Origin of the sequence: Rhodococcus sp. 06-418-5, from assembly GCF_002258285.1 — a bacterium.
Classification (GTDB): domain Bacteria; phylum Actinomycetota; class Actinomycetes; order Mycobacteriales; family Mycobacteriaceae; genus Rhodococcoides.
In genome coordinates, this window is sequence record NZ_NOYE01000002.1 from 56,394 (window position 1) to 97,344 (window position 40,951).

Sequence of the window (40,951 nt, forward strand, 5' to 3'; positions counted from 1 at the left end):
CGACGCATTCGCCGCCTCGGTGAAGCGCACCGCCGACGAGGTCGCAGCCGAGCTTCGCCGCGGCTGCCTCGAAACCGTCGAGCCGACCGCGATGTCGGTGTTCGACAACGTCTACGCCGATCCCCACCCCCTACTCGACGACGAGCGCGCCCAATTCGCCTCGTACCAGGCCGGATTCGAAGGAGCTACGTCATGACCACCCTGGAACGGCCCACCAGTCTTCCGTTGGGCAAGGCCATCAATGCAGGTCTGCGACGAGCGATGGAGAACGACCCGAAGGTCCTGCTGATGGGCGAGGACATCGGCAAGCTCGGCGGTGTCTTCCGCATCACCGACGGCCTGCAGAAGGACTTCGGTCCCGGTCGAGTACTCGACATGCCGCTGGCGGAATCGGGGATCATCGGCACCGCCGTCGGCCTCGCGATGCGAGGCTTTCGGCCGGTATGCGAGATTCAGTTCGACGGTTTCATATATCCGGCGTTCGACCAGATCGTCTCGCAGGTGGCGAAGCTGCACTACCGCACCAGTGGCAACGTCAAGATTCCGATGACCATCCGGGTGCCCTACGGCGGCGGAATCGGTGCCGTGGAGCATCATTCGGAGTCTCCCGAAGGATACTTCGCGCAGACCGCGGGTCTTCGCGTGGTCACCTGCAGCAACGCCGCCGACGGCTACTCGATGATTCAGCAGGCCATCGCGAGCGACGATCCGGTGTTGTTCTTCGAGCCGAAGCGTCGGTACTGGGAGAAGAGCCCCATCGACCTCGATGCCGACGCGTCGTACCCGCTGCATCGGGCACGGGTGGTCACCGAAGGCACCGACGTCACCCTGATCGCGTACGGACCACTCGTCGCCACCGCACGCAAGGCCGCCGAAGTCGCTGCCCACGAGGGAGTGTCGATCGAGGTCATCGATCTCCGCTCGCTCTCGCCCATCGACTTCGAGACCATCGAGGCCTCGGTGCGCAAGACCGGGCGTCTGGTCGTCACCCATGAGGCACCGGTGTTCATGGGACTCGGTTCGGAGATCGCAGCTCGAATCTCCGAACGGTGCTTCTACAACCTCGAGGCGCCGGTGTTGCGCGTCGGTGGCTTCGGCACTCCGTACCCGGCATCGAAACTGGAGCGATTCTTCCTCCCCGATGTGGACCGGATTCTCGACGCAGTCGACCGCTGCCGCTCGCACTGACCTCGCGCTCACCGACCGCCGCCGATACGTACCGAACAGGATTCGACGATGCCCACCATCAAGAGCTTTCCGTTGCCCGACCTCGGGGAAGGACTCACCGAAGCCGATCTGCTGACCTGGCTCGTCGCCGTCGGTGACACCATCGAGCTGAATCAGAACATCGCCGAGGTCGAAACGGCCAAGGCCGCCGTCGAACTTCCCTCACCGTTCGCCGGGGTCGTAGCTGCCCTTCACGTGTCGGAGGGTGACACCGTCGAGGTCGGCGTACCGATCATCGACATCAGGGTCGGTGGCGACGACGAGGGCGGTGTCGAGCCGGAGCCTGTGGCAAGCGAAACCGACGGTGGGGCCGCGGTCGAAGACGGGGACGAGCGCGTTCCGGTTCTCGTCGGCTACGGCGTGGCGAAGGAAGGCTCCAGTCGACGCGGCGGCCGAGGTGCAGCACCGGCCACCCCGACACCGACCGGACAGAACGGGAAACCGCTGGCTGCGCCACCGGTACGAAAGATGGCCAAGGACAACGCCGTCGACCTCGCCGAGGTGCCGGCCACCGGAGACCGCGGCGACGTCACCCGTGAAGACATCGACACCTACCTCGCGGGTGACAACCCGGTCGAGGAGCGGACAGCGGGACGAGTCGGTCGCGAGGAGCGCACACCGATCAAGGGAGTGCGCAAGCACACGGCGGAGGCGATGGTGCGCAGCGCGTTCACCGCTCCGCACGTCACCGAGTTCGTCACCGTCGACGTCACCGAAACTCTCACTCTGCTGGACTCCCTCCGTGCGTCCGCTCACTTCGCCGACGTTCGTCTGACCCCGCTGGCTCTGGTCGCCAAGGCGGTTCTCGTTGCGCTCAAATCGAATCCGTCGCTCAACTCGTCCTGGGACGAGACGAGTCAGGAGATCGTCACCAAGCATTACGTCAATCTCGGTATCGCCGCCGCGACTCCGCGCGGGCTGATGGTGCCGAACATCAAGGACGCTCACGAGAAGTCTCTGGTGGACATCGCCCGCGCACTGTCGGATCTGACGCGGACGGCCAAGGAAGGCAAGAGCAGTCCGGCCGATCTCGCCGACGGCACGATCACCATCACCAACGTCGGGGTGTTCGGAGTCGACGCCGGTACGCCGATCCTCAACCCCGGCGAGGCTGCCATCCTCTGTTTCGGCTCGATTCGCCGCATGCCGTGGGAGCACGAGGGCGAGATCGCACTACGGTCGGTGACGACACTGTCGCTCTCGTTCGACCATCGCCTCGTCGACGGGCAGCAAGGATCACAGTTTCTCGCGCTCGTCGGCCGGTTGCTGAGCAGCCCGGTGGATATGATCGCGCTGGGCTGATTTCCCGGCTCGTACCGTGTGAAGAAAAGGGGCCTGCGTGGCGGAAGCGATCGACGCGCATTTCCTGGACCGGATTCGGGTCGCGGCGACGAGCGGGCCGGAGCTCGCCGATCCGGATCGTGTGCTGAGGTACTTCGATGCGCAGCTCGCCAGTCGGCACCTGGACTTCGCAGCCCGCTGGTTGCAATCGACGGGCTTCGGCTACTACACCATCGGATCGTCCGGGCACGAGTCGAATGCAGCGGTCGGTGCCGCGACGACGGTCACCGACCCGGCTCTGCTGCACTACCGCTCCGGCGGCTTCCATGCCGCACGCGCACAACAGCATCCGGGGTCGAATCCGATCCACGACGTGCTCGCCGGCTTGGTCGCCTCCACCCGCGACCCCATCTCCGGCGGGCGGCACAAGGTGTTCGGGCACCCCGATCTGGGCATCGTGCCGCAGACGTCCACCATCGGGTCGCAGGTCCCGCGCGCGGTCGGTCTGGCATTCGCGCTGGGGCGAGCGAAGGCGCTGCGCCACCGAACGCCATGGCCCGAGGACGCCATCGTGGTGTGCAGCTTCGGCGATGCCTCCGCCAATCATTCGACGACGGTGGGTGCGCTCAATTCGGCTGCGTACTGTGCCTACCAGTCGATTCCGATGCCGATCCTCCTCGTCTGCGAGGACAATGGCATCGGAATCAGTACCCGGTCACCGCGGGGCTGGATCGAGCGGTCGCTCAGCCGATTTCCGTCGATCGAGTACGTGCGAGCCGACGGGACCGACCCGGTCGCGCTGATGCGAACCGTGGACGCCGCTGTCGCCGCGGTGCGGTCGGGGCGTCGGCCGGTGATGGTGCATCTCGAGACGGTGCGGTTGATGGGCCACGCCGGATCCGACGCCGAGCTTGCGTACCGCACCAATGCGGACATCGTCGGCGACTATGCACGAGATCCGTTGCTCGCCTGCGCACGTGCGCTGATCGGGGCCGGTGTGTTCTCGGCAGCCGACGTCGAGGGCCGCTACGAGGCAATGCGCGAGACCGTGATGAGCGAGGCCGAGGCGATGGTCGAGTCGCTGCGGTCAGGGGCGTCGTCGCGCCTGGCCACCGCCGAGGCGGTGATGGCTCCGCTCACCGAACGGAGACCGATCGCGGTGGCCGCAACCGAGCAGAGCCTACGACCGGCACAGGGCGGGCCGCGGCTGACACTCGCCGCCATGATCAACAGGACGCTCACCGACATCATGGCGGCGCGGCCGGAGGTCCTGGTGTTCGGGGAGGACGTGGCCGTCAAGGGCGGCGTCTACGGAGTCACGAAGGGTTTGCGCAAGAAGTACGGCGCAGCAAGGGTTTTCGACACGCTTCTCGACGAGCAGACGGTGCTCGGCACCGCCCTCGGTGCTGCGCTCGCTGGATTCGTCCCGATACCCGAGATTCAGTATCTGGCGTACCTGCACAATGCCGAGGATCAGCTGCGCGGTGAGGCCGCGTCGCTGAAGTTTTTCTCCGACGCCCAGTACACCAACGGGATGGTGGTACGCATCGCCGGTCTGGCGTATCAGCGCGGTTTCGGCGGGCACTTTCACAACGACAACGCTGTTGCGGTTCTGCGTGATGTTCCGGGCATCGTCGTGGCGGTTCCGAGTTCCGCGGCCGAGGCCGCCGCGCTGCTGCGGACGTGTGTCGCGCTGGCCGTGGAGGAGGGGCGGGTCTGCGTCTTTCTGGAGCCGATAGCGCTGTACCACCGCGTCGATCTGGACGACGGCGACGGAGAGTTGCGGTGCGCCGACGACGCGTCCGCCGAGTTCGGCACCACCGCAATCCATTCGGAGGGTGACGATCTGGCCATCGTCACCTTCGGTAACGGGGTGGTGATGAGCAGGCGTGCGGCATCGAGGTTGCGTGAGCGCGGGATCGGCGCGACGATCGTCGATCTGCGCTGGATCGTTCCGCTGCCGGTCGACGACCTTCTGCGCCGGCTCGACGGCTTCGATCGCGTGTTGATCGCCGACGAGACCCGGCACGACGGGGGAGTGGGAGAAGGCGTCGTGACGGCGCTCGTCGAGGGTGGCTACGCGGGTACGGTCCGCCGAGTGGCGAGCAAGAATTCGTTCGTACCGCTGGGCGCCGCAGCCGATCTCGTCCTCCTGTCGGAAGACGAGATCGTCTCTGCGGCGTTGGAGATGGTCGAATCGGATTGACTCAGTGCACCGGCTGTACGGGAGCGACCTCGTCGACATCCTTGCGTGCCGGAGCGCGAATGAAGAACGACGCCGCCACCGCCACCAGAGATACCGCGCCGCCGTAGAGGAACGCGGCATGGATGCCGGCCTCCGAACCGCCGAGCTGGGTTGCGCCGTCGGAGATTCGGGCCGCCGCGGTGTTCGACATCACGGTGACGAAGAGCGCGGTTCCGGCAGCGCCTGCCAACTGCTGCACCGTGTTGAAGATTGCGCTTCCGTGCGAGTACAGCGGGGTGGGCAGCGAACCCAGTGCCGATGTCATCAGTGGCGTCATGATGAAGGCGAGTCCCGCCGAGAGAAGCATGTGGATGCCGATCACCACAGGCAGGGCGGTCTGCGCGTCGAGCACGGTCATCGACCACAGGGCGGCGCTCATCACGATGGCTCCAGGAATCACCAACGGGCGCGGCCCGACTCGGTCGAAGATGCGGCCGACGAACGGAGCGAGCAGGCCCATCAGCAATCCGCCGGGGAGCAGCATGAGGCCGGTGTCGAGTGTGTCGAGGCCGCGGACGTTCTGCAGGTACATCGGCAGCAGGATCAGCGCACCGAACAGGGCCATCATCGAGATCGCGATCATGCCGAGGCCGATGCTGAACGTGGTGGTGCGGAACGGTCGCATGTCCAACAGTGCGCCGCCACGGTCCTGGCGCGAGATCTGACGCAGCACGAACACCAGCAGTGCGATCACACCGACCGCCAGTGGTAGCCATACCGGTACCACCGATTCTTCGGCCGAATGTCCCAGGCTGCTCAGGCCGTAGACGATGCCGCCGAACGCCAACGCGGACAACACCACCGATGGGGGATCGAACGAAGGCCGACCGGTTTGCGTCACGTTCTTCACCAGCGTGGTACCGATCGCGAATGCGATCAGTGCGATGGGGAGAACGAGCCAGAACATCCAACGCCAGTTCAGCGAATCGAGGATGACTCCCGAGATCGTCGGGCCGACGGCCGGAGCGACGGCGATGACGATCGAGATGATTCCCATCATCGCGCCGCGCTTGTGCGCAGGGACGACGGTGAGCACCGTCGTCATGAGCAACGGCAACATGATGGCCGTGCCGCTGGCCTGGGTGATGCGTCCGAGCAGGAGCAGCTCGAAGCCCGGGGCGGATGCCGCGAGCAGCGTGCCGACGGTGAACAGCGTCATCGCTGCCACGAAGACCTGACGCAACGTGAATCTCTGGAACAGATACCCCGTGATGGGAATGACCACGGCCATGGTCAGCAGGAATCCGGTGGTGAGCCACTGCGCCGTCGTTGCCGTGATGCTCAGGTCGACCATCAGGGTAGGGAGCGCCACGCTCATGATCGTCTCGTTGAGGATCATGACGAACGCTGCGATGACGAGGATGCCGATCAGCAACTTGCTTCCCGGCGCGAGCTGCGCGTCGGGTGCGTGGTCGGTCTCAGGTGTGGTCATGTGTCGGGAACTTTCGCGTATGGGTTCAAGTGTGGAGAAAGGTCGTGCTGCGACAGCCTGACTCATTGTGACAGTGACTGTCAACTTGAACATTGCTGGTAAGTTGACGGCGAGAATACGAAGAAGTAGGCGATGGGTGGAGGACAATGAGCGAGCATGTGCCGGACCTGCGAGAGCGACGTCGCCGGGAAACCCAGCTCGAGATCACCCGTGCCGCGCTCGAACTGTTCGAGACGCAGGGTTGCGCAGCAACGACGGTCGACCAAATTGCACGTCGGGCCGGCGTATCGCCCAGCACGTTCTTTCGTAGCTTCGCATCCAAGGAAGAGTCGGTTCTCGGGCTCGCCCCGGAGTTCGAGCTCGACATCGACGCCTGGCTGGCATCGACGGCCCCCGCGAACATCACCCTTGCAGCTATCGAAGCACTGTACGAGCGATCCGTCGAACGATTATCCGCGGCACCGCACGAAGCGCGAGATCGACTACTGCGTACCCGACGGCTGATCGGGCGCGACGATCACCTGCGGTCCGCCGCCTTCGCGACCGACGCCATGACGCTGTGTCGCGTCACCGACTCGGTGGCCGCCAAGCTCGATGGCCACGAATCACGTTCGTACGCACGATTGCTGATCGAGGGTGCCGGGATGGCCATGCGGATCGCCTTCGACGACTGGGCCGAGCGCATCGATGCCGGGCAGGACGCCGACCTGGTGGACATCTACCGAACCACGCTGCGCGATCTACGACGCGTAGTCGCCGGATGACGGTAGACGTCGTGAGTGGAACTTCGTAGCAGGGGTCGAGTTTTCGTGCACGTGGCGCGTAGCGCCTCTCACCCGAAGCGCTGCGGAGCCAAGTCGTCCACCCGTAGTCCGCGCGCAGTCACGTCGATCGGAAGCGGTTCTCCGCGAACGATTGCCGCGCCGACTCGTGCCAGTGCCGCACAGGTCTGGATTCCGTACCCACCCTGACCGGCGCACCAGAAGAAGCCTTCGATGCTCGGGTCGAAGCCCACGACCGGGGTGCGATCGGGAACGAAACTGCGCAGACCCGCCCAGGACGAGCGCAGATGCCGGCCCGTCAATGTGGTGGCCTCGGCGATGTCGTCGAACGCCCGCGCGATCTCCAACTCGTCGGGGCGCGCGTCACTCGGCTCGGTGGGCGTCTCGTCTGCAGGGGAGCACAAGAGTTGTGCACCTTCGGGTTTGATGTAGAACTTCTCGTCCATATCGCTCAACGTCGCAAGATTCGCGGTGTCGAGATCGTCGGGCGCGGCGACCATGAACACCGACCGACGCATCGGGACGAGTCCGATCGGATCGGCACCCGCCATGCCGCCGACGACGTCCGCCCACGCGCCTGCTGCGTCGACGACGAGGGGAGCAGTGTGGACCGACCCGTCCCTGGTGTGCACATGCCACTGTCCGTCGACGCGTCCGAGCTGCGTCACGCCTGCCCCGGTGTGGACCTGTCCACCTCGATCGCGCAGCCCCCGAACGAAACCCTGGTGCAGCGCGTGGACGTCGACCTCCATCGAATGTGGTTCGTACAGTGCACAATCGATCAGCTCGGGGCGCAGCGGCGGAAAGAGCGTGCGCGCGTCGGTCGGGGTGACCAATCGGGCGTCGGGTGTCAGTCGGCTGACGTCCGCATACATTGCCTCGAGCGCGTCGCCTCGCCCGATGGCCGCGAACTGCAACAGCGGACGCGGGGCCAGCAGCTCGGTTCGGAAGTGCTCCGGCGGGTCGACCAGAAAGGCCCGGCTGGCCGTCGTCAGGGCCCGAATGGTGCTGTTGCCGTAGGTTTCCAGGAACAGGGCGGCCGAACGTCCGGTGGTGTGGAAGGCCAGGGTCGATTCGCGCTCGAGCAGTGTGACGCGTCGGTCGCTCGCGAGTTCGTAGCCGAGCGAGACACCCCCGATTCCGCCGCCGATCACGATGACGTCGGTGGAGTTCCGTTCCCGCTCGGACGTGGTCATGGATTGCTCCCGTTCGTTGTCTCTGCGGTCCACTGCGCGCCGGGTCCGATCGCCTCGTCGAAGATCAGCCAAGTTCGCGTCGACAGTATCCCGTCGAGTCCCTGCAGTTTGTCGAGCACCAGGTGTCGTAGCGCCGAGGTGTCCGGAGCTCGCACCAGAACGAGGGCGTCGAAGTCGCCGCCCATGAGGCTGACGTGTTCGACGAAGGGGAAGGTGCTCAGATCGTCGGCGACGGCGCGCCAGGAATCCTGCCGAATGGACAATGCCACATACGCCGACGCGCCGAACCCCGCTTTCTCGTAGGCGATGCGTGCGGTGAATCCCTCGATGACCCCTTCGTCGACGAGACGGTCGACGCGCACGTAGGCGTGTGCTCGCGAGATGTGGGTGGCCTCCGCCAGGGCGCGCATGGACATCCGGCCGTCACGGCTGAGCTCGGTGACGATACGTCGGTCCACATCGTCGAGCTCGTATTCCTTCTGTGCCATCCGTCCACTCCAGCCGGTTCGTCAGGGGTCTGTGTGGACGAATTGTCACATTGTTTCCGGCATCGAGCCATCGATCTCTGATTCGGCTCCTGATTTGAATGTCGGTCCATATGGCCGCACTCTGTGTAGAACACATCGATCCGCGAGGAACACGCGCAGGAGGGGTACCGCATGACCACGACCGACACGCTCGATCACGTCACGACCTCGGTCGCGCGACGCGTTCGCCGGGGATACGAAGCCGACTTCGTGGAGTGGACCGATCGTGGGATGGACATCGTCCGAACCTTTCCCGGATTTCTCGGTGGCGGTTGGCTGCGCAGTTCCGGCGATTCCAACGACTACCACGTGGTGTATCGCTTCGAGACACACGCCGAACTCGACGCCTGGCTGCGCTCGGATGCCAGGCGCACCTGGCTCGGCACCGGCCGCCCCATCGCCGACGACGTTGCGACACATCGACTCTCCGGTGTGGAGGGATGGTTCGAGCCGCAGTCCAACCTCACCGACGCCGTCCGGGTGATCGGTGGTCCGCCGCCGCGGTGGAAGCAGGCAGTCTCGATCGGGGTTGCCTTCTACGCCGTCAGTCTGCTCGTCAACATCGTTGTGACGCCACACCTGACCGACCTGAACGTGGCCCTGCGTACCGCGCTGGTAGTGCTGATGTGCACGCCGCTGATGGTGTACGTGGTGATGCCGTTCGTCACTGCCCGGCTGCGTCGCTGGCTGGTACCGCGCTCGTAGCCTCGCTTTCGATAGGGTCGAACCCATGCCCGACGCCCCGGTACACGATCAATTCGCCCTCGACGGGGCCTGGAACTTCCGTGATCTCGGCGGTGCGCGCACCACGGACGGGGCGACGGTTCGGCCTGGATTGTTCTATCGCGCTTCCGAATTGAGCGCGCTGTCCGAGAGTGGTCAGCGTTCTGTCGGTGACCTCGGGATCCGCACGGTGTTCGATTTTCGTAGCGGTTCGGAGATCGATCGCAGTGGCGCGGACCGAGTTCCGCCGGGCGTCGAGTCGATCTCGGTTCCCTTCGAGATCGTTCGAGGAGTGCGCGCCCCCCACGAAGCTCCCATGCAGGACGAGCAGAGCCAAGTCGAGTACATGATGCGGGCATACGCGTCCTTCTCGGCTCTCGACGGGGCATCGCACGCGATCAAGCGGGTGGTCGACGCGATCGTCGAGAGTCGCGGTGGCGTCCTGGTGCACTGCGCAGCGGGCAAGGATCGGGCCGGGTGGACCGTCGCGACGGTGTTGCGGGCGGCCGGTGTCAGCGAGGACGACATCGTCGCGGACTACCTACGCAGCAACGACGGGATCGAGCCCCTACTCGCTCACGTGCGCCGAACCTGGGTGGGGGCGGCCGACACGGAAGTCCGACCCACCGAGGCGATACTGGGAGTTCGCGCGTCCTACCTGGAGCACGGGCTGGACGTCATGAAGTCGACACACGGATCGTTCGACGGGTACCTGACGCACCTGGGTATCGATCGGGACCTCCGGCATCGCCTGACCGCCGCCCTCGTGAACGCCTGAGCGGTAGCCTCGCCCCATGCGTATCGGACATACCGCCCCGGATTTCGAGCTACCGGACCATTCCGGGGAACTGCGTGCGCTGACCGACCTGACTGCGTCGGGCCCGGTCGTTCTGTTCTTCTACCCGGCGGCCAACAGCCCCATCTGCACGGCCGAAGCGTGTCATTTCAGGGACTTGGGCACGGAGTTCGAGAGATTCGGCGCGCAACGTGTCGGCATCAGTACCGACACCCGAGATCGCAACCAGCATTTCGCGCTGCAGAGGTCGTTCGACTATCCGTTGCTGTCCGACTCCGACGGTGCGGTGGCCGAGCAGTTCGGAGTGCGACGAGGCGGGTGGTTCACCCGGCGGCGTCGGCTTCGTGAGCTCGAACGCGGGCGGGCGCATGCAGCCAACCGTGGGTACCTGCGGCAGCTACTGTCCGTGAAGCGGACGACATTCGTGATCGATCGGAACCGAGTGGTGCGGATGGTGGTGCAGAGCGAACGCGGTCACGTACATGCGACCAAGGCGTTGGAGTACCTGCGCTACCTGTCGTGAAGGGCTGTTCTCGCTATTCGTTCGCGCCGCTGAACAGGGCGGTGTAGACGGCAGGCTTCGATGTTTCGGCGTGCGCATCGGTCGATGCGTCGTCGGGATGGCTGAAGAGCGCCTCGTTCTTGTCCTTGTGTTCCATTCCCCGAGCATGCCCCTGATTCGCGGCAATAGCCACTCGCCGCGCGGGCTGTCCGGGCTCGGCCGGGTGGGATACTGCTCGAGTGCCCGATGAATCCCTGTTCGACGCCCTTCGTCGCGAGCCCGACGCCGAGGCACCCAACCTTCACGCCGTCGACGCCGCGGACCGCCTCGTCCTCGATACCGTCGACGAACTGACCGGAATCGACAGGACCAGGCCGATCGCGGTGATCGGCGACCGGTACGGAGCCCTGACCCTCGGGGCCGCCTCTGTCGGGTTCTCCGCGATACGCGTGCATCAGGACGCCGTCACCGGAGTGCGCGCGCTCGAGCTGAACGCCGCGCGGGTCTCGATGGCCGGGACTTACACCCAGCACGCGCTCGGTGCCGAACTTCTCGACGGCGTCGGCGTGGTGCTGATGCAGTTGCCGCGAGGTCTGGCCGAACTCACCGAGATCGCCGAGCACATCGCCGCACACGCATCGTCGGACGTCGTCGTCCTCGCGGGGGGACGAGACAAGCACATGACCCTGGCGATGAACGACGTCCTGCGGAAGTCGTTCGAGACGGTGACGGCCGGCCGCGGACGACAGAAGGCCCGAGTGCTCACCGCACGTGGGGCGGTGGCGTCGGGAATGACGTATCCGGTGAGCAAGAGGATTGCCGACCTGGACTTGACGGTGGTGGCGCACGGGGCAGTGTTCGCAGGTGCGGGCCTCGACATCGGGACCAGGTATCTGCTCGAGTTCGTTCCGAAGATGCTCCCGCGAGCTCGGGTTGCCGTCGACTTGGGCTGTGGCACAGGAATTCTCGCCACCGAGCTGGCGCGCACCAGGCCCGACCTCGAGGTGATCGCCACCGACCGCTCGTCCGCAGCGATTGCATCGGCGGCGGCCACGGCCGAGGCCAACGGGACGCGTGTGTCGGTGCTCGCCGACGATGCGATGTCCACGGTCGAATCGGAGTCGGTCGATCTGGTGGTGTGCAACCCGCCGTTCCACGAGGGTGCTGCGGTGCACACGGGCGGCGCGAGCAAGTTGTTCGCGGCGGCGGGCCGCGTGCTGAGGCCGGGAGGACAACTGTGGACGGTGTTCAACACCCATCTGAACTATCGGCGCGAACTGGCCGACGCCGTCGGCCCCACCGACCTGATGGGGCGCAACGGCAAGTTCACCGTTGCTCGCTCGGTGCGTTCGAGCGAGCAACGGTAGACGGTCAGGTGACCGGGCCGCCGTCTTCGGGAGCTCCGTCGATCTGTCCCCGGTTGCGTCCGAGGTCCTCGACGAGAGTGCCTTCGACTATTTCGGCCTGACGCTGGCCTTCTGCGTAATCGACGTCCGGATCCTCGTCGGATTCCTCGATGACGTGGTCGACCAGTTCCTCGGTCAACTCGTCGTCGGGGGTCTCGGTGATCGGGCGGTCGAGATCGTCTTCGACGGCGATGTCGGGTTCTTCCTCGCTGAGCTTGAGGTCCAGACTCTCGCCCTCGGCTGCTTCGCGAGCAGTGGTGCCGAAGCTGTTGGCCTCGCTCCAGTGATCGGGGGGATCGACCACGGTGTCACCGTCGTCGTTGCGCACCTCGTCGGAGTCGACGCTCTCGCTGGGGTCCAAGGTCTGGTCGGGTCCGTCTTCGATTGCCATTTCCTCATAGTGCCCGTTTCGATTCGGTGTCACACACGCCGTCGTCTCCGCGTGTCGAGCCCCCACCCGGTAGAGTCCGATTTGTCCGTCGTAGAAGTTCTCCTCCTGGGAACTTTTGTCCGGATGTCAGACGTTCTACTGATGACCGACGGGGAGATCCCCGGTGGGGATCAGAACTTACGAAGGGAAGAGACACGGTGCGCACCTCCAGCAACCCGGTGTTCCGCAACCTGCCCAAGCAGCAGGGCGGCGGCTACGCCACATTCGGATCTGCGACGGCTGGAGCCTCGCAGGCCGCCACCTTCGGCCAGCATCCCGGAACGCAGGCCGACCCGTACACAACCCAGCCCGCACAGCGGGCAATGACCATCGACGACGTGGTCACCAAGACCGGCATCACCCTCGGTGTGCTGAGCGTCACGGCGATCATCTCGTACCTGCTGGTCTCCAACAACACCGCGTTGGCCGCTCCGTTCGTCATCGGCGGTGGCTTGATCGGCTTCGGCCTGGTCATGTTCGCGACCTTCGGTCGCAAGATGGACAACAAGGCCATCGTCCTCGCCTACGCCGCAGCGGAAGGCGTGTTCCTCGGCGCACTGTCGCTGATGTTCACCGGTGTCGCGTTCGGTGGGGTCGGCGGATCGGCCCTCATCGGTCAGGCCGTCCTCGGCACGTTCGGCGTGTTCTTCGGCATGCTGATCGTCTACAAGACCGGCGCGATCCGCGTGACCCCGCGCCTGACCCGCATGGTCGTCGGTGCCCTCATCGGTGTCGTCGTCCTCATGCTCGGAAACCTCGTCGCCAGCTTCTTCATGGAGGACGGTTTCGGTCTTCGTTCCGGCGGACCGCTGGCCATCATCTTCAGCCTCGTCTGCATCGGCATCGCCGCGTTCAGCTTCCTGCTCGACTTCGACCAGGCCGATCAGCTGATCCGCGCACAGGCACCGGAGAAGGCAGCCTGGGGCGTCGCCCTCGGTCTGACCATCACGTTGGTCTGGCTGTACGTCGAGATCCTGCGACTGCTGAGCTACTTCCAGAACGACTAGTACTCACGAGAAAAGCCCCGCCACTCCTTCGGGAGAGGCGGGGCTTTTCTCGTTGTGCTGTCTCGGATCAGCTGAGACGTTCCAGCACCATGGCCATGCCCATGCCGCCGCCGACGCACATGGTCTCGACGCCGAACGTCTTGTCGTGTGTCGTCAGGTTGTTGAGCAGCGTGGTGGTGATCCGGGCACCGGTCATACCGAACGGGTGGCCGATGGCGATGGCACCGCCGGAGACGTTGAGCTTGTCCTCCTCGATGCCGAGGTCGCGCGCCGAACCGAGGACCTGCACCGCGAAGGCCTCGTTGATCTCGAACAGGTCGATGTCGGAGATCGACATGCCCGCGATCTTCAGCGCCTTGCGGGTGGCCTCGATCGGTCCGAGGCCCATGATCTCGGGAGAGGTGCCGGTGACGCCGGTGGAGACGATGCGCGCCAGCGGGGTCAGGCCCAGTTCCTTGGCCTTGGTGTCGCTCATGATGACGAGCGCTGCTGCGCCGTCGTTCAGCGGGCAGGCGTTGCCGGCAGTGATCGTGCCGTTGGGTCGGAAGACCGGCTTGAGCTGGCTGATCTTCTCGTACGTGGTGCCGGCGCGAGGGCCGTCGTCGGTGCTGACCACGGTGCCGTCGGCGAGGGTCACCGGGGTGATCTCCCGCTCGAAGAATCCGGCGTTGATGGCCTCTTCGGCGCGGTTCTGGCTGCGCACGCCCCAGTGGTCCTGGTCCTCGCGGGTGATGCCGGTCAGAAGCGCGACGTTCTCGGCCGTCTGGCCCATCGCGATGTACGCGTCGGGCAGTTCGCCGTTCTCGCGGGGGTCGGTCCAGCTGTCCGCGCCCTCTTCCTGTGCCTTCTTGGTACGGGCCTCGGCGTCGGCGAAGATCGGGTTGTGGCTCTCGGGGAGCGAGTCGGAGCTGCCGTGAACGAAGCTGGACACGCTCTCGACACCGGCCGAGATGAACACGTCACCTTCGCCCGCCTTGATCGCGTGCAGCGCCATGCGGGTGGTCTGCAGCGAGGACGAACAGTATCGCGTGATCGTCGTTCCGGGCAGGGAGTCGTAGCCGAGCTGAACCGCGACGATGCGAGCGAGGTTGTTGCCCTGCATGCCGCCGGGCAGTCCGCAGCCCAGAAGCAGGTCGTCGATGTCCTTCGGGTCGAGCGAGGGCACCTTGGCCAGCGCAGCGGCGACCATCTGAGCGGTGAGGTCGTCGGGGCGAATGTCCTTGAGCGACCCCTTCATCGCCCTGCCGATCGGTGAGCGCGCGGTGGCGACGATGACTGCCTCTGGCATGAGATCTCCTTCGAATCGATACTGCGTACCTGCTTTGCTACCGCCGGGTAGGCGATGTCTCCTGACCGAACTTACAACCCCGCCGAATCGGCGCTGCCGCGACGTACGAGATCCTCCGACGCAGTGGTGATCTCGGCGTCGAGTTCTGCTGTTCGCCGGCGCAGAAATCGGTCGAGGGCTGCGGTGGCACGGGGGATCGGCTTGCGCGATTCGACGGCAGCAGACACCGTCGGCAGTTCGGGCAGCGGACCACCGTGCCACACGCCGAGGGCGGAGGCGAGCACCGGCAGAATCTGCTGTGCGGCAAGCTCGTAGCCGGCCGCCGAGGGATGGAAGCGGTCCGCCGAGAACATGGTGTCGGGGGCCGCGAGGAACTCGGGAGCCAGCAGATCGGCCAGGGCCACCGGATGCCCGCCCGCGCTGAGCGTGCGGGCAGTCTGGGCGTGGGCGAGGCGGCGACCCCAATTGCGGACGACGGTACGCAGCGGCTGCGGAATGGCCGTCACGACACCGAGATCGGGGCACGTACCCACGGCGACGACGCAGCCCTTGGCGGTGAGCCGCTCCACCGCGTCGCCCAGTCGGGCCGCCGAAGCCGGAATGGAGAACTTCTTGGTGACGTCGTTGGCGCCGATGAAGATGACCGCGGCGTCGGGAGGGGGACCTGCGACGAACATGGCGTCGACCTGGCCTTCGAGTCCCTTGGATGTGGCACCGGCAATTGCCTTGGTGCTCAAACGAATTCGTTGGCCTGTTTCCTCCGCCAATCCTCTGGCCAGCAGAACGCCGGGAACCTCGTCGGCGACGGTGCAGCCGACGCCTGCCGCGGTGGAGTCGCCGAAGATCATCAGATGAATATCTGCTGAACTTCCCAATCGCCACCGTTCCGGGGCCACGCAGCCCGCTGTGTAGACGCCGTCCGCCTCCGGTGGTTTGGCCGTGGTGCGCCCGATGACGCCACGCGCCGCAGCGGCCTGCGCCATCAGATGTCGGTACGCGGCCCAGGACGCCGTCCCTGCTCCCGAGCCTGCCAGCACTGTCGCGGCGCTCGCTTTCGCAGCGGTACGCCATCCGCTCGCCGTCACAGATCGATCCCTCTCCTCATGCCTTCCTCACCATCGTATGCGGGTGTCGACGGCCGTGACCGAGAGTCGAATACCTGCATCTGGGAAGATGGAGCAATGCGCATCGCACAGCACATCACCGAACTCATCGGCAACACCCCGTTGGTGAAGTTGTCCACCGTCATCGGCGACGGCGCCGGCACTGTCGCGGCCAAGATCGAATACCTCAACCCGGGTGGTTCGTCCAAGGACCGCATCGCCGTCAAGATGATCGACGCGGCCGAGGCGTCCGGCGAACTGAAGCCGGGCGGCACCATCGTCGAACCCACGTCCGGCAACACCGGCGTCGGTCTCGCACTGGTCGCGCAGCAGCGTGGCTACAAGTGTGTGTTCGTGTGCCCCGACAAGGTCGGTGAGGACAAGCGCAACGTGCTGCGCGCGTACGGAGCCGAGGTCGTCGTCTGCCCCACGGCCGTCGCGCCCGAGGACCCCAACAGCTACTACAGCGTCTCGGATCGACTCGTTCGCGAGATCGAGGGAGCCTGGAAGCCCAACCAGTACTCCAACCCGGCGGGCCCGGCCAGCCACTACGAGACCACCGGTCCCGAGATCTGGGCCGACACCGACGGCAAGATCACCCACTTCGTCGCAGGCGTCGGCACCGGCGGCACCATCTCCGGCACCGGCAAGTACCTCAAGGAGGTCTCCGGCGGCAAGGTCAAGGTCATCGGCGTCGACCCCGAGGGCTCGGTGTACTCCGGAGGTACGGGACGCCCGTACCTCGTCGAGGGCGTCGGCGAGGACTTCTGGCCGACCGCCTACGACCCGTCCATCCCGGACGAGATCATCGCGGTCTCCGATGCCGATTCGTTCGACATGACCCGTCGCCTCGCACGGGAGGAGGGCCTGCTGGTCGGAGGCTCGTGCGGCATGGCTGCCGTTGCTGCTATCCAGGTCGCCGAGCGTGAAGGTCCCGACGCGCTGGTCGTCGTGCTGCTGCCCGACGGCGGACGCGGCTACCTGGCCAAGATCTTCAACGATTCCTGGATGTCCTCGTACGGATTCCTGCGTTCACGCCTGGACGGCACCACCGAGGAGACCTCCGTCGGTGCAGTGCTGCGCGGCAAGTCCGGCGCGCTCCCGGACCTGGTGCACACCCACCCGTCGGAAACCGTGCGTGACGCCATCGAGATCCTGCGCGAGTACGGCGTCTCGCAGATGCCCGTGGTCGGTGCCGAGCCGCCCGTCATGGCAGGCGAGGTTGCCGGCAGCGTCACCGAGCGCGATCTGCTGAGCGCCGTGTTCGAGGGACGGGCCGCGTTGGCCGACCCCGTCGCCAAGCACATGAGCGCGCCGTTCCCGCTGATCGGTGCCGGAGAGACTGTCTCCGACGCCACCAAGGCACTCGGCGAATCCGATGCGCTGATGGTCGTCGAGGAAGGCAAGCCCGTCGGCGTCATCACCCGCCACGATCTGCTCGGATTCCTCAGCAAGGGAGCCTAGGCATGTGAGTGGAACTTCGTAGCAGGCTACGAAGTTCCATTCACATGCGGCGCCAGCCGCTCTATCGCACCGCGCTGGTGCCGGTGAGCGCCTGTCCGATCACGAGCTGATGAACCTCGGACGTGCCCTCGTAGGTGAGGACCGATTCGAGGTTGTTGGCGTGTCGTAGCACGGGGTATTCCAGCGTGATTCCGTTGGCGGCCAGGATCGTTCGGCATTCACGAGCAATCTTGATCGCTTCGCGCACGTTGTTGAGCTTGCCGAGGGACACTCGCTCACCCGGTAGCTGACCCTTGTCCTTCAGTCGGCCCAGGTGCAGCGCGAGCAGCTGACCCTTGCCGAGTTCGAGGGCCATGTTGGCGAGCTTGGCCTGGGTGAGTTGGTACCCGGCCAGCGGCTTGTCGAACACCGCGCGGGTCTTCGAGTACTCGATCGCCGACTCGATGCAATCCCGCGCCGCGCCCATGGCACCGAAGACGATGCCGAAGCGGGCCTCGTTCAGGCAACTCAACGGGCCGCTCAGGCCGCGGGCTTCGGGCAGCATCGCGTCGGCAGGAAGCCGGACGTCGTCGAACACCAACTCGCCGGTGATCGACGCGCGGAGCGAGAGCTTCTTCTTGACCGTGTTGGCGGTGAATCCGGGGGTGTCCGTGGGGACGACGAAACCCCTGACCTTGTCGTCGGTCTGGGCCCACACGACGGCGACGTCGGCGACCGGCCCGTTGGTGATCCACATCTTGCTGCCGTTGAGGATCCAGTCGTCACCGTCGCGCTTGGCGCGGGTGAGCATGCCTCCTGGGTTCGATCCGAAGTCGGCCTCGGTGAGCCCGAAGCAACCGATCAGCGATCCCTCGGCCATGCCCGGTAGCCATTGCTGCTTCTGCTCCTCGGAGCCGTACTTCCAGATGGCGAACATCGCGAGTGAGCCCTGCACCGAGACCAGCGATCGAATGCCGGAGTCGATCGCCTCGAGCTCGAGGCAGGCCAGGCCGTACGCCGTCGCGGAGGTTCCGGCGCAGCCGTAGCCCTCGAGATGCATGCCCAGCAACCCGAGCGAGCCCAGTTCCTTGGCCAGTTCACGGGCCGGCACAGTGCCTTCGTCGAACCAGTCGGCGATGTGTGGACGGATGCGCTCGTTGCCGAACTTGCGGACGGTGTCTCGGATCTGACGCTCCTCGTCGTCGAGGAGTGAATCGATCGCGAACAGTTCGTCGACGCTCTGGGAGTTGGCCACGGTGCCTCTTTCCGCTGGGGGTTGTCTTCGCAGGTTACCCACGACCCCGCCGGGCGACGCAGGCCGATTAGGGTGGAGGGCATGAGTGAGCAGCGCAGCAAGGCAGACAACACCTCCTGGCAGGGCTTTTCCACGAAGGCGGTGCACGCAGGCTACGAGCCGGATCCGCTGACCGGCGCGGTGAACGTGCCGATCTACGCCAGCTCCACCTTCGCTCAGGACGGCGTCGGCGGTATGCGCAGCGGTTTCGAGTACGCGCGCACCGGCAACCCGACGCGTCGGCCGCTCGAAGCCAACCTGGCGGCCATCGAGTCCGGCACCTACGGGCGCGCGTTCTCCTCGGGCATGGCGGCGACGGACTGCCTGCTCCGCTCGGCGCTTCGCCCCGGTGACCACCTCGTCATCCCCAACGACGCCTACGGCGGCACGTACCGATTGATCGACAAGGTCTTCACCCAGTGGGGCATCGAGTACTCGGTGGCTGCGGTGTCGGATGTCGACGAGGTCCGTGCGGCGATGCGCCCGAACACCAAGCTGGTCTGGGTCGAGACGCCCACCAACCCGTTGCTCAACGTCGGTGACATCGAGGCGCTCTCGGGCGTCGCGCACGAGGGCGGGGCCAAGCTGGTCGTCGACAACACGTTCGCGTCCCCGTACCTGCAGCAGCCCCTGAGCCTCGGTGCCGACGTGGTGCTGCACTCGACCACCAAGTACATCGGCGGACACTCCGATGTCGTCGGCGGCGCGCTGGTGACCGACAGCGAAGAGCTCGATACGGCGTTCGCGTTCCTGCAGAATGGCGCGGGCGGTGTTCCGGGACCGTTCGACGCGTTCCTGACCTTGCGGGGCATCAAGACTCTCGCGCTGCGGATGGAGCGACACAGCGACAACGCCGAGAAGATCGTGGAATTCCTCGAGGGGCATCCGGCCATTTCGCAGGTCATCTATCCCGGACTCGAATCGCACCCGTCTCATGCGGTCGCGGCCAAGCAGATGCGACGGTTCGGCGGCATGGTGTCGGTGCGGCTGGCCGGCGGCAAGCAGGCTGCACTCGACTTCTGCGCGAAGACCGAGATCTTCACCTTGGCGGAGTCCCTGGGCGGCGTCGAGTCGCTGATCGAACATCCCGGCGCGATGACCCACGCTTCGACGGCCGGTTCGTTGCTCGAGGTACCCGACGATCTCGTGCGGCTGTCGGTCGGCATCGAGGACGGTGCCGACCTGGTCGGCGACGTCGAGCAAGCATTGGCATGATCGTCGCACTGATCGACTCGGGCCTGGGGATGCTCCCTACGGCTGCGCGGCTTCGCCAGGTGCGTCCCGAGCTCGATCTGGTGCTGATGATGGATCCCGACAACGCTCCCTGGGGACCCAGACCGGATCGGTGGGTGATCGACCGGGTGGTCGCCACCGCCGAGCACGCCGTCGATCTCGGTGCCGAGGTGGTCGTGCTTCCGTGCAACACCGCCAGCGTGACGGCGCTGAGCCACGTTCGGGCCGCGCTCGGTGACACGATCCCGGTGGTGGGTACCGTCCCGGCGATCAAACCCGCTGCGGCGCAGAGTGATCGGATTGCGATCTGGGCAACGGCAGCAACGACGGCCAGTGCCTATCAAGCGCGGTTGATCGAGGAGTTCGCCTCGCATCGGACGGTGACGAGCGTGGCGTGCCACGGTCTGGCGGATTCGATCGACCGCGGAGACGAGCGGGGGATCAGCGCTGCGATCGCCGCCGCCGTGGCTGCCACGCCCGACGACGTCCAGTCGGTCGTGCTGGGGTGCACGCACTACCCGCTGGTGCGGGGCGAGATCGTTGCGCAGCTGCCCACCGAGGTGACGATGTTCGACAGCGCCGAGGCCGTGGCCAATCAGACCGTCCGACGCGTCGACGAGGTCGGCTCGAGCGGTTCGGGTACCGGCCGCGTCTCGGTGTGGCTCAGCGGAATCGAGGGCGGGTTGCCTGCGAGCGCGCAGCGGTATCCCGAAGGAAAGCTGCTACTCGACGACCTGCGAGCAGAGCAGCACTGACCCGTCGGGGAATGCAGGACGCTCCCGAGCGTTGTCTTTCACTGAGCTAACGGTCACTGCGGTGAAGGGAAACACATGGTCGGCGTCGAAGTGCGCGGTAGTGCCGGAAGGACCGCGGCGAGGATGCCGCATCGATACGCCTTCTGGGTGGTGGGCGTTGCCTTCATCGTGCTGATGGCGTCGTCGGCAGCACCGTCTCCGCTGTATCCGGTGTACCAGCAGTCGTGGGGATTCAGCGCGATCACACTCACGCTCATCTTCGCCGTCTACGCGGTGGCGCTCCTGGCGACGCTGCTCACCGTCGGCAGCCTGTCGGACCACATCGGTCGTAAGCCGATTCTGATTGCGTCGCTGCTGATGCTCGTGGTGAGCCTGGTGCTGTTCATCGTCTCCGACAGCGTGCCGCTCCTCATCGCCGCTCGGGTGGTGCAGGGGATTGCTGCAGGCGCGGCCACGGGTGCGATGAGTGCGGCCATCATCGATCTCCAGCCCGACGTGTCCACCGGGCCGCTGCTCAACAGCGTGGCACCTTCGTTCGGTCTGGCGGCCGGGGCGCTCGGTGCCGGGTTGCTGGTGCAGTTGGCTCCGGCACCGGAGATCCTCGTGTTCGTTCTGTTGATCGGCGCGGCGCTCGTCCTCGCGGTGGCGCTGCTGTTCGTCCCCGAGACATCGGCGTTGCGCGGCTTCGATTCCCGACGCCACCTCGCGTCGACCCTGCTGCCGAGAATGTCGATCCCGAAATCGGTGCGGGCACCGTTCCTTCTCATCGCTCCCGCCCTGTTCGCCACGTGGTCTCTCGGTGGTTTCCACCTCTCGCTCGGTCCGTCCATCATCGGCACTGTCTTCGGTGTCGACAACCACATCGTGGGCGGATTGGAGATCTTCGCATTGTTCGGTTCCGGTTCGATAGCAGCTGCCGTGGTGCGCAACGGATTTCCTCGCAGGGTGATGATGATCGGCGCGTCCGTGCTTGCGATCGGTGTGGCGCTGACCTTGGTATCGGTCGAGATCGGCTCGATCGGGCTGTACTTCGTCGGGGCTGTCATCGCCGGGTCGGGTTGGGGAGCAACTTTTCTCGGCGCGATGCGCACGCTCGGTGCCCTGGTTCCCGCAGCGGAGCGAGGCGGGGTGTTCGCCACGACGTTCGTCATCAGCTACCTCGCCTTCAGCGTGCCCGCCGTGGTCGCCGGTCTGTCGGTGCATCGGCTGGGGTTGAGCACGACGGTGGAGGTGTACGGCGCGTTCGTCATCGCGATGGCGTTGTTCTCGGTTCTCGGATTCTCGCTGGCGCAGCGCCGAGATCGGTAGTGCGCCAGAGTCTGTGGTTCTTCCTGTGCCGAGGGTGAGCGAGTACTCCTACCCGATCGGGTAGTTCGGTCGGGTCGTTGGCAGGGTTCCCGCCTCGAGGTGTTCCCAACGCGGTGTGCGGCGGTGGAGTGTGGTCATCAGTGAGACGCCGATCACAGCAGAAGGCGTCTTGTCACTCACACTCACCGAGGAGACACCGATGGTTATCGAGCTCAATCAGATCTGGGAATTCCCCATCAAGGAGTTTCATCCGCTGCCGCGCGCCAAGCTGGGAGTCGGTGCCCACGACATGATCGGTGTCGAGGCCAAGGAACTCGGGTTCAAGCGCTCGCTGCTCGTCACGACCGGTCTGCGCGGTTCCGGAATCATCGAGGAACTGATCGGCAAGATCGAGTACCAGGGCGTCGAGGTGGTCCTCTACGACAAGGTCGAGTCCAATCCCAAGGACTACAACGTCATGGACGGTGCCGCGCTGTACCAGAAGGAGAAGTGCGACAGCGTCATCTCCGTCGGTGGTGGTTCGAGCCACGACGCGGCCAAGGGCATTCGCGTCGTCGTCGCGCACGACGGACGCAACATCAACGAGTTCGAGGGATTCTCCAAGTCCACCAACAAGCAGAATCCACCTCACATCGCCGTATCGACCACGGCAGGAACGGGTTCGGAGACGTCCTGGGCCTACGTCATCACCGACACCTCGGACATGGAGAAGCCGCACAAGTGGCTGGCGTTCGACGAAGCGTCGACACCGACTCTGGCACTGGACGATCCGCTGCTCTACTACACCTGCCCGCAGCAGTGGACCGCGTTCTGCGGCTTCGACGTTCTCGCCCACGGTGCCGAGCCGTACGTCTCGCGTCTCGATTTCGCGCCGTCGCTCGGCAACGCCATCTACTCGATCGGCCTGGTGTCCAAGCACCTTCGTGAAGCGGTGTACGACCCGGGCAACCTGAAAGCTCGCGAGGGCATGATGAACGCCCAGTACATCGCCACGCAGGCGTTCAACTCCGGCGGACTCGGTGTCATCCACTCGATCTCGCACGCGATCAGCGCGTTCTACGACAGCGCTCACGGCCTCAACAACGCCATCGCTCTGCCGCGCGTGTGGGAGTACAACCTGCCCTCACGCTACGAGCGTTACGCCGAGATCGCCGTGGCCATGGGCGTCGATACCAAGAACATGACCACCGTGCAGGCGGCCGATGCTGCCGTCGAAGCCGCCATCAGGCTCGCCAAGGACGTCGGAATTCCCGACAACTTCGGCTCCATCCGTTCGGCGACGTACGACAAGAACCGGATGAACACCGGCAAGTACGCGGGCAAGGGCGACGTGATCAAGGGCGACGAGAAGTCGGTGCTGAAGATCTCCGAGCACATCCAGGAGGACTGGTGCACCCCGGGCAACCCCCGTGAGGTGACCGTGGAGTCGATGATCCCCGTCGTCTCGCACGCGATCAACGAGTCGTACTGATGCTGCGCAGTGGTGCGGTTATGTGCCCCGGGCGGCGCATAACCGCACCACTGCGGCTCCGCCGCACCACGAAGGGAAACACATGACCTCGCTGTCGACAGTGCGTAGCGACGACACCGGCACCGTTCGATTCACCGACGCCGCCGATCTGCAGCGCGCGCTCGGTGAGCAGGACTACATCGCCGACGACGACCTCGCCACCGTGGTACATCTGGCGACAGCGCTCGATCGCCCACTGTTGCTCGAAGGCCCTGCGGGCGTGGGCAAGACCGAGTTGGCCAAGTCTCTCGCTGCGGCGAGCGGACGGAAGCTGGTTCGGTTGCAGTGCTACGAGGGCCTCGACGACAACCGAGCCCTCTACGAGTGGGACTACGCCAAGCAATTGCTGCACGTGCAGATGCTGCGCGAACACATCGGCGCGCTCACCCAGCACGTCACCGATATCGACGACGCATCGAAGCTGCTCGCCGCCAAGGACTTCGGCCTGTACTCCGAGCCCTTCCTCGCCGTACGCCCATTGCTCGAGTCGGTGCTGTCAGAGGAGCCGGTGGTGCTGCTGGTCGACGAGGTCGATCGCACCGAGGAGTCGATGGAGGCACTGTTGCTCGAAGTGCTCGCCGAGAAGCAGGTGACGATCCCCGAGGTCGGCACCTTCACGGCGCGTAGCGATCCGTGGGTGATATTGACCTCCAACGACACTCGTGAGCTGTCCTCGGCGCTCAAGCGACGCTGCCTGCACTTCCATCTCGATTACCCGACGGCTGCGCGGGAGCGCGAGATCATCACCGCTCGTGCGCCCGAGGTGCCCGCGCACATCGTGGCCGAGATCGTCGATTTGGCAACCGAACTGCGCGAACTACCGCTGCGCAAGAGCCCGTCGATCTCGGAAGTGATCGACGCGGCTCGTATCGCGTCGGTTCTCGGACACTCCGAGGACACCCGCAAGTATCTGCTCGCCGCGCTGGTCAAGTACTCCTCGGACATGAAGATCGCCTTGGCCGGACCGGTTTCCGAAAAACACTCTGCCGCAACGTCACTGGGAACGATCGTCAACACGACCGCGACGGCCTTTCGCGGACACGGTGGACGCGACAAGGGCGGCATCGGAATACGACGATGACCGGGCACGAATCGTTCTCGGCATCGGTGGTGCTCGACGTGCTTGCGGCTGTCTTCGGCCGGACGCTGCGGCGCTTCGGAGTAGCGGCGTCGCCGGCCGAGGTGATCGAGGTACGACGCGTCCTCGGTCTCCTCGGGGGCCGGGACCTCACGATTCTGCGTGCGGCCCTGCGCGCGACGTGCGCCAAGTACGACCACGAACAGCACGGATTCGATCTCGCGTTCGAGTCGATGTTCGAGGCCGCCATCGACAGTGCCGTGGACGAGCATCGATCGCCGTTGGGTGCGCAGGTCGCCGGCGGACTTCCGACGGACCTCGAGGTGGGAGCGGACCACGAGGCCGCCAAGTACGCCGAGTACAACGAACGGGCCGTGGAGATCGGGGATCTGCTCGACGCGCCCGAAGCCGACAAGGGCTTCAACCCGCACAAGGACGACGACGACATCAGCCTGTCGTCCGAGGATCACGATCTGTCGATCGACACCGACGGCGACATGGGCCGTCGCGGGGTCACCTACACCGTCGACCTGGAGCGGTCCGGATCGACGGCGGCAGGAGAGTTGGCGTCGAGTACCAGCGGAGCGGTTGCGGGACAGCTGAATTGGGAAGATCCAGCGAGCGTGCTGGCGTGGTTCGACGCCTACGATCCGCGGAGCGTCTACGGCGACGGCGGTGATTCGGGTCCGCTGAGTGCCGCGATGCTGGATCGGATCACCGATGCCGTCGAGGCTTTCGTCGCGGCGTTGGGTGAGCTGACCGGCACCATGCCCTCACCGATACCGATCGACGGTGCGGCGCAGGTGATCGGCAGGCACGCCGAGATCGAGCGCGCGAGTCACGAACTGCTGCGGCACATGCGCGGCACCGCGCGACCGCGGCCGCGCGAGCACTCGCGCGGGCCGCTGGACATGAGGCGCACCGTCCGGTCGAGTCTGCGAACCGACGGAATTCCGTTTCGCTTGGTGACGAAGACACCGGTACCGGACAAGGTCCGACTCCTCGTGCTCGCCGACGTTTCGCTGTCGGTTCGGCCGATCACAGCGTTCACCCTGCGCCTGGCACAGGCCATGCATGCGCGCGCGCACCGATGCACGGTGATGGGGTTCGTCGATGCGCCGGTGGACGTGACGACCACCTTGCTCGCCAGTACGGGGGACGGCGCGCTGGCGGCGGTGCTCGCGGATGCGCGTCTGGACCTCGAAGCCAGTAGCGACTACGGCAGCATGTTCGCCGCTCTGTTGGACTCGCATGCCGACGTGCTGAACAAGCGCACCGCGGTGATCATCGTCGGCGACGGCCGGTGCAACGGCCGCCCGTCGGGACTCGATGCGCTGGAAAGGATTCGGTCCAAGGTGCACCGCGTCGCGTGGATCACCCCCGAGGCGCGCCGCTACTGGGCTCAGGCTGCGTGTTCGATGGAGGACTACGAGCAGGTCTGCGACCGGGTCGTGGTGGCGAGGGACGGGGACCAGCTGACGGCGCAGGCGGCCGAACTGGGGCATGCGCTGTCCTGAGCAGACCCCGACCCTGACCGTCGGGGTTCGGGTACCTACCCGATCGGGTAGGTGGGAACCTGGTCCGGTGCTGGTGGGATTCGACGAGCCCCCCTCGTAGGGTTGTAACCTGAATCACATGCCCGGATGTCTCGGGCCGATGGACAGCGAGGGTGTGAACGGTGGACCAGGCAGCTACTGCGAACGTAGGCAAGGCGCTGCACGACCTCGATGATCGACGCAGCCGCCCGGAGGCACCGCGCGTGCTCAAGTTCCACGCCCCGGAGATCGTGTTCGGTCAGGATTCGTTGGGTGAAGTGGCGCACGCGACGCTTCGGCTGGGCGGAGTGCGTCCGCTCGTGGTCACCGATGCCGGTCTGATCGACAGCGGGTGGGCGGGTCAGCTGATCGATCTGCTCACCGCACAGGGCCTGTCTCCCCAGGTGTGGAGCGAGCTGACGCCCAATCCCAAGGATGTCGAGATCGAAGCCGGATATGCGGTCTACACCGAGTCGGTCTGCGATGTGCTGGTGGCCATCGGCGGGGGATCGGTGATGGATGCGGCCAAAGGCATTGCGATCCTGGCCGGTAACGGCGGCAGAATCCTCGACTACGAAGGTGTCGATCAGGCCACGCGCCCGATTCCACCCTTGGTCATGGTGCCGACGACGTCCGGTACGGGTGCCGACGTGTCCCAGTTCTGCATCGTCACCGATACGGCGCGCTCGACGAAGATCACCATTCTCGGCAGAGCTCTGGTCCCCGATATCACCGTGATCGACCCGCGGCTGCTCACCACGATGCCCGAATGGCTCAACGCAGCAACGGGTTTGGATGCCCTGACTCACGGTATCGAGGCCTTCGTCTCGCTCGGACACAACCAACTCACCGATCACCATGCGCTACGGGCCATCACCATGGTGATGTCGCAGCTGGCACGCACCATCGACGAACCCGCCGACATGGTTGCACGCGGATCGATGGCCCAGGCGAGCCTCGAAGCCGGCCTGGCTTTCACCAACGCGATCCTCGGTGCAACGCATGCCATGAGCCATCAGGTGGGTGGACTGCTCGACCTGCCGCACGGTGTGATCAACGGCGTACTGCTGCCTCATGTCATTCGCTTCAATGCAGCCGAGGATCCGCTGCCGTACGTGGCCATCGCGACGAGCCTCGGACTTCCCGAGGGCAGAGCCCGGCCGGAGGAGGCCGCGATGGCCGTGGCAGACCGCGTCGACCGCCTCGCGCGACAGGTCGGTGTCCCGTCCGGCCTCGCACAGATCGGTGTCAGTGAGTCGGATCTCGATGTGTTGGCCACCAACGCCTTACACGATGCCTGCATGTCCACCAATCCGCGCTCCGCGACGCACCTCGAGATGGTCGAACTGTTCCGGAGTGCGCTGTGACGTCGGGACCCGATGTGACGTCCGGACCCGACCTGTCGCTACTGACGGGACTGCGCTCGGGCAAGAACACGTTCTACCCCCAGTATCGCGGCGCGGCCGAACGGCTCGAACGCGTCGTCTATGCGCTGGAACTGATTTCGCGGGCGCTGGTGCGGACGGTCGACGGCCCCGAGACGCTCGTGTGCGCGGTCGCGGAAGCAGCTCGTGCTCATCTGAGCGCACAGTGGGTCGTGTTCGCGCTCGCCGACGGTGCACTCCCCGATGCCGGTCCCCGGCGACTGGTGCTCGGACCGGACGCCACGCCGTTCCTTGTCGACAACGTCGAGGGTCCGCCGCTGCCGGACGACGTCATCGACTGCCTCGAGTCGATTCGGACGTCCACGTGCGGTGACGGGCAGACTCCGGTCATCTCGGCCCATCACGCTTTCGTGCCGATCGCGTTCGACGGTGGCGTCGTCGGCGCGTTCGCGGCGTGGACCGGCGACCACCGGGTGCTCGACGCGACCGACGCGGCTGTGTTGAGCATTCTGGCGAGTCAAACGGCTGTGGCACTGCAGAATTCGGCTCTGTTCCAGAGTCGTCGACAGCTGCTGGAACGCACCGAGAACGCGTACGCGCAGGCCCACCGCACAGCAGCGGATCTGGCGGCCCGCAACGCCGAACTCGAGGTGACTCAGCGGCAGCTGGGCGCCGCGCATCGACATCAGGTGCTCGACGACGAACGCCATCGCATCGCCCGCGAACTGCACGACAGCGTGACGCAGGCGGTGTTGTCGGCGGGTATGCAGATCGAGGTGTGCCGCAGCGACATTCCGGCCGAGGAACGCGGTGAACGGCTCGATCTGGCCAAGGAGTTGACGCGTCGAGCCGTCGAACAGTTGCGGTCTGCGATCTATGCGCTCAACCATCCGCAGGATGCCGATCGAACGTCCCTGCCCGAGATGCTCGAGCAACTGTCGGTGGTACACATGCCCGACGAGTTGCAGGTGTCGTTGCGAGTGGAGGGAACTCCGGTCGAGCTGAGCGGCGAATGCGAGCACGCTCTGCTGCGCATCGCCGGTGAGGCACTGTTCAACACCGCGGTGCACGCCCATGCGTCGCGGGCAATTCTGAGACTGACCTACTCGCCCGATCAGGTGCAGTTGTCGATCGCCGACGACGGGGACGGCGATCCGGCCCATCTGCGGATGATGCTGCATCTGTCCGAGTCCACCGACGTCGACGGCAGGCATCGAGGGTTGGCGAACATGGCGGCCCGGACCCGCGAGCACGGTGGCGTCTTCGAGATCAGGCGTGCCCGTACCGGAGGAGTGCGAGTGACCGTGCGAATCCCCCTCGGGAGCGATCCCCTCGGCAGTACATCGGAGAAGGGCGACACCCTGTGAGCGTACCGACGATCCGCGACGGCCAAGGGCATGTGGCTGCACCCACGGTGCGCATCGTGCTGGTCGACGATCACGCGATCCTGCGCGAAGGGCTACGGTCGGTGCTCGAACGCGAGGCGGATCTGACGATCGTGGGGGAGGCGTCGACGCGGGAGGAGGGACTGGCCGTCGTCGCGCGGGTGGAGCCCGACATCGTGCTGATGGATCTCAAGCTGTCGGCCAGTTCGGATTACGAGGGTCTTGCCTTGTGTGCGCAGTTGGCGAAGGCGCACAACGGAATCGGACTGCTGGTGCTCACGACCTTCCTCGACGACCGGCTCGTGGTGGAGGCCGTGCATGCGGGAGCGCGGGGATATGTCGTCAAGGACGTCGACACCACCGAGTTGGTACGCGCGATCCGTGCGGTCTCGCGCGGCGAGAGTGCCTTCGACTCGCGGAGCGCCTCGGCTGTCGTTCGCTCTCTCAACGGCACACCGAGCAGCATCGAGCGCTTGACCGAGCGCGAACTCGAGGTCCTCAGGCTGCTCGCGACGGGCCTGTCCAACAACATGATCGGGGCGCGCCTGTTCATCTCGGCGACGACGGTCAAATTCCACGTCAGCAACATCATGCGCAAGCTCGCGGTGTCCAGACGAGCCGAGGCCGTGTACGCGGCGAGTAAGCAAGGCTTGATCTGACTGCAGAGCCTTCGGGCGCAGAGTGCAAAGTAGACGGCGCTCGGTGTCCTGTCGAGAGCGTCTGGGCGGTGCAGGCTTCGGATAACACATACCAGTGATATCCATGCCGAGGAGCACCCCATGACGACTGTTCAAGAAGGCACACGCCAAGACGACGCTCCCGCAGACCGCCCCGCGGAGCTCACCGTTCTCGGAGCCTGCGGCCAGGACTGTCCGGATTCGTGCTCGATGGTGGTCACCGTCGCGGACGGTGTGGCGACCAGCGTCAGCGGTAGCAAGACCAACCCGTACACCAACGGTGGATTGTGCGTGAAGGTGGACAACTACCTGGACAAGGTCTACAGCCCCGATCGAGTTCTGTACCCGCTCAAGCGATCCGGACCCAAAGGCTCCGGTCGCTTCGAGCGAATCTCGTGGGACGAGGCCGTTGCGACCATAGCGGAGAAGTTCACCGCCATCGCCGAGGAATTCGGCCCGGAAGCGATCATGCCGTGCAACTACCTCGGCACCCAGGGGATCACGCAGGGGCTCAACGTCGGCGACGCATTCTTCAACCGTCTCGGGGCAACCGTTGCCGAGCGCACCTACTGCGACGCAGGGTCGTGCACTGCGTACGCGATGACGGTCGGCGATACGGCGGGCGTCGACCCGGAAAGCTTCGTCCATTCGAAGTTCATTCTGATCTGGGCGTCGAACATCATGAGCACCAACCTGCACCTGTGGCCGTATGTGGCCGAGGCCAAGAAGCGCGGGGCCAAGGTCGTCGTGATCGACCCGGTCAAAACGAGGACCGCTAAGGCTGCGAGTTGGTACATCCCGATCCGGCCGGGCACCGACGGCGCGCTCGCGCTGGCGATGATGCACGTCATCATCGACGAGGGGTTGACGGACGCGGACTACATCGAGCGTCACACCATCGGTTTCGACGAGCTGGCCGAGCGGGTGAAGCAGTACACCCCGCAGTGGGCATCGGAGGAGACGGGCATCCCCGTCGAGGACATCTACACCCTGGCGCGGGAATACGCGCAGAGCCAGCCGGCCGTGATTCGCATCGGTGTCGCGATCGAACGGAGCGCCGGCGGCGGTCAGAGCGTCCGAGCCATTTCCTGCCTGCCGTCCTTGGTGGGTGCCTGGCGCAAGCCAGGCGGCGGAATCCTGCAGCTACCCCTGTGGGCTTTCCCGGTGAACTGGCCCGAGTTCCTGCAGACGGATCTGCAGACGCCAGGCACGCGGGTGATCAATCTGTATCAACTCGGCGAAGCGCTGACCGGCGGGCTAAATCTGGACACGCCCCTCAAGGCCCTGATGGTCTACAACTCGAATCCGGTGGTGGTGTGCCCCGATCAGAAACGGATGATCGACGGGCTCAGCCGCGAGGATCTGTTCACCGTCGTCAGTGACCATTTCATCACCGACACAGCCGATTACGCGGACATCATCCTGCCGGCGACCACACAGCTCGAGCAGGACGACATCAACTTCTCGTGGGGGCACCTGTTCGTCACCTACAACAATCGGTCGATCGAGCCGATGGGAGAAGCGGTCCCCAACACCGAGCTCTTCCGTCGACTGGCCAAGGCCATGGGCTTCACCGAGCCGGTGTTCTCCCGAACCGACGAGGAACTCATAGCCCTCTCGTACGACTGGAATGCGCCTGCCATGGAGGGCATCTCGATCGACTCGCTCAAACAGCTCGGGTGGCAGCGGCTCAATCTTCCCGGTCACGACGAGTACGCCCCCCACGCCGAGGGCAATTTCCGGACGCCGTCCGGCAAGACCGAGTTCCTGTCCTCGGCAGCGGCGGGCGGCAACTTCGTTCTGCCCCTCTTCCGGCAGGGATCGAACGATCACCAGCCGGGCCAACCGGTGGATCCGCTTCCGCACTACATTGCGCCGCGCGAATCGTCTCGCACCAACCCAGAACTGGCGCAGAAGTATCCGCTCAACCTGCTGACGCCCAAGTCGCACGCCTACCTGAATTCGAGCTTCGGAAATCTCGACATGCATCGCAAGGTGCAGAAGGAGCCGACCCTGCTGATCAACCCAGCCGACGCCGAGCGGCGGGGTGTCGCCTCCGGTGATGTGGTTCGAGTGTTCAACGACCGCGGTGAGTTCACCGTCCTGGCCAAGCTGGACAAGTCGGTCATGGAGGGCGTGACGGTGTGCGCGATGGGCGCGTGGCGCAAGAACATGCTCTCCCTCTCGACCCCGGCCTCGCTCAACCCCACGGCATTCGCGGACCTCGGGAATGCCCCGACGTTCTCGGACACTCTGGTCGACGTGCGACCGCTCGACGCCTGACAACACCTTCCCTACTACGAGAACGAGGATTTCGAGATGGCCTACGTCGTCACCGAACCGTGCATCGACCTGCTGGACAAGGCATGCACCGAGGAGTGCCCCGTCGACTGCATCTACGAGGGTGCTCGGATGATGTACATCAATCCCGACGAGTGCGTCGACTGCGGCAAATGCATGCCCGCGTGCCCCAACGACGCGATCTTCTGGGAACACAAGATCCCGGACGAGCAGAAGCGGTTCGTCGACATCGCAGTGGAGTTCTGCGAGGATGCCGATGCGTCGGGTGGCGCGGAGGATCTCGGTCCGGTCGGACACGACCACCCGGCGATCGACGAAGTGGCGAAGAAGTGAGTGACGCAACCGATTTCGAGTGTGACCTGATCATCGTCGGCGCGGGCCCGGCCGGCCTCTACGGTGCGTACTACGCGGGCTTTCGTGGGCTGACGGTCACCGTCGTCGATGCCTTACCGCATCCCGGTGGTCAGCTGGCCGCGCTGTACCCGGAGAAGAAGATCTTCGACGTCGCCGGCTTTCCGGCAATCAAGGCGCAGCATCTGGTCGACGCCTTGGTGGAGCAGGCAGAGCAGGCGAAACCGACGTATCTGATGGGACACGTCGCGACCGAGCTCGAAGAATCCGAGGAGGCCGTCCGGATCACGACGGACAAGGGTGTCACCGTCGTCGGGAAGGCGGTTCTGGTGGCAGCGGGGATCGGCAAATTCACGCCGAGACCGCTGCCGACGGGTTCGGAGTTCCACGATCGTGGGCTTCGCTACTTCGTGCCGAGACTGAACGAGTTGGCCGGCGAACACGTGATGATCGTCGGGGGCGGTGATTCGGCGGTGGACTGGGCTCTGAGTTTGGAGCCGATCGCGAAGTCGGTGGTATTGGTGCACCGCCGCAACGAGTTTCGGGCTCATGCTCACAGCTTGGGACTGTTGGAGCGGTCGAGTGTCGATGTACTCACCCCGTACGAGGTCGAGGAGATCGCGGGCTCGGACGCCGTCGAATCGGTGACGATCGTCGACGGAGACGGAACCGAACGCCGTCGACTCGCAGTGTCGAGTGTCGTTGCCGCACTGGGCTTCAAAGCGGCATTGGGTCCCATCGGGACGTGGGGTCTGGACAAGCACCAGCGCGATATCGCCGTCGACCGGACGATGCGGACCAATCGTCGGCGAGTATTCGCGGTGGGTGATGTTGCCGGACACCAGGACAAGGTCAAGCTGATCGCGGTCGGATTCGCCGAGGCCGCCACGGCGGTCAACCACATCGCACCACTCGTCGACGGTTCGGCACCGATCGTTCCGGGCCATTCGAGCGACTCGATCCACTGACTCGAGTCGCTCGTCGCGTCAGTACCTCTGTTCTCGGTCGGTCGGCCGTGTCGAGCGCGTCACCGCACGCGGGTCGTCCGACCGGGCACAGACGCTGGCGCGGTACTGCCGCGGACTCATGCCGTACTGCTCACGAAAGGCGCGGCTGAAGACGGCGAGGTCCGCGAAGCCCCATCTCCGGCTGATCTGCCCGAGCGACTTGTCCAGAGTGATGCTGCCGACGATCTCGCGGCGGCAGCGCTCGAGCCGTTTGGTTCTGATGGTGCGGGCCACCGTCGTGCCGCTCGAGGCGAACACACGATGCAACTGTCGCGTCGAGACCAACATCGCCGACGCCACCGAGGTGGGTGAAAGCTCGGTATCTGCGAGGTGGTCCTCGATGTACCGCTGCGCTGACCGAACCAGAGCTGCGCTGGGCGAGTCGACGGTCGAGTTCGTGGTGGTGTTGCGGGCGATCACGCTGACGAGATCGCCGACCTCGTCCGCTATCGCCTGCGCTCCGGTGATGTCCAGTGACGAGCGCGTCGAACTCAGATCGTGAAGAAACCGGCCCAGTAGCCCACTGAATCCGGCGGATCCGTCGAATGCCATCGCCGTCATGTCGCTGGACTCACGGGCGTCGAGCCGAAGCATGTGACGGGGCCAGGTGAAGACCTCCAGTTCCCATTGATCGTCGTCGGGGTGGCCGTCGATGATCCAGTCGAACGGGCGTGAGGTGTCGTAGATCGCGAAGTCGCCCCGCGTCAGAGTGCATTCGCGGCCGTCCTGCACGACGATGGCCGAGCCGCGTCTGATCATTCCGATCTGGACGTACTCGATGCGATCCCGATCGATCAACGAGTCGGTACGCGCGATGTGCTGCGTGGTGGATCTGACACTCGAAACCTGAAGGTGTGCAAGCGACATCGACCGGACGGCCCCGGTGAATCGGCTGTCGGCCACGTCCGCGACGTCCAGTGCGACGAAATGCTCGCTGAGCATGTCGCACCAGTCACTGCGGCTGGTCGTCCGAGTCGGGATCGAGAATCCGGATCTGGACAGCATGGGAACCCCTTTTCGTCGAAGCCCACCGTCGTCGGTCCTGGTGACCGTGTCGTCACTGCGATGCAGGAGCTTTGTTCGAGGTTAGCGCGCAATGTTTCCGGTTGATTCGCTGTTCGTAACATTGCCGGAAAGTCCGATCCGGACGGCGTGGCGAGGTCTCTGCAGGTCAACTAACGGTCGCTGGCGGTCAAGTGCACTGCACCGCTCTGGACCAAGCTGGAACCGAATTCGACGAAAGGGGTGCACCATGGGCGACGTCGACACAGTCGTGCAGCTGGACGGGAACGACAGTGAATCCTGCGCAAGCGGGGTGCGAGTCGCAGTCACCTCCGACGCGTTGTCGGTCGAGGCGGCGACCGCCTGGGCCACCATGCCCCAGTGCGGGGCCGTTGTCACCTTCACCGGGGTTGTGCGCGAGTATTCGAGGGACTCCGCAGGTCGAAGGACCGACGGGGTCGTGTCGATCGACTATCAGTCCTACGAGTCGGTCGCGCGCGGACGCCTGTTCGAGATTGCCGAGACGGCGCAACAGCGTTGGCCCGACATCGGCCGTATCGCCCTGCTGCACCGGACCGGATCCGTCGCGGTGGGTGAAGCGAGTGTCCTGGTCTGTGTGTCCGCGGGTCATCGCGTCGCCGCGTTTCTGGCGGCTCAGTTCTGCATCGACATCGTCAAGGCGTCCGTTCCGGTGTGGAAGCTCGAACAGCGGGACGCCGCGCAATCCTGGGTGGAGACCGGTGTGCAGATCGAGAACGTCCACCATGCAGCCTCGCAGTGGTCGCCGCTCACCTGCGGTGCCGCCTCGTGAGGGATGTCGTGACCGACGCGAGAGACGTTCGGGGCCGGCCACTTCGGGACCTGCGTATTTCCGTCACCGACCGGTGCAACTTCCGGTGCGTCTATTGCATGCCGCGGTCCGAATTCGGTCCCGACCACGAATTCTTGAAGACCGCGAAACTGCTGTCGTTCGAGGAGATCGACAGAGTCGCCCGAGCTGCTGCCGACATCGGTATTCGCAAGGTGCGCCTGACCGGTGGAGAACCGCTGCTGCGAACCGGAATTGTCTCCCTCGTCGAGCGACTGAGCGCCATCGACGGTATCGATCTGGCGATGACCACCAACGGTTCTCTGCTCGGCGCACATGCTGCGAAGTTGGTCGACGCGGGGTTGGGGCGGGTGACCGTCAGCCTCGATTCGACGGATCCGGCAACGTTTGCTCGCATGAGTGACACTCGGGTGCCCGTGCAGACGGTACTCGACGGTATCGACGCGGCGGTGGACGCGGGCATGTCTCCGGTGAAGGTCAATGTCGTGGTGCGTCGCGGGGTGAACGAGGATTCGATTCTGACTCTGGCGGAGCGGTTCAAGGGCACCGGCGTCGTGGTGCGCTTCATCGAGTACATGGACGTCGGTGCTACGAATCGGTGGGAGTTGTCCCAGGTCATGGACGTGCAAGCGATCGTGGAGACGATCGGCCGCGTCCACCCGCTGGTGCGGGTCGAGGCGGTGTACGACGGTGAGGTGGCGACTCGATATCGATACCTCGACGGCAGTGGAGAGATCGGCGTGATCGGGTCGGTGTCCGAGCCGTTCTGCGGAACGTGCACGCGCGCGAGGCTGTCTGCCGACGGCAAGGTGTACACCTGTCTGTTCTCGTCGACCGGAACGGACCTGCGCGCGTTGGTGCGCTCGGGGGCGTCGCAGGACGAACTCGTATCCCGCCTCACGGCGTTGTGGGTGCGACGGGACGATCGGTACTCGGAACTTCGAGCGGAAACGAACGAGGATCCGGTGCGAGATCGGATCGAAATGTCCTACATCGGTGGATGATCGAAGGGGGCTGATCGTATGGCCGAGTTGGTGATGTTCGCTGCGGCACGACAGATTGCCGGGGAGGCGTCGAACAGCATGTCGGGATCGACCGTCAGAGAGGTGCTCGATACTGCGGTTGAACGATACGGTGCGTCGTTCGCGGAGGTATTGGCGGTGTCGCGCATCTGGATCAATGGACGATCGCTGGCACGCGACGAGGATTCGCCGTGCTCCGATAGGGACGAGATCGCGGTCCTGCCTCCGATCTCCGGCGGATGATGTCGACGACAGTGGACAGCGTCCAGGTCCATCTCCGAACGGTGGACCAACACCGCTGCGCGATAAGAAAACTGGGAGTATCGGCGTCGGTGCGTTCGGTGCCGATCGGCAATGCGGTAGGGGCAACGCTCGCCGAGGATGTCGTTGCCGACCACGCACTGCCGGCCTTCGACAATTCGGCGGTCGACGGATTCGCCGTTCGCGCTGCCGATGTCGTCGGTCCGGAACATCTGCCCGTACGTCTGCTCGTCTCCGCGCGCAGTGTCGCAGGTGGACAACCGGCACCGCTGCACCTTCATCCGGGTGAGTCGGTACAGGTCATGACCGGTGCCGCAGTTCCGTACGGCGCAGACATGGTGATTCCGGTCGAGGGAACCAGCGGGTTCGTCGAGACATTCGGTATCGAGGAGGTGACGATCCACTCGGTCGGCTCGAAGAGCAACATCCGCAGTCGTGCCTCGGACTTCGAGGTCGGCGACGTCGCCGTCCGGGCAGGCACGTCGGTCACGTCGGCACAGGTCGGTGTTCTGGCGGCGCTCGGTCGCACCCATGTGCTGATCGAGTCGGCTCCGATCGTGGCGGTGCTGTCGACAGGATCCGAGGTTCGGCCGGTCGGGACCGAACTCGCACGCGGCGAGTGTTACGACGCGAACTCGGCGATGATCGTCGCGGATCTGCTTCGGTGCGGTGCCGACGTTCACCTCGAACCGGCCGTCGCCGACGACGTCGATGAGTGTCGGGCGGCACTGGCCCGATGCGCGGCGGTTGCCGACCTCGTCGTCACGACCGGTGGGATCAGCGCGGGCACCGAGGAGGTGATCCGGCTTGCGCTTGCAGACCAGGACGTCGAATTCGTCTCGGTTGCAGTCAAACCGGGCAAACCGCAGGCGTGCGGAAAGGTCGAGGGAACTCCGATCGTCTGTCTGCCCGGAAACCCTGTCAGCGCGTTGATCTCGTACGAACTGTTCGTCCGGCCGATCATCGTTGCGGCACTGCGAAACCCGCGAGCAGAGCGAACGATCAGAACGGTCAGGGTAGCGGGGGAGGCCGTTTCTGCCTCACCGGTACCCCGGGTCATGCTGGGCATCGTCGACGGTGAAGGGGCCAGAATCATCCGATCGCATTCTGTCGGTGCGCTCGCCGACGCCAACTGTGTGATCGTGATCCCGCCCTCCGACGGCGACCTCGGGCCGTCCGGTGAGTACCCCGCGTGGATGCTCGACTCTCTCGCCTCGTCGCGGCGAGGCACGTGCATCTGAAGATCCGAGAAATTCTCTCGGCGCACCACTCGTCGATGTGAGGAGAGTGGACGCATTTCGTAACGCAAACGCCTCGGATGGCTTACGCCAAGGGCCTACCGTTGGTGCACTCGAACCTATCGCGGAGTGCATCATGACGTCATTTTGGACAACCCGGGGACTCGGCCCTGCCGATCAGATGAGCTACTGGGCCGACGTCCTGTGTCAGGCATTCACCCCACTGGCACCGTGGCGATCCCGCGATCACGTCGAACGCAGTTCGTCCCGGTCCGGACTGCCCGGGTGGGTGCGCTCTGCGGCTGTCGGAGGTGGCAATGCCGCGGAGATCGCCTCCTGCACCCAGCGAATCGACCACGGAAAGCGCGAAGTCGCCCGCGCGGACGAGGACGTCGTCTTCGTCAACCTCCAACTGGATGGGCACTGTACGACCACTCAGGACGGGCGGCAGTGCACCGTCTCCCGAGGCGACTTCGCCGTCGTCGATTCGACCCGCCCGTACCGCCTCGAGTTCGTCGAACCGGGCAATGACGAACTGTGGCGGGTCCTGTCGTTCCGTCTGCCACGGCCATTGCTGGCAGACGTCGTCGCACCGTCGGCGGGGACCACTGCTCGGCGCTTTTCGAGCTCGTCGGGCTCGGCTCGTTTGCTCGGCTCGCTGATGGTGGAAACCTGGCGGAGCGATTCCTCACTGCACCCCACCGAGCGGCAGATGATCGGTGCCGCCCATGTCGATCTGCTTCGCGCGGTGCTGGGAGCAACGGCCGAGCGGGACACCGCGTGCTCGTTGCAGACCGACGAAGCACTCCGGGTGTCCGCGGTTCGGTTCATCGACTCCCGGCTTCCCTTCGGCCGAGTTCCCGCCACCGAGGCAGCCCGCCACGTAGGGGTATCGGTTCGCACTCTCCATGCACTGTTCGAGAGGGCGGGAACGACTTTCGGTGCCGTGGTACGTGAGCATCGAGTCGAGGCGTGTCGTCGTGAGCTTGCCGATTCGCGCGACGATCGGTCGATCGGAACGATCGCAGCGGCGTGGGGATTCTCGGATTCGGCGCACCTGGCCAAGTCGTTTCGATCGCACTTCGGATGCAGTCCGGTCGAATACCGAGCGTCGATGAAGACCAGGGAACTGCCGCAGCTGGTGCAGCGGTAGCGAAACGTTCTGTCCGAGTGTGCAGAACGGTACCGATCACGGCGCAGTCCGGTACAAGACCAGGACGACTCACCCGATGAAACTGGTGTGCAGGGCAGCGTCGCCCGATTCCGTTCTTCACCCCACCAGGACAGACATCGAGGAGTCCCACATGACCCTGAGTTTCGAGCTCAGCCCCGAGCAGATGGCCGTGCGCATGCAGGCGCGGCAAGTGGCAGACGAGATCCTGAGCGAAGTAGCAGCCGTCATTTCGCCCTTGCCCCGGCCGGAGGATCGCTTCTACGCATTGCAGCCGGTCTACAAGCAGCTGGCCGGGCTCGGATTCGTCAAGGGACTGGTTCCCGATCAATACGGCGGCGCGTACTTCGACAATCTGACGTTCGCCCTTGCGGCCGAGGAACTCGCTCGGGTCGACATCAACACTCCGACAGCGTTGCTCGGCACCGGATTGGGACTGAATCCGATCATCAATTTCGGCACCGAGGAACAGAAGAATCGCTGGCTCCCGCTGTTCTGCGACGGCGAGCCTCGGCTGGCTGCGATCGCATACACCGAGGTGACCGGTGGGGCCAACTACGACTCGGAGGACCCGACCGTCGGAATTCGGACCTTCGCGCGACGCGAAGGCGACGAGTGGGTCATCAACGGTGCCAAGCACTACACCACCAATGCTTCGGGCTGGGACGGTCAGGGTGCCGACCTGATCAGCGTGGTGTGCCGCACCGATCCTGCGCTCCCGCCGTCGGAGTCGCTCGCGGTCATCGTCGTGGAGAAGGGGACGCCGGGGGTCGAGATCACCGACATGATCGACACCATCGGACACCGCGCCACCAACTCGCCGCGAGTCGAATTCCGCGACGTGCGAGTGCCGGTCGGCAACCTCATCGGTAAGCCGGGCGACGGGTTGGACATCGTCGCCACCGCCTTCTCCTGGACCTGCTCGTCCATCGCCGCCGCGTGCGTGGGCAGGATGAGGGCTGCATTCGACTACTCTCTGCAGTTCGCCAAGACCGACCACCGGTCCGGTCCGGTACCCGTCATCGAGTACCAGAACGCGGGATACATGTTGGTGGACATCAAGACTCGGATCGAGGCGGTCCGCTACTTCGCATGGAAGGCTGCCGATCACTTCGATCGCACCGGTGGACGCGACCGTGAATTGGCCAACGAAGCAAAGATATTCGCGTCCGAGACGGCCGTGCAGGTGGTGTACGACGCCATGCGTCTCGTCGGCGTCGATGCGTACACGAACCTGACCCCGATCGCTGCGATCATGGAAGACGTCCTCTGCTTCCCGGTGTACGACGGCGGAAACATGGGCGTTCGCCGGCGCAACGTCCACAATCTGCTCAAGGCAGACGGATTCGACTCACTCGCCGCAGCGGAGAATCGACTGTCGGTACCCGAGCACGCCTAGGCCGATGGCGCTCGTGGTGTCAGGATTCGATCGATCCTGACACCACGAACGGGCTCGCGCGCCGATCTGGCTCGTACTCACTGGCGAAAGTGCAACGAGACCAATGGTTCTCGGTCGTTTGGTCGGATGATTCTAAGAATGTCGCGATGCTGACCGATTGTCGGGTCGTCACGGACCGTGAGGTAGTCGGGCACGTGCGGCAGCACGTCTTCGACGCTGCGCTGGACGATATGGCCGCGGGTTCGAGACGGAGAGATCTACGACATGTACGCATTCGGCTCGCGTACCCGGTACACCGGGCTGCTGACTTCTTGTTCTGCACGGCAGACGTGGTACCCGTCGGCAAGGATGTTCCACACGTCGACGTTTCCAGGGTCATCGCGCGGCGATTCAACGACCGTTACGGCGCATTGTTGGAGAAACCGCACGCCCTTCTGACGTCGAGACATCTCCTATGGTCGGGCTCCACAAGGCCAGGGTATCGGCACTGCTCACTGTGGTCGGCACCGCACGACCGCGGCTCAGATCACGACATTCTGAGTTCGAGCTCGGCTGATTTGTGCTGGTCGGGTGGTGAGCACGAGCTGCCGAGTCTGCGCTTTCGTTTCTTGTCGGTGGTCCGGGTTAGTCTTCTTTCAGTTCGAACGCACGTTCTGAAACGTTGCTCACCGGGGGGTGAAAGATGGGCGCTGTACCGACCGTCTCACTGGAGGCGTTGACCGATGCCGCGCGTGCGGAGAATCGGCAGGCCGCCCGCAAGATCAACGCCTGTTACGAGGTCCATCGGAGCTGGATCACCCACGACATCAAATACAAGCATTA

The 40,951-nt window shown here is 65.0% G+C and carries 39 protein-coding genes (1 of these 39 running past the window's edge); 30 read left to right on the forward strand and 9 right to left on the reverse strand.

From position 1 onward, the window contains the following. The 4 genes in view from pdhA to CH274_RS00300 are tightly spaced (at most 48 nt apart) and all read left to right on the forward strand, a layout consistent with a single transcriptional unit that may run on beyond the window. A protein-coding gene (pdhA, locus tag CH274_RS00285; RefSeq protein ID WP_094656485.1) for a pyruvate dehydrogenase (acetyl-transferring) E1 component subunit alpha crosses the window boundary here: on the forward strand, nucleotides 1-196 show its final stretch. The gene continues 887 nt to the left of window position 1, outside the view; only the last 196 of its 1,083 coding nucleotides appear in the window; its start codon lies off the left edge, out of view; the stop codon is at nucleotides 194-196. Beyond that, nucleotides 193-1,188 (forward strand): alpha-ketoacid dehydrogenase subunit beta, encoded by a 996-nt coding sequence (locus CH274_RS00290; RefSeq protein ID WP_032397600.1) that lies wholly within the window; start codon nucleotides 193-195, stop codon nucleotides 1,186-1,188. Before pdhA ends, CH274_RS00290 begins: the two co-directional genes overlap by 4 nt. 48 nt (nucleotides 1,189-1,236) lie before the next feature. Continuing rightward, complete coding sequence (locus CH274_RS00295) at nucleotides 1,237-2,529, forward strand: dihydrolipoamide acetyltransferase family protein (RefSeq protein ID WP_094656486.1); 1,293 nt, start codon at nucleotides 1,237-1,239, stop codon at nucleotides 2,527-2,529. Nucleotides 2,530-2,566: 37 nt separating this feature from the next. Then, complete coding sequence (locus CH274_RS00300) at nucleotides 2,567-4,714, forward strand: thiamine pyrophosphate-dependent enzyme (protein ID WP_094656487.1); 2,148 nt, start codon at nucleotides 2,567-2,569, stop codon at nucleotides 4,712-4,714. A gap of 1 nt (nucleotide 4,715) precedes the next feature. Here the strand turns inward: CH274_RS00300 and CH274_RS00305 are convergent, their stop codons facing one another. Next, nucleotides 4,716-6,185, reverse strand: coding sequence for an MDR family MFS transporter (locus CH274_RS00305; protein ID WP_094656488.1), 1,470 nt, complete (start codon nucleotides 6,183-6,185; stop codon nucleotides 4,716-4,718). Between the two features lie 146 nt (nucleotides 6,186-6,331). Between CH274_RS00305 and CH274_RS00310 the strand changes: the two genes are divergently transcribed. Then, nucleotides 6,332-6,949, forward strand: a complete 618-nt coding sequence (locus CH274_RS00310) for a TetR/AcrR family transcriptional regulator (protein WP_032397596.1) — start codon at nucleotides 6,332-6,334, stop codon at nucleotides 6,947-6,949. Nucleotides 6,950-7,017: 68 nt separating this feature from the next. On the opposite strand, the gene CH274_RS00315 is transcribed toward CH274_RS00310, so the two are convergent. Continuing rightward, nucleotides 7,018-8,163, reverse strand: a complete 1,146-nt coding sequence (locus tag CH274_RS00315) for an NAD(P)/FAD-dependent oxidoreductase (RefSeq protein ID WP_094656489.1) — start codon at nucleotides 8,161-8,163, stop codon at nucleotides 7,018-7,020. Next, nucleotides 8,160-8,651, reverse strand: coding sequence for an Lrp/AsnC family transcriptional regulator (locus CH274_RS00320; RefSeq protein WP_094629356.1), 492 nt, complete (start codon nucleotides 8,649-8,651; stop codon nucleotides 8,160-8,162). Before CH274_RS00320 ends, CH274_RS00315 begins: the two co-directional genes overlap by 4 nt. Before the next feature lie 171 nt (nucleotides 8,652-8,822). Between CH274_RS00320 and CH274_RS00325 the strand changes: the two genes are divergently transcribed. From CH274_RS00325 to CH274_RS00335, 3 genes are read left to right on the forward strand one after another with little or no spacing between them, the layout of a single operon-like run. After that, nucleotides 8,823-9,395, forward strand: a complete 573-nt coding sequence (locus CH274_RS00325; protein WP_094656490.1) for an antibiotic biosynthesis monooxygenase — start codon at nucleotides 8,823-8,825, stop codon at nucleotides 9,393-9,395. A gap of 25 nt (nucleotides 9,396-9,420) precedes the next feature. After that, nucleotides 9,421-10,191, forward strand: a complete 771-nt coding sequence (locus tag CH274_RS00330; protein WP_094656491.1) for a tyrosine-protein phosphatase — start codon at nucleotides 9,421-9,423, stop codon at nucleotides 10,189-10,191. A gap of 16 nt (nucleotides 10,192-10,207) precedes the next feature. Next, nucleotides 10,208-10,732 carry a peroxiredoxin gene (locus tag CH274_RS00335; RefSeq protein WP_032397591.1) on the forward strand — a complete coding sequence of 175 codons (525 nt, stop codon included), beginning with the start codon at nucleotides 10,208-10,210 and terminating at the stop codon, nucleotides 10,730-10,732. 13 nt (nucleotides 10,733-10,745) lie between these two features. On the opposite strand, the gene CH274_RS29560 is transcribed toward CH274_RS00335, so the two are convergent. Beyond that, entirely contained in the window at nucleotides 10,746-10,868 is a 123-nt protein-coding gene (locus tag CH274_RS29560; RefSeq protein ID WP_254923930.1) for a hypothetical protein, read from the reverse strand. An 82-nt stretch (nucleotides 10,869-10,950) separates the two neighbouring features. Here CH274_RS29560 and CH274_RS00340 point away from each other — a divergent pair, with 82 nt between their 5' ends. Continuing rightward, nucleotides 10,951-12,078 carry a class I SAM-dependent methyltransferase gene (locus tag CH274_RS00340; RefSeq protein ID WP_094656492.1) on the forward strand — a complete coding sequence of 376 codons (1,128 nt, stop codon included), beginning with the start codon at nucleotides 10,951-10,953 and terminating at the stop codon, nucleotides 12,076-12,078. A 4-nt stretch (nucleotides 12,079-12,082) separates the two neighbouring features. On the opposite strand, the gene CH274_RS00345 is transcribed toward CH274_RS00340, so the two are convergent. Further along, the gene (locus CH274_RS00345; RefSeq protein ID WP_032397589.1) at nucleotides 12,083-12,508 is read right to left on the reverse strand and encodes a hypothetical protein; all 426 of its coding nucleotides are present in this window, start codon (nucleotides 12,506-12,508) and stop codon (nucleotides 12,083-12,085) included. A 197-nt stretch (nucleotides 12,509-12,705) separates the two neighbouring features. On the opposite strand from CH274_RS00345, the gene CH274_RS00350 reads away from it, so the two are divergent. Beyond that, on the forward strand, nucleotides 12,706-13,554 hold the full coding sequence (locus tag CH274_RS00350) for a Bax inhibitor-1/YccA family protein (RefSeq protein ID WP_032397588.1): 849 nt from the start codon (nucleotides 12,706-12,708) through the stop codon (nucleotides 13,552-13,554). A 67-nt stretch (nucleotides 13,555-13,621) separates the two neighbouring features. On the opposite strand, the gene CH274_RS00355 is transcribed toward CH274_RS00350, so the two are convergent. Then, nucleotides 13,622-14,842 (reverse strand): acetyl-CoA C-acetyltransferase, encoded by a 1,221-nt coding sequence (locus CH274_RS00355; protein WP_032397587.1) that lies wholly within the window; start codon nucleotides 14,840-14,842, stop codon nucleotides 13,622-13,624. Between the two features lie 71 nt (nucleotides 14,843-14,913). Next, a complete protein-coding gene (locus CH274_RS00360; protein WP_045196028.1) occupies nucleotides 14,914-15,927 on the reverse strand; it encodes an SGNH/GDSL hydrolase family protein in 1,014 nt (337 codons plus the stop codon). A 96-nt stretch (nucleotides 15,928-16,023) separates the two neighbouring features. Between CH274_RS00360 and CH274_RS00365 the strand changes: the two genes are divergently transcribed. Further along, on the forward strand, nucleotides 16,024-17,409 hold the full coding sequence (locus CH274_RS00365; RefSeq protein WP_032397585.1) for a cystathionine beta-synthase: 1,386 nt from the start codon (nucleotides 16,024-16,026) through the stop codon (nucleotides 17,407-17,409). Nucleotides 17,410-17,470: 61 nt separating this feature from the next. Here CH274_RS00365 and CH274_RS00370 read toward each other — a convergent pair whose 3' ends face one another. After that, nucleotides 17,471-18,643, reverse strand: coding sequence for an acyl-CoA dehydrogenase family protein (locus CH274_RS00370; protein WP_094645418.1), 1,173 nt, complete (start codon nucleotides 18,641-18,643; stop codon nucleotides 17,471-17,473). A gap of 81 nt (nucleotides 18,644-18,724) precedes the next feature. On the opposite strand from CH274_RS00370, the gene CH274_RS00375 reads away from it, so the two are divergent. From CH274_RS00375 to CH274_RS00430, 12 genes are all read left to right on the forward strand, one after another. After that, nucleotides 18,725-19,897, forward strand: coding sequence for a cystathionine gamma-synthase (locus CH274_RS00375; RefSeq protein ID WP_032397583.1), 1,173 nt, complete (start codon nucleotides 18,725-18,727; stop codon nucleotides 19,895-19,897). Then, nucleotides 19,894-20,670, forward strand: a complete 777-nt coding sequence (locus CH274_RS00380) for a glutamate racemase (protein ID WP_094656493.1) — start codon at nucleotides 19,894-19,896, stop codon at nucleotides 20,668-20,670. The genes CH274_RS00375 and CH274_RS00380 overlap by 4 nt, the downstream gene beginning before the upstream one ends. A 123-nt stretch (nucleotides 20,671-20,793) precedes the next feature. Continuing rightward, the gene (locus tag CH274_RS00385; RefSeq protein ID WP_094632323.1) at nucleotides 20,794-21,978 is read left to right on the forward strand and encodes an MFS transporter; all 1,185 of its coding nucleotides are present in this window, start codon (nucleotides 20,794-20,796) and stop codon (nucleotides 21,976-21,978) included. Nucleotides 21,979-22,177: 199 nt separating this feature from the next. Beyond that, a complete protein-coding gene (gene mdo / locus CH274_RS00390; protein ID WP_032376592.1) occupies nucleotides 22,178-23,449 on the forward strand; it encodes an NDMA-dependent methanol dehydrogenase in 1,272 nt (423 codons plus the stop codon). An 82-nt stretch (nucleotides 23,450-23,531) separates the two neighbouring features. After that, nucleotides 23,532-24,569 (forward strand): MadB family AAA-type ATPase, encoded by a 1,038-nt coding sequence (locus CH274_RS00395; RefSeq protein ID WP_094656494.1) that lies wholly within the window; start codon nucleotides 23,532-23,534, stop codon nucleotides 24,567-24,569. After that, the gene (gene madC, locus CH274_RS00400) at nucleotides 24,566-26,083 is read left to right on the forward strand and encodes a MadC family VWA domain-containing protein (RefSeq protein WP_094656495.1); all 1,518 of its coding nucleotides are present in this window, start codon (nucleotides 24,566-24,568) and stop codon (nucleotides 26,081-26,083) included. Before CH274_RS00395 ends, madC begins: the two co-directional genes overlap by 4 nt. Nucleotides 26,084-26,280: 197 nt before the next feature. Further along, on the forward strand, nucleotides 26,281-27,468 hold the full coding sequence (locus tag CH274_RS00405) for an iron-containing alcohol dehydrogenase (protein WP_256993437.1): 1,188 nt from the start codon (nucleotides 26,281-26,283) through the stop codon (nucleotides 27,466-27,468). Beyond that, on the forward strand, nucleotides 27,465-28,853 hold the full coding sequence (locus CH274_RS00410; protein WP_179275605.1) for a MadS family sensor histidine kinase: 1,389 nt from the start codon (nucleotides 27,465-27,467) through the stop codon (nucleotides 28,851-28,853). Before CH274_RS00405 ends, CH274_RS00410 begins: the two co-directional genes overlap by 4 nt. Further along, complete coding sequence (locus CH274_RS00415) at nucleotides 28,850-29,530, forward strand: MadR family response regulator transcription factor (protein ID WP_303396071.1); 681 nt, start codon at nucleotides 28,850-28,852, stop codon at nucleotides 29,528-29,530. Before CH274_RS00410 ends, CH274_RS00415 begins: the two co-directional genes overlap by 4 nt. A gap of 120 nt (nucleotides 29,531-29,650) precedes the next feature. After that, nucleotides 29,651-31,831 (forward strand): molybdopterin-containing oxidoreductase family protein, encoded by a 2,181-nt coding sequence (locus CH274_RS00420; RefSeq protein WP_094656497.1) that lies wholly within the window; start codon nucleotides 29,651-29,653, stop codon nucleotides 31,829-31,831. Nucleotides 31,832-31,867: 36 nt separating this feature from the next. Further along, the gene (gene fdxA, locus CH274_RS29455; RefSeq protein ID WP_032397576.1) at nucleotides 31,868-32,182 is read left to right on the forward strand and encodes a ferredoxin; all 315 of its coding nucleotides are present in this window, start codon (nucleotides 31,868-31,870) and stop codon (nucleotides 32,180-32,182) included. Further along, a complete protein-coding gene (locus CH274_RS00430) occupies nucleotides 32,179-33,168 on the forward strand; it encodes an NAD(P)/FAD-dependent oxidoreductase (RefSeq protein WP_217901438.1) in 990 nt (329 codons plus the stop codon). Before fdxA ends, CH274_RS00430 begins: the two co-directional genes overlap by 4 nt. Nucleotides 33,169-33,186: 18 nt before the next feature. On the opposite strand, the gene CH274_RS00435 is transcribed toward CH274_RS00430, so the two are convergent. Continuing rightward, nucleotides 33,187-34,212 (reverse strand): helix-turn-helix domain-containing protein, encoded by a 1,026-nt coding sequence (locus CH274_RS00435; protein ID WP_082322636.1) that lies wholly within the window; start codon nucleotides 34,210-34,212, stop codon nucleotides 33,187-33,189. Between the two features lie 247 nt (nucleotides 34,213-34,459). On the opposite strand from CH274_RS00435, the gene CH274_RS00440 reads away from it, so the two are divergent. From CH274_RS00440 to CH274_RS28800, 7 genes are all read left to right on the forward strand, one after another. Further along, nucleotides 34,460-35,020: a molybdenum cofactor biosynthesis protein MoaE gene (locus tag CH274_RS00440; protein WP_179275606.1), complete on the forward strand. Its 561-nt coding sequence runs from the start codon at nucleotides 34,460-34,462 to the stop codon at nucleotides 35,018-35,020. Nucleotides 35,021-35,028: 8 nt separating this feature from the next. After that, complete coding sequence (gene moaA, locus CH274_RS00445) at nucleotides 35,029-36,042, forward strand: GTP 3',8-cyclase MoaA (RefSeq protein ID WP_143546507.1); 1,014 nt, start codon at nucleotides 35,029-35,031, stop codon at nucleotides 36,040-36,042. 18 nt (nucleotides 36,043-36,060) lie between these two features. Then, nucleotides 36,061-36,303 (forward strand): MoaD/ThiS family protein, encoded by a 243-nt coding sequence (locus tag CH274_RS00450; protein WP_045196011.1) that lies wholly within the window; start codon nucleotides 36,061-36,063, stop codon nucleotides 36,301-36,303. Continuing rightward, nucleotides 36,303-37,562, forward strand: coding sequence for a molybdopterin molybdotransferase MoeA (locus tag CH274_RS00455; RefSeq protein ID WP_256993439.1), 1,260 nt, complete (start codon nucleotides 36,303-36,305; stop codon nucleotides 37,560-37,562). The genes CH274_RS00450 and CH274_RS00455 overlap by 1 nt, the downstream gene beginning before the upstream one ends. Nucleotides 37,563-37,695: 133 nt before the next feature. Then, nucleotides 37,696-38,712, forward strand: a complete 1,017-nt coding sequence (locus CH274_RS00460) for a helix-turn-helix domain-containing protein (protein WP_094656501.1) — start codon at nucleotides 37,696-37,698, stop codon at nucleotides 38,710-38,712. Nucleotides 38,713-38,863: 151 nt separating this feature from the next. Then, a complete protein-coding gene (locus CH274_RS00465) occupies nucleotides 38,864-40,129 on the forward strand; it encodes an acyl-CoA dehydrogenase family protein (protein ID WP_094656507.1) in 1,266 nt (421 codons plus the stop codon). Between the two features lie 230 nt (nucleotides 40,130-40,359). After that, nucleotides 40,360-40,848 carry a hypothetical protein gene (locus CH274_RS28800; RefSeq protein ID WP_256993440.1) on the forward strand — a complete coding sequence of 163 codons (489 nt, stop codon included), beginning with the start codon at nucleotides 40,360-40,362 and terminating at the stop codon, nucleotides 40,846-40,848. The last annotated feature ends 103 nt before the right edge of the window (nucleotides 40,849-40,951 follow it).

Excerpts from the sequence above, each read along its gene's own strand:
- CH274_RS00290 (WP_032397600.1), top strand. The coding sequence starts at position 193 with ATGACCACCCTGGAACGGCCCACCAGTCTTCCGTTGGGCAAGGCCATC.
- CH274_RS00295 (WP_094656486.1), top strand. The coding sequence starts at position 1,237 with ATGCCCACCATCAAGAGCTTTCCGTTGCCCGACCTCGGGGAAGGACTC.
- CH274_RS00305 (WP_094656488.1), bottom strand. The coding sequence starts at position 6,185 with ATGACCACACCTGAGACCGACCACGCACCCGACGCGCAGCTCGCGCCG.
- CH274_RS00310 (WP_032397596.1), top strand. The coding sequence starts at position 6,332 with ATGAGCGAGCATGTGCCGGACCTGCGAGAGCGACGTCGCCGGGAAACC.
- CH274_RS00315 (WP_094656489.1), bottom strand. The coding sequence starts at position 8,163 with ATGACCACGTCCGAGCGGGAACGGAACTCCACCGACGTCATCGTGATC.
- CH274_RS00320 (WP_094629356.1), bottom strand. The coding sequence starts at position 8,651 with ATGGCACAGAAGGAATACGAGCTCGACGATGTGGACCGACGTATCGTC.
- CH274_RS00325 (WP_094656490.1), top strand. The coding sequence starts at position 8,823 with ATGACCACGACCGACACGCTCGATCACGTCACGACCTCGGTCGCGCGA.
- CH274_RS00330 (WP_094656491.1), top strand. The coding sequence starts at position 9,421 with ATGCCCGACGCCCCGGTACACGATCAATTCGCCCTCGACGGGGCCTGG.
- CH274_RS00335 (WP_032397591.1), top strand. The coding sequence starts at position 10,208 with ATGCGTATCGGACATACCGCCCCGGATTTCGAGCTACCGGACCATTCC.
- CH274_RS29560 (WP_254923930.1), bottom strand. The coding sequence starts at position 10,868 with ATGGAACACAAGGACAAGAACGAGGCGCTCTTCAGCCATCCCGACGAC.
- CH274_RS00345 (WP_032397589.1), bottom strand. The coding sequence starts at position 12,508 with ATGGCAATCGAAGACGGACCCGACCAGACCTTGGACCCCAGCGAGAGC.
- CH274_RS00355 (WP_032397587.1), bottom strand. The coding sequence starts at position 14,842 with ATGCCAGAGGCAGTCATCGTCGCCACCGCGCGCTCACCGATCGGCAGG.
- CH274_RS00365 (WP_032397585.1), top strand. The coding sequence starts at position 16,024 with ATGCGCATCGCACAGCACATCACCGAACTCATCGGCAACACCCCGTTG.
- CH274_RS00375 (WP_032397583.1), top strand. The coding sequence starts at position 18,725 with ATGAGTGAGCAGCGCAGCAAGGCAGACAACACCTCCTGGCAGGGCTTT.
- CH274_RS00380 (WP_094656493.1), top strand. The coding sequence starts at position 19,894 with ATGATCGTCGCACTGATCGACTCGGGCCTGGGGATGCTCCCTACGGCT.
- CH274_RS00385 (WP_094632323.1), top strand. The coding sequence starts at position 20,794 with ATGCCGCATCGATACGCCTTCTGGGTGGTGGGCGTTGCCTTCATCGTG.
- mdo (WP_032376592.1), top strand. The coding sequence starts at position 22,178 with ATGGTTATCGAGCTCAATCAGATCTGGGAATTCCCCATCAAGGAGTTT.
- CH274_RS00395 (WP_094656494.1), top strand. The coding sequence starts at position 23,532 with ATGACCTCGCTGTCGACAGTGCGTAGCGACGACACCGGCACCGTTCGA.
- madC (WP_094656495.1), top strand. The coding sequence starts at position 24,566 with ATGACCGGGCACGAATCGTTCTCGGCATCGGTGGTGCTCGACGTGCTT.
- CH274_RS00420 (WP_094656497.1), top strand. The coding sequence starts at position 29,651 with ATGACGACTGTTCAAGAAGGCACACGCCAAGACGACGCTCCCGCAGAC.
- fdxA (WP_032397576.1), top strand. The coding sequence starts at position 31,868 with ATGGCCTACGTCGTCACCGAACCGTGCATCGACCTGCTGGACAAGGCA.
- CH274_RS00435 (WP_082322636.1), bottom strand. The coding sequence starts at position 34,212 with ATGCTGTCCAGATCCGGATTCTCGATCCCGACTCGGACGACCAGCCGC.
- CH274_RS00440 (WP_179275606.1), top strand. The coding sequence starts at position 34,460 with ATGGGCGACGTCGACACAGTCGTGCAGCTGGACGGGAACGACAGTGAA.
- CH274_RS00450 (WP_045196011.1), top strand. The coding sequence starts at position 36,061 with ATGGCCGAGTTGGTGATGTTCGCTGCGGCACGACAGATTGCCGGGGAG.
- CH274_RS00455 (WP_256993439.1), top strand. The coding sequence starts at position 36,303 with ATGTCGACGACAGTGGACAGCGTCCAGGTCCATCTCCGAACGGTGGAC.
- CH274_RS00460 (WP_094656501.1), top strand. The coding sequence starts at position 37,696 with ATGACGTCATTTTGGACAACCCGGGGACTCGGCCCTGCCGATCAGATG.
- CH274_RS00465 (WP_094656507.1), top strand. The coding sequence starts at position 38,864 with ATGACCCTGAGTTTCGAGCTCAGCCCCGAGCAGATGGCCGTGCGCATG.
- CH274_RS28800 (WP_256993440.1), top strand. The coding sequence starts at position 40,360 with ATGGCCGCGGGTTCGAGACGGAGAGATCTACGACATGTACGCATTCGG.